Consider the following 56,132-nt stretch of genomic DNA (forward strand, 5'->3'; position numbering starts at 1 on the left):
GATACGTGAAACTTCTTGCATCTGAAAAGGGCAAAATACTTGGCTGCCATATCATCGGACCGGAGGCCTCAACTCTTATCCACGAAGTGATAGTCGCTAAGCAGTCCGGATCCGGCAATATCTCGGATATAAAAGATGCGATTCATGTTCATCCTGCACTGAGTGAAGTGGTGCAAAGGGCTTTCAATCAGATCTAATCCAGGTAAGCAGTGAAGTTATAACAAATGAATGATTATTTATGACTATTGATGAACCCGGATTTTAATTTTGATACAAAACAGCATCTTGCTGTAGTTCTGGTTCTCCTGTTCTCACTGACAGGTGCCTATATTCTGTTTGATTCTCAGGAATTAAATACTCGGGAAAATATAGATTGGAAACAGGTTGAACTGGAGGACGTTAGATCCGGCGAGACCTATACTGTTGCAGAACTTGAGAAACCTGTTCTGATAGAGACTTTTGCCGTATGGTGTACGACATGTACAAAACAGCAAAAGGAGACTCAGGAATTCCACAGTAAGTCAGAAGTGACTTCTGTTTCTCTGAATGTTGACCCGGAAGAAGACAGGGAGAATATACAAGAACATCTGAATCGACATGGTTTTGACTGGAGATACTCTATCTCACCGACTTCTCTGACACGTTCGCTTATTTCAGATCATGGTCGGGTAATGGTGAATCCGCCATCTGCTCCAATGGTGCTCGTATGTAAGGATGGTGAACGTAAACTGCCGACAGGTGTGAAACCGGTATCTAAACTACATGAAGAAGTAGAGAAGGGATGTTGAGATGGTAGTTGGAGAGCTCAGCAGTTCTTTCGTTCTAGGTCTTTTAACTCCGTTGACTGCTGCATGTGTATTACCGCTTTATCCGGGATATATCTCTTATCTGTCGAAGCAGTTTTCAGGCGAAGAGTCACAGAAAACCTATGCACTTTTCGGAGTAGTTGTGGTCGGAGGAGTGATGAGTTTCATGTTGGGTTTAGGCTTAATTTTCTCGGCTCTTTTACAGCTGTCTTTAACCAGCGTTATAGAAACTGTTTCTCCATTAGCTTTTGGTTTACTGGGAATGATGAGTATAGCGCTAATAATTGATCTGGATATCGGTTCTCAGTCATCAGGCTTTGAAGGTCCTGAATTCGATAATCCTTTGGCTAGTGCATATGGATTTGGTTTTTTCTTTGGGGCGATTATAATACCATGCAATCCTGCTTTTATCTCAGTGTTTTTCGCTAGAGCGTTTCTCTTTGATACTCCTATTTCAAGTCTCATGAATTTCACTGCTTTTGGTTTGGGAATAGGCTTTCCTTTACTGTTTTTCTCTCTTGCATCCTCTAGGTGGAGTGATAGAATTATTTCTGTGTTGAAAAGGTATGAAACGGAGATAAACAGGGTTTCGGGTCTGGTTATGCTGGCGGTCTCAGTTTACTATCTGGTATTTGTTTTCCAGATACTGGGATAGATCAGCTGATTGGGCTTTTCTCCCAGACTCTTTCAACAAATCCTTTCCTGCCGGAAGCTTGTTCATAGGCCTTATACTGTAACGTGTTTTTTTCAGAATAGTTCTGGTGTTTGCTCTCAGCTCTGTAAAACTCTGAAGCGTTCAAAACTTCTGTTACAATTTCTTCCTCAAACTTCCCGCTCTCGCTCAAGTTCTCTTTGGAAGCCTTTGCTAAACTATACTGCTTGTCGTTATGCGTGTATATTGCTGTTGTATACTGGTATCCTCTATCTGAGAACTGTCCTCCTTCATCAGTTGGATTGATGCTTTTCCAGTACATGTCAAGTAGTTCTTCGTAGGATATGACTGAAGGATAGTAATTCACTCTCACAGCCTCTCGGTGATCAGTATCTCCTATTAAAACCTGATCGTATGTTGCCGTAGATTCTTTTCCTCCTGTATAACCTGAAACTGCTGATTCAATACCTTTTTCATTCTCGTAGACGGCCTCGATACACCAGAAACATCCACCGGCAAAAGTAGCTTCTACAGGTTCCTTGCTATCTAAATTTTCTCTCCATTCAGTATTTGCTTGACTGTCTTTTTGATCCTCTGTTTCAAGTACTTCTGATATATTTACAGAAGAGTTGACCGTTGATCCAAGTGCTATTCCAAGTATCAGAATAAGAAATAATGAAATCAGCAGCTTACTCATAGTATGACTCTGGTTTAATGACCTAAAACTTTATTGGCGCCAGAAATAAGTTTTATTATGGATTTGAAAGCTGATACTATTCCTTTTCATGGAGCCAAGAGCGATTCCGAGATCGTGATCGAGATATATGTAGTGACGGGAAAACACTCTTTTTTCAGTATTCCGGAAAGCTTCTGCAAAGAATGTAATATGTCTTATCATGCAGCAAAGGAGGCAGCAGATCATGTCGATGTGGAAGTGGATATAAGGGTTAAATCTTACTGGACACGTTTCTTGAGACCTTTACTGAAGGGCGGGTTTCATCCTCCTGTAATTATTGTAGACGACAAACTGTTTTCTCAGGGATATGATGTTCCTGAGGTAGAATCACTGGTTGATGAGATTGAAAACTAGTTTTCAGATTCAAACATATCGCTGTATTCTCCATAGCCTTTCTCCTCTAGTTTGTCAGCAGGGATAAACTCCAGTGCTGCACTGTTCATACAGTATCTAAGATTTGTAGGAGTATCTGGATGTTCGAAGAGATGCCCAAGATGGCTTCTGGCATGTTTACTTGCGATTTCAACTCTTACACCGAAAGGTCCAGGATCTTTCCTTTCAACGATATTTTTGGGTTCCAGAGGCTTGTAGAAGCTCGGCCAACCGGTACCACTATCGAACTTATGTTTGCTGGAGAATAGGGGTTCCCCACTAACTACATCAATATAGATGCCCGGTCTCTTCTCATCGTATAGCTCGTTTTTGAATGGTGGTTCTGTACCGTTTTGCTGAGTTACATGATATTCTCTCTTCGAGAGACTTTCTATCTCCTCATTGTAGTCGTTCTTAGCCCGGAAATCACTGTTATTAGAATTATTGCCTGGCTTTTCGTCGCTAAATCTTGTGTCTTCGAGATTGATATTTTGGGTTCCTGTCATCCATGCTATTCCTGATCCCAGTTGTTGGTGGAATATTCCGATCGCTGTAACCGTAACTATGAAAACTAGGACTAGGACTATTTTATGATTGTGAAGAGCTTCTAAAATTTCCATTTGTTAAAATTAATTCATATTTGATTCTGTTTAAGTCCACCGGATATTTTCGGGTCTACTATATTGTCTGCCACAGCTTCAACAATTATATTATAGACTTCTGACAAACTCCACAACTTTCTGGATGGTATCAAGAATCTTTCTCAAGACGCTGTTATCTGTCTCCATTTTTTCTATCACGCTATCTGATTCTGTTTGATCTCCACTGTCGCCTGTGTTATCATCTTCATCTTCGTTATTAGCTCCCTGATTTGATTCTTCTCCTGAAATATACTCTCTAGCTGGTTCTATATCTATGTTTCCGTTTCCTTCGGCGTACTGATCTTCATCCAGGGAAAAAGCTGTCTCGGTCATTGCCTCGTAATATTCGCTGTTGCTTGTATCTTCCTCTTCCATTAGTACTGCTACAGCTCCTGCCATATAAGGCGCTGCCATGCTTGTACCTGATTTACTGGTGTAGTCATCTCTGGTCTGTGCCTCTGCTGCCATAATGTTCTCACCCTGTGCAACCATATCCGGTTTTAATCTCCCATCATCAGTCGGTCCTCTACTTGAGAAATCTGATACGTCCTCTTTCATATGAGATGATCCGACTGTAAAGGCTTTTTCCGCACAGCCAGGTGCAGTAATTGTTTGCCTGTCAGATCCTTCGTTTCCTGCCGCCACAACAACTGCTACGCCTTTCTCAGCGGCGTTGTCAACCGCTCTGCTGAGAGGATCGGTACCATCACATTCATCGACTTTCGCACCCAGGCTCAGCACCATTATATCTGAGTCTTCGGATGCTTCTTCCACACCCTTTATCACAACGCTCATATCGCCTCCACCGGTGTCGTCAAGCACCTTGTAGTTCCTCAAACGCGCCTCAGGCGCAACTCCTACATACTCGGAGTTGCCTTCGCCCGTACCTGCAACTATTGACCCGACATGGGTTCCGTGTCCATGGCGATCCTCAGGATCGTTTGAGCCATCCCTCATATCTCTGTTACTTATTACTTGCTCTTCAAGATCGACGTGGTCATCATCAACCCCTGTATCCAGAATCGCTACGGTACCTGAACCCCCGTAATTTTCCCTGTCGCTGTCATCGCCGTCTCCATCCATAACCGGGAGGAAAACCGGTATATCAGGCTGAACAGATTCCACAGAATCTAAAGACTCCATATTGCTGGCAGTTGTTGGACCTGTCCTGATCGCCTTGCCGTCAATAATCGTATAATCGAAGACTGTCTCGTATTCAAACTGGTTGAGTACGGATTCGTCAAACTCTGAGCTATCGTACGTAACAATATAGGTTTCTGTATCCCCAGAACCTGTCAGCTGTGCTGTTCCTGCCGATACAAGCATTAAAAATGCTAGAAATATTGCGGCCTTTTCCATAATTCATAATTAGAAGACCGAATTTCAAAAAGGTAACATATGTTGAAGAAGTTCCGGACTCGAGATGCCGGAGCGCTTTCAGGATTAAGTCCGGAGAGGAGCTTTTAAGACTTCCAATACAAACCTAGTCTTATGAGTCTCAAGATGCTGGTAACAAGTGACTTTCACCAGAAGGAGGACCTTCTTGAAGCAACTGTTGAGGAGATCGAAAACGGTGATTATGATCTTTACGTTAACTTGGGAGACTATATGAGTGAGGATTATGCTGAAGAGCTTTTTGACAGGATAGATATTCCTGCTCTAGGATGTACGGGCAACCGGGACATGATGTTCAGCGACAAGTTCCTGGACGGGGAAGTACCGGTTTACAACTTCTTGGAGGCGGATATAGATGAAGAATACCTGATGATATTGATTGGCGGAGACTTCCCTGATAATGTTAAACAGAGAGTCTCCGATCTGATCGAAGAACATGGAGACCCTTCAAAAGTTATTATTGGATCTCATTATCCCCCACATAAGATTGGTGATAGGATTCACTCCGGTAGAAGGATAGGATTTGAACAGTTCAGAGAACTGATTATAAAGGAGAAACCCGGCATCTGGATGAACGGCCACGTACATGAGGACTTTGGCGAAAGAGAGCTTCTCGGAGTGCCGGTACTTAATGCAGCAGCCGAGGAAACGGGCAAAGGATTCTCTGTAACAATTGGAGATGAGGGCGGTGTAGAAGAGACAGAGATAGTTGATCTTATCAAGTAAAAAACCCGGAAATGTTTAACTTCTAAGGTTAAAGTCTGTTTTGTATGGACGAGACAGATCGCAAAATACTTGATAATTTGAAGAAAGACGGCCGAAGATCATTCACCGATATAGCTGATGAGTTGGATGTGTCGGAGGGAACTGTCAGGAGAAGGGTACAGGAGATGAAGGATAGAGATGTTATAGAAAGATTTACAGTTGAACCAGGCTCAAGCGGTGCAAAAGCCATAGTGATGATAAAACTTTCAACTGAATCCGGTATTGATGATGTCATCCAGCAGTTTTCGGGAAATATGGAGATAAATGAGGTGACGGGAGAATATGAGCTTATATTGGAGTTTGAAAGACAAGACAACGAGAGTATCAACAATGTTCTTGATAGTATCAGAGGAATTGAAGCAGTAGAGGAAACAAAGACTTACACCGTGTTGAAGCAGAGAAAACTATAGTAACTGTTCCCTCTCAGTCAGTGCTTGGTATATCTCGCTCATAAGCATTTTTCTCACCTCAGTCCAGTGCAGCCTTTACCTGGTTCAATGGTTCGGTGGTTTCACGGTTCCCTATCATATCAGCTATTTGTTCAGAGTATCTCTCAAATAGATCGTTATAACTCTCTCTTACTTCATCAGTATTCATATCCTCTTCTATGTAGAAGCTGTTCTCCCATCCAGATCTAAGTCTTTTGCGAGAAATATTATCGTACTCCCATTCATCGAAACTTTCACCTACAAAGACCTCAAGATAATCTTCCTCATTCTTGATTCTGGCAGGATAGACTTCTTCTCCTTCTTCCAGATCAAAGTTGAGGTATTCTTCTCCTTCCTGGATAGTTCTACTTACGAGTTCGGTTTCAAATCTCATTTTTTAGTTTAGTTCAAACTCCTTCAGAGCCTCTTCGATTTCTGTCTGATTTTGATGGAGTTCACCGGTAACATCTCTTTCATTTTCCAGCGGCTGGTGGTTATTGGGCGGTCTTGGCGTCCCAAAGTCGAACCCCATCTGGTTTAATGCATAGTGAACTCCGACAGGATTCACTTCTCCATCCTGAAACATGGCATTGTGGAGCGGTTCAAATTCCTCGTTAAGCTCTTGTGCTCTATCTGTATCTTCTTCCAATAATCCTGTTTCCCACACCTCCATCGATCTTTCAGGTGCAATATTTCCGGTTACTGAGATGGCTCCTGATCCGCCTACATTATAGACCAAGTCGTTTCTCGGATCGTCTCCTGACAGTAGATAGAAATCTTCTCTGTCCCTGAATCTTTCACCAAGCTCCCTTATCTGGTCAGGCATGTTGGATGCCTCTTTCATACCGATAACTCCAGGTATCTCCGAGATCCGTTCCTGTGTCTCAGGCACAAGGTTTCTCCCTGTTCTACTTGGAACATTGTATGCTATTATGGGTTCTTCAACTTCCTCTGCCACTAGTTCATAGTGCTGTATGTTTCCTCTCTGCGCTGGCTTGTTTTGATAAGGTGAGATCATGAGATGGGCGTCGATATCTGCGTTTTCCTCAATTCGCTGCGCCAGATCGATAGTCTCGTATGTGCTGTTTGTTCCACTACCTGCTATTACATCTAGTCCTAGATCATCCGCCATTCTGGCTACTTCAGTCACATAATCTATATGTTCGTCGTGGAAAAGAGTGGCAGCATGACCTGTGCATCCTGCAGGAACTACTCCTGGAATACCGTTCTCTGCAAGATATTCCAGGTGCTCTCTGGATGCCTCGTAGTTGATTTCATCCTCCTCATTCATTGGAGTCGGTAATGCAGGAAAGACACCTTCCGGTTCAAAATCATACTCTTCCGTCATATCCGGTGGTTTCCTCCGTAGCGTATGCGAGGTTCAGATCTGCATTTGATATTATTTCTTCAACTCTGGAGTCGAATTCATCTCTACTCAGGTCCTGTTCGATACTTCCAACGTAAACTGTATCTTCGGAAGATGCTCTTATCCGGATGCTTTTGCCGGTTTCAGTCACGTTTAGATCGTATTCTTCTCCCTCGTATGTTGCAGTTCCTTTAGCTTGAAGGCTTGAATGACCTACAGTTTGCCTTTCATCCAGGTTTATGTTTTCGAGATAACTTTCTTCTGGTTCTAGTAATTCGCTCACATATTGCCATTTACGGGAAAAACTTATAATGATTACGAATATCTTTGGTATCAGATTCATTTTCTACGAATTTCGTAAATAACGATGGGTCGGTCAGTGAAAGCCAGTCAATAATTCAATTAAAAGAGTTTGTCTAAAATTTTGAGACATAAAAATGGGCTCTTAGTTCAGCTTGGCAGAACGTCTCCTTGGCAGGGAGAAGGCCCAGGGTTCAAATCCCTGAGAGTCCATAAATTCTCTATAACGAAGTCCAATCTTCACGGCAAAAATTGTTCTGAAATCCAGAGACAGTATCCTACGACGTATGATGGAATCTGGAAACTTGATAATTGATGCAAGGGTCTTGACCGCTGATTACATGTCCAACAGAATGGTCAATAGGGATAGCGGAAGCAGGAAATAGCCTGTAAATAACAACCTGTTTGGGAATATGAGCATCCTAACTATGCAGACTTATCAAGGACGACTGTAAGAAAAGCTATGGTATCGGAATAAGTGGAACAAGATGCGGGAACGTTTGAGATAGCTGAAAAAGTCTCTTTCAAGGATTCAAAGACCGGATTCCTCGATAGCGGAATAAACGGAAGCCCGCCCCGATAACCCTGTTTAAGAGTTACGGATCATACTGCGGTAGAGGGGAGAAACAATTCTACAACAAGAAGATGTAATTCAGGACACAGAGAAACAAACGTCTAAAATCAAGAAAGAAGTAATTATCCAGAGCCAGCCACAGCTACACAAGGGAATCAACCTGTTGCAGAAACCAGAAAAACTACCTGTATTCCAAAGCCTTATCGCTTTCGAACTAGAAAAAGAAAACACCTCAGCAATCTGGATAGACAGCAAAAACGAATCATCAACATATGCCCTACAAAGCTGCGGAAGTCCTAAGATACTGGAGAAAGTCCATATCGGAAGAGCATTCACACCATTCCAGCATCACCGCCTTGTAAACCAGTTAGAGGACTTCATAAACGAAAACACTGAACTCCTGGTCCTACCAAACATCGACTTTCACTATCTTGATGGACAAGTCAAGAAATGGGAAGCCGAAGAACTCTTCCAAGAAACTTGGGAGAAGATACTGAAGCTTCAAGAAGAAAATGACCTCAAAGTTCTGGTATCTCTATCAAGCAAAAACTCTGGACTAAGCTACGCCGTAATCTGTGACTCCCAAAACAAGATTAAAGTAGAAGCTACCGAACAAGGATGGAAATACGACTCCGAAAACTTCGAACAGTATACCTACCAAGACGGCAGGGAAGTCCAGACCACTATACCTTACTGGATACAGAAAACCTCTGAAAAATCCAAGATCTCAGCGGAGGCAGTGTAAAAAATGGGGAGAACAAATGCAACCTACCGAAACCATCTCGATAACTTCATCGACAAATTCAAGCCGTTCAGAAAAGGACTGAGACAGGAAAATAAACAACATCTTGAGTCTCTGTGGGAGAAAGCACACAGCCACGCACAGGCAGCAGCATACATGAACTCAGCAAATCCCGGGATGCCGGCTATCATCTCTATACTTCTCGGCATCCAAAAAGAGACACAAGAACACAAAGAAGAAATCGAAAACCTGGAACAACGCATAGAAGAACTTGAAAGCTGATGGTATTCAAAATCGACTTCATAGATGGGAAAACCATCTCTTGGACGAAGACGGAAACAGGTGTCAAAGCAACCCGGCATGAAGAGTACCATCCACGGTTCTACATAGAAGGAGGTAAGTCAGAGCTGCATAAAAGCCGTCCATGGCTCTCACAACAGAAAGGTGTAGTCGCCACCAAGTTCGAGACCTGGAAACCCACACTAAAGAAACCAGAAAAACAAGTCCTCCGAATAGACTGCAGATCAGAAGATGCCTTGAAAACCGCTGCCAATACCCTGAAGAAAAGCTTCGGACGCTCCACCTTCCAATTCTATAACGTAGGATTTTCACCCCAGTTCCGATTCTGCCTTCAAAACAAGATAAACCCAGTACCTGAAAACAACCTTACACAAGTAAAACTCAACCTACACAGAAAACATCTCTCAAATCAGAACATCAGCCAACTACATCTCAACGGAGAGAAACTCGAAGGAAACGAAAAACAGGTTTTGAAACAGGTTAAGCAACACTGGGAGAGAGAAAACCCAGACCTGCTCATATTAAACAGAGGACAATTATTACAGCTTCTCAACCAGAAAATAAAGGAATACAACCTTGATTTCTCTCTTGGAAGAATGGACGAGTTCCAAGAACTAGCAGGAGGAAACACGGTCTCAAGCTTCGGGAAAAGACAGCACAAATCCGCTCGCTACAATGCACCAGGAAGAATAGTAATTGATGAAAGCAACAGCTTTATCTTGGGAGAAGCCACTTTAGAAGGACTGTGGGACTTAGTAGAACGCAGTTATCGCCCAATGCAAGAACTCGCCTGGGGCTCAATCGGTAGATTACTAACCAGCATAGAAGTCAAAAAAGCATACCTGGAAGAAAACACGTTAACACCGTGGAAAAACTGGGAAGGAGAAAAACCGAAGAAAGCCTCCAAACTCCACAAAGCAGACAGAGGAGGATTTATCTTCAACCCCGAACCCAGTATACACCACGATGTCTACGAAGCAGACTTTGCTTCACTTTTCCCCAACATAATGGTAAAGAAAAACATTAGCCCAGAAACCGTATGCTGTAATTGTTGTGACAACAACAAGACCCCTGAACTAGACTACAGCATCTGCAAAAAACAAGAAGGATTCATCGGAAAAGTTCTGAAGCCTCTAGTGGAAGACAGACAAGAAATGAAAGAGAAAGTCAATGACATCGAAGACGAGGGAAGAAAAAGATATGTTCAAGGCAGTATAGACGCCATAAAATGGATACTTGTATCCTGCTTCGGATACATGGGTCACAGCCACGCATCATACGGTGCAATCAGATGCCATCAGGCCATTCAAGCTTTTGACCGAGATATTATGGTTAATGCTAAAGAAATGTTTGAGGAATCAGGCTACAGCATTTCCCACGGCATAATAGACAGCATATGGGTTCAGAAAAACGAAGACGCAGAAGACTTCGAACAAGTCTGTCAAAGGATAAGTGAAGAAGTCGGAATCAAGCTCGAATCCGAATACAAGTTTGAATGGTGTGCCTTCGTTCCCCGCAGCAGCTCAAATGCAAATATAGCAACCCTAAACCGTTACTTCGGAAAAAAACAGAACGGAGAGTTCAAAACCGCAGGAATCGAAGTCGAACAAAAATCAACCTGCCAATATGTAAAAGACTGTCAAATGGAAATGATAGAGGTCCTAGACAATACTATGGAAGCAGGCAGCGTTATCCAAAAACTAGAGGAAAAAATAGAAAAACTGGAATCTATGGAAGTTCCCGCCGAAGACCTTGTTATCAAGAAAAAAACTTCAAAGCCTTTAGAAGCTTACAAAGTAGATAATCGCAGTGTTTCCGCCTTAAAAAGGGCGAAGTACCACGGAATAGAGATGAAACCAGGGCAATCAGTTAGCTTTGTAGTTCGAAATGACGAAGCAGATGCAATGGATAGAACCAGGCTCGATTTCGAAGCACAGGATGGAGACTATGACTCAGAGTTCTACCGAATACAGCTTGTTAGAGCAGCAGAATCAATTCTTTCTCCACTTGGATTGGATAGAGAGGATATTAGAAGGAGGACTTCAAACAGCAGGAAATCTACTCTCCAAACTTTCTAAGCCAAAAATCCTCCTAACTTATCTCAATGATATTTATCGCACTGTGGGTACTGTCTTAGGGACTAATTCCTGTGTTACATTTCTGTTTGGGAAAGTATCTGTTAGTTTCGGAGAAGAATCACTGCTGTAGCTGTGATGAAGATGAATGCTATCTGCAAGACTGTTATTCCTGGGATCTCATTTGTTTGTTGACCGCTGTTTGAGTTAGTAGATTCCCTAATTTCTGCTTTTAAATAATCTGACCCAAGTTCTTTTGAGTTAACAGCTTCTGCTCTGACAAACAGTTTTGATCCTGGGTCGTTAAAGTCCAGTTGTTTATTCCCGCCGAAGATCTCAATCTGGAAAGTCTTTGAGGATCTAGCCGGAACTGCTGTTGTGAAGCTGTTGCCTGGCTGGTCAACTAGATCTGCGAACTGGTAAGTGGATGGAGTATCAGTTTCTTCTTCCATTACAACTTTGAAGTCTCTTTTCTGTGACCTGGTATTCACCACCTGGAAGGATACTGTCCTAAACTCTCCGAACGGAACGGAAACCTGTTTCGAGTTTAAGCTGATCGGGAACTTTGAATACCAGGTTCTATCGAAGCAAGTGATTTTAGGATCACCTTGAATGCTTTCAAAGGTGACGCTTTCTCCTGGATCGAAAAGCTTTCTTTCATCTTCATTAGTCTCATACGGCGTCGAATCTTCGTCAAATATGCATCCTCTGGGATTTTTGTGTGTACCTATTACGGTACGGTTAGTATCACAGAACCGTGAGCTACAGTCTTGGGTTATTATGTACTCGCTGTCATCGTCTCCTCCACAGAATCCGTAGTTTGAGGTATTTGGAATAGCTACTTTTGATTTCTTTGTACCGGTATCTACAGGGCTGTGCGTTGAGTTGTAATCACCGCTTTCAGGATCAGAGAAAAGACTGTTCTGACCTTTTTGTTCGAAGTAATCGCTCCAAGAATCATCTATTCCGCCTTCAACAGCTTCAGGATGCTGGTTGATATAACTGCTGTCAAACCAAGTTACTCCCTGAGGACCGTATAGAATGTTTTCCCGGCATAAATCTGGCTTATAATCTTGGTCAAACCACATAGCTTCTTCCCCAGATCTCTGGTAACATACTTCCCTATCCTGTTTCAGCCTTCCGCTTTCCTCCCCCGGTTCCGCTGCCTGAGCGTAATCATCGCGTTCGAAAAGCGGTCCTCCATTTGCCTCATACGAAACACATTCAGCGTTTGTATCCGCACATATGAATCTTCCTTGCCCTTCTTCCGGGTTCACAGATTCTCCCTGCTCCTCCAATAGATACTCGCTTTCATCATCTCCACACATCGGTGGATCAAGTTTGTCTGAACCATTGAATTTGACATCTCCTACGAAAACTCTTTCGTTATCATAGGCTGTGAACTGCTCCGAGCCATAATTACTTGTTTCTTTGAATCCTAGTCCTGAGTCCGGACCTGTCATATCTATACCAAAACCTTCGTTGTCTAGGAGATCTGTCCAGTTGTTATAGGCTCCGTAACTGTGTTTCCCTGAAGTATTTCCCTGTTTCAGGTTATCCGGGTTTATCCATACCCCGAAACCATTCAACATTGTCTCCCCTCTATAGTTAAAATATCCTTCCGAGACAACACAGAGTGAGTTACCCATAGCTCTGTCAAGTTTACTGAGGGTTGGATCGTCAGGGTTTGATCTTTCTGGTCCTGTATAGTCGTATCTGTAGCCTGCGGTAGAAGTTTCAAACGCGTTCCCTCTTCCGGAAACACATTTTGAAATATCCTGGGTTATACCCCACTGATCCGATCTATACTGCGTTCCAATTGAATCATTCCATAAACTAACCGTGTTTGAATCGGAGTCCTCAGCCATGTTATAGACTGTAGTATTCATTCCTGGTTCCAGTTGCTCTGAATCATCGAATATCCGGTCGATATATCCTCTGTAGTAGGCATCGCTGACATGGCTGTCTCCCTCACTGTTTTCTCCCTGAGGATTGAAGTCCTCTTCCCGGTCTCCAGGACTAAAGAAACTGTAGAAAAGACCGTCCTTAGGTAATGAGGTTTCACAGCCGGAAAGTTCAGGGTCACAGTCGTCCTCTAATGTTACTCCCTCTTGTTCTCCTCTGGGGTTGAACTCCGGGTGCTGTGGATTATCATTCTGCCTCCAATAGTATCCTATTCTTTCCGGGTCGTTTGTCGAAGACACTAAATCGCTGCCCTCGTTTCTCAAGTACTGATGGGCCTGTGAGTCATCAAGATTATACCATTCTCCCCATGGTGTTGAGCTGTCGATATCTAGGCATGCACTCCAGTCAGGAGAGTTTCCACCTACTTGGTACTGCATTCCCCCATACTCAGGTGCAACATTAGCAACCCTTCCTTCAGGAACATTTTCCCCATGGAGTACGCATTCATTCTTTTGATCTATACATCCTTGGTGATGTGCAGGATAATCCTCAATCACTGATTCATTGACATCGGATCCTTCCATATAGCCCCAATACTCACCTGGTTCATCTCCACAGGCTCTGGTGCCTTCAGGTGTTGGAGCCGACATATCTTCCCCGGTATCAGTATTTTGGTACCAGCATGTGATATCATCGTCTTCTGACATTGTCTGGTAGGTTTCACAGACACCCAGGGAATCACTTGTACTGTAAGGATTTCCGTTAGCATACTTGTAACCTATTGTTCCTGAAGTATCCCGGTTTATGTAAGGTGTGACAACGCCTACACATTTAGTAAAATCCCCTGGGCAGTCAGGAACAGGAACATCACTTTGGCTGATATAATTCTGTGAAAAACCGTCTTTAGTTTCAGTTCCAACTAAGTCACCTGAGTTACCTACAATTCCTTTACTTTCGTCTATGGCCACGAAGGCGCTTGATCTTCCATCTGGTCCAGAAGCATCCCTAACTGTATCGGTTCGAGGCCACATCACTACTTTACCATCGGAGTGTCCAGGTTTCTGCTCACCTGTATACGCATCATATACTGTGTGAGCCTCGGATTGTGAGTTTGCGTGATCATCTGATGGAGAACCTCCCCCTGACCTATATCCACCGTTCGCCGGTCGTCCTCCTACTTTATTACCATTGCCTGTATTGACATTGTAGGTGCTGTAAGTGTAATCTGCTCTTTGGTAATAGTAGCTTCGAGTATTTTTCGACCTATCACTATCAGTTACCTTATCGTATTCCGAGACACTGTAAGGTGTGTATTCGGTGTCATTGGCTGCAGTTGCGGTTGAGCAAGCGGATTGTGAATGATAAGTCTCCGACTCTTTTTTCTCCCAACTATCGAATATCCCTGTAGCTGATCTCTGAGATGTCTTCACATTATAATTGATAGGATCCCACACATCTACATTTTTAGGTACTTGTTTTTGCTCCAACGAGAAACTCTCTTCTAATTCTTTCGTTTCATAGGTATCTACCTTGTCGTCTTCACATGAGGTATAATCGCATCCGCCTTTGGAACTACCGTAATAGATACAACTTTTTTTCGTTCCTTTTTCGAACTGTAGAACCGTTGAGGTCCCGGTTTTCTCATAGCCAGTTATCGTGCCTACCTTCTCTAGATAAGTGTCTATACCCGTTATATGGAGCACCTCGCCATTGTTTAAGCTGCCAGGTAACTCCGAAGGCATATTTCCATATGCCCGGTTAGGTATTCTATCTGGAGACCTATCTTTTGTAGAAGCGGAGCAACTATATGTGCCACCCTTACTTTTCCCTCCTTCATTATTGTAAAGGCAGTCTGCCTCCGTATATGCAGTTACACTACTTCCTATCTGTGTATTTCCCAGACTAGCATCGGGCAGTCCTGCGTCCTGCGGACATGAATCTCTGTCCTCTCCGTAGTCCTCATCACCGTCTCCACATTGTCCACTGTAAGGTCCATCTATCAGGTAAGTAAATTGGTCATTCGCTTGTTTAGCATCGGAGTCTGATGATTGAACCGACCCAACGTCATCATTTGCCCACTCTGATTTCCCATTTTCAACGTAGAACTCCTCTACATCATTGCCTGAAGACTGATCCGGCGAACTACTAATTTCAGGCTGAGCAACTCGTCCAGGCATAAAAATTGAAGGACCATCATTTTTCATGTCAAAAGTACTGCCTTCGGAGAAAATCCATGACATGTCGGTGTCATATCCATTAGCTGCCAGATCATCTTCCCATAACGGCTGTACGCAAGCTGGGTTATCTGGTTGATCCGTGCATTCAGTGACGGGTTGTCCAGAGGAAATGGATGAGAAGACTATCACCAACAGAAAAGTAAAGAATAGCCTTCTAAGATAATGGGTCATGCTCCAAACTACTTTATACTCAAATAAATAAGCTAGGTGCTAACAATGCTTTGAGCTTGATGTTACCTGTACCTAGCAACACTTTTTTAATAATGTATGTTTCAAGTTTGTGTTGTTATGCCGGATACTCCAAATAAAACTCGAAGAAAATTTCTAAAAGGAATTACAGCGGCAGGCGCAACATTGATATCAGGATGTGATTCTCCTTCCAGAAAGAATCCAAATGACAACCAAACAACAAAAACAGACAAAAGTCAGACAGACACCTCAACAGATTCAGGAGGGTCAAAAACGGAGTTTCTCCAAATTAATGATCAAGAGGACTCAGTCTATAGTTACAATAAAAAACCCCAAAATCAGTTTGATCTGGATAGCAGTTTTCAGAACCGACATCGTCAAGAGATAGATCGAGTACTAGATAATTACCCTACATTCTCTACGTGGCTGGAATCATTAGATCAGGAAGAGAAATACACGGAAAGATTAAAATCAGAACCCGTCGGAACAGTATATCCGTACCGATATACAGAAACCGGCAACGGCCCAAATGATTACGAACGATTCTGGTTCAATAAGCCTGAAGGACAAGATTTCAGCATTAACGAGGTAACTGAAAAACAATCATTTAAAAGCTCACAAACTCTCCAAGAGGCACTCAATTGGCTTCACCCTTATATGAACAGATGGCAGAATGACAAACTCCCAGAACGCCCAATACCAGAGCATAGTGACAGGTTTGCACCTCTGCTGCAAGAAGGAGTTCAGCAGCATCATGACTTTGAAATTGATATATTCCCTATCCGGATGTATGAAGTTAAGGAAGGAGGTACCTATGCTGTCGAAGTTGCTCCTAGAGACGAAGATAACAGATATGAGGCAATGATAGGGATAGACCGATCAAATAACGATACTCTTCTCATAGAGTCAAATCCATCTGCTGAATATGATAACGACCAAGCTGCTTTTTTAAGCTACAAGTTTGTACAACCGAGGGCGGAACCGGGAGCATTTGACGAAACTCAAAATCCCTACGAATGGGGTGATGTAATCCATACCAAGGCCGAAAACTCTATTCACCTGCCAGAGCACGCAGAGATAGACAGTATTCTAGAGCCACAGGATGGAGCAACAAGTGAGAACGGAAAGAAACTATATCAGGAAGGTATAGTAGATTACAATGGTGATCCTTTGGAGCCACAAATTGAAGAAGTTAACGACAACTACTGGCATCCACTACGGTTTAACCGTCAAGAACCTGATGTAGAAGGGTTAGATTACAGCACTGCAAGTAAGTTGGTGGGAGAAATGTTCCTCAACACCACGAGACCACAGGACGTTGAGAATCCTGATTTCGAAGGAATCGCTTTCACACCAGATTATCTGGATTCGGTGAAGGATACGATATTAAATCACAAAGCATTTGACTACGACCAACTAAAACTGGAATCAAGAGCTGCTAACACGTTAGAACAAAGTGCAGAGGCAGGAGTAGTGGTATCCGGAAGGATAGGAGAATCATATGCTGTTAAAGCCGATCAAAACACTGTTGAAGATGTCTGGAGCGATGTAAAAGGCGAGTATAATGACATACATGAAAATTCTTCGTAGGTTTGAAGTCAGCTTTTGTCTGGGAGAATTAAGAATTTTGTTTAGATAGATACAGATACTGTATCAGCAGCGACAACAGTATTATAATAACTGAGAAAACTGCCAGACCCGGCAAAGCACCTAGGTAATAGACAGCGAAAAGACCTGCCAATGCTGAGACCAAGTTCAATGTGAGGAAAAGCAACAGTAGTTTACCTGTTTTCCTGTCAAGTTCCATGTGATTAAATTGACGTAAAAATTGTTCAACGTGTTTCCATGGCCGTTTTTCCATACATTGTCAGGGCTGTATTCTTTCTGGCTCCGTCCGAATCCACCTTAATTCCCGGTTTCTGTAGGTTTGAAATTTTTCCCCAATCTCTCAATACATTAAGTGTATTTCTACGCTCCTCATCAGCAGGCTTTAATATCTAGGTATTGACAATTTTCTGTATGACAGCTTTTGATGTTTTAGGAGGATTTGTGATCGGTGTTGTAGTCGGAGCGGGATCGGTTTTATTTTACATTAAGTGGAAAATTGGAAGGGAGCTCGGAGCTATGCAGGACGAGATGGAGAACTTGATGAACATGACATCTGAGGTCCAGGATATGGACTGGGATGAACAGGAACCAGATTTTGAAGTTGAGGAAATGGAAGATTCTGGAGAAGAATAGAATTGATATCTATTCGCTGTCGTAGAGCTCGTAACCAAAGTATATTTGGTACAGGCCGGACAGTCCGATAACCAGGTATACAACTGCTTCAGCCTCAGGTGAACCAAGTTCTTGAGTTAAAAGAATCTCAACAATGTTGAGGTTTTTCTGGGCGAATGTTCCTAGTCCCTCAAGACCCCAGTTAACAGCTCCTAATACAACTAAGGTTAGTGTTGCCCAGTCGAGGTATTTCACTTCATTCATTCTTACGTTTGACAATTGGTAGACATCTATTTTAAGGATTTAGTTCTTCTCCATCTTATCTGCTGTTTTCTCCATTTCATTTGAGATGGATCTCAGCTGTTCGATAAATTCTTCGGTTCTCGCCGAGTACTGTTCCTCGATCTCGATGTTTCTCAGTGCTACTCTGACATGTGCTTCTTTCACTTTCGCCATCATCTCCCCTTCATCAGCTGTCTCGTCAATGATCTCGTCGAGAAGCTCCGATAGAACACAGTTGATTACATGAGGGACATCGCCGTCAAGGGTCTGTTTTTCATCCATGTTCTCTCTCAGCAGTCTCGATATTCTTCCCTCCGAGAGCGCGAGATCAGAGTTTTCAAGCTGTCCATAGTTATCCGGGATTATCTTCTCCAGATTCATATGAGAACTGTTTCCGCTAAGTTACTTAAATTCCAAGCCTTCCTTCCAGGATCTTATTCACTACGTTCTCAGATACTTCCTTGAATTCGTCCGCTGTCTCATTGTATACGAAAGCATCCAGTTCAACATCCTCTGAAGGATCGTAATTCGTGGTAAATGCATCGTAGAATGTTTCAGGTTTCCCATCAATATCTACTGCATAGAACTGTTCCCGGTATTCAATTATTTTGAACGAGTCAGGAAGATGATCAGAGTTTTCCGCGGTTTTTCTTACTTTGGTACGAGAGAATTCACTGTATTCGGTTTCATCAACCTTAGACATTAAGTATCATTTATGTTTCAAACTTTATTTTTATTCGGTAACCGTGCGAGTCAATGAAACTGCGGAATCCTCAATGAATGATTTAAGGAAGTCGTCTTCGCTTTGAACATTTTCCTCATCTAAGTATTCAGCTATTTTCTTCCAAGCTTCATCATTGTAAAGCATTCCTAAATGTCCGGTCAGGAAGTCTTGTACTTCGGTCCGATGAAGTTCGGAACGAAGACCTGAATATCTCACCTTCCGGTTTCTAACCGTCGGGAGATCTTTCCAGTAATTCGGCTTTACAAGTTTCAATGGATTTTCAAGACTGTCTTTGAATAATCGTTTGTTGGTCTCGATTAAATCATCTGCTACACCAACACCTACTTTCATGAAACCAGCCGCTTTTTGTTCCATCTCCGTCTGAAAGCTTTCCCCTACTTCAATATTTGTGACATTACCGGATTCGGGAAGTTTTGCATTGTCGTAAGGTGAGATCATTGGATCGTCTTCTGTGTATATATTTAGATAGTTGACCTTTTCCGAGACACCGTCGCGGTTAAGATCCTGTATAAAATTGCTTCCGGTTGAGAGGTCTTTAGCGCCGTCGAAGAGAGCGCTGAATGGCTTTGCTATATCTGTTCCTTGGTGAGGAGTTCCAAATGTGATTAAGCTGTCAACCTGATCATCATATCCCAGTTCCTCCATGAAGTAACGAGTGGTTAAACCACCCATCGAATGCCCGACAACAATGACTTCATCGTAGCCGTGTTTCTCAAGGCCCTCAACTTTCTCATCGATCTGATCCTGTAACTGGTTAGCGTACTTCTGAGGTGAGTCAACTGTCTTCAGAATACCGTCAAAACCTATTTCCTTGGTTTTGTAGCCCCAATTGTTGAATTTCTCTTCGACAGGACGCCACCAAGGTGTAAAGTAGTCATCGGCAAATCCATGCGCAATTACAGCTAACTTGTCTTCCTGAGACACACCTAAAATTTGGATCTCTGAGTTAAAAATTTTCGGTCATAAAGGTTTTCAGCACTAGAATTCCGAACAGTTCTAAAGGATTGAACCCAATTATTAACTATGATAACAGAGGAACTTGAGACCGCATCATTCGGGATTGGATGTTTTTGGAGTGAGACAGAGTTTGGAAGGCTTGATGGTGTTAAAAAGACCCGAGTAGGATATTCGGGAGGAGAAAAAGACGACCCGACCTACCAGGATATCGGAGATCATACAGAGACAGTTCAGTTAGATTACGATCCTGAAGAGATTAGCTATGAGGAGTTGCTGGATGTTTTCTGGAACTCTCATTCCCCAGTTGTAAAGAAAAAGCTGCAGTATAGATCAGTGATCTTCTACCACACAGATAAGCAGAAAAGGAAAGCAGAGGAAAGCTTGGAGAAGGAGGAAGAAAAAGCCGGTCCTTTGGAGACGGAAGTTGAACCTATGAAGAAGTTCTATGTCGCTGAGGATTACCACCAAAAGTATCATCTCAGGAACAGCAAAAGGTTCAAGCAGTTTGAAGATATGAGCGATGAGGAATTCCGGGAATGTAAGAAAGCTGCAAAAGTAAATGCTGAAGTAGCCGGAAAATAGCGGCGCACACATTAATCCCGAACTTTTATAAAAGCCGGATTGTAATGTAGAGATATGAGTCTTACAGCCGTGACCTGGAAGAATATGTTCGAAAGGTCTATGAGGAGCTGTAAGGCTATCTTCTATAAGTCTTTCACCAATCTGAATATCCTGTATTTCTGATACAGGATAAGTAGGTTGGACAAACCTGACCTGGCTCACAACTCAGTGGGTCCCGGGTAAAAGGGTTCAACCGAAAAAATTCGGACATATAGTTTCACAACGTGAAAGACCAATGCAAAACACTTCAAACAACGAATAGCGTCAGCTACATCCAAAAAAAGTCTGCCATCACACCAAACGGACGCCATCTCCACACCACAAAAACCCGGAAAACCAGCCAAGAGGTGACATTACAACCAAAAACACTGAACACGAATTCGGACCAATCTCATTTCTCTTTATTATCCTTTTTATCTTTCCTCTCTAAACTTTCTGTATGAAGACGAGAAACCTTGGCATAGTGGCAGTTTCTGTACTTTTACTGATGTCGGGAGCCTTGCTTTTCGATGATATCAAACGTTCCATCTTCGAGCCCACACCGACTGATCTAGAGAAAGGAGTATCTGCAGAAAATGTCTCCTATACAGTAGAAGCGGAAAACCTGAGTGTTCCCTGGGATATAGAGTTTCTTCCGGATGATGATATGCTGGTAACTGAGAGACCAGGTTACTTACTCAGGATCGGCGGCATCAACGATACCTATGAGGTACCTGGGGTTCAGGAAGCAGGTGAAGGAGGACTTCTCGGAGTCACTTTACATCCCGATTTCCAGGAGAACCGGTACATCTATCTTTACCAGACAACTGAGACAGAGGAAGGGTTGACCAACCGGGTTGTCAGATACAGATTTAAGGACAACAAGGTTCAGGAACCTGAGACTATAATCGAAGGTCTTCCAGGCGCATTCTATCATGATGGTGGAAGGATTGACTTTGGACCTGAAGGATTTCTCTATGTAACAGTTGGGGACGCGACGGAGAAGCAGAAAGCCCAAGACACTTCAACTCTCCACGGCTCTATTTTGAGATTGAATCCGAATGGTTCAGTTCCCGAAAATCCTTTCGACAACGAAATCTATAGTTATGGCCACAGAAACTCGCAGGGTATCACATGGGATAATGAGGGAAGAATGTGGTCAACGGAGCATGGAGACTCTGGGACTGATGAAATCAATATTATCGAAGAAGGGGCGAACTACGGATGGCCGAAGATCGAAGGTAATGAAACCCGGCAGGGAATGAAAGCCCCGGTAAAACACTCAGGCTTCGACGAGACTTGGGCGCCAGGAGGAGTGACTTACCTTGAAGAATCTCTTTACTTCACCGGTCTGAGAGGTCAGAGCCTATACCAGGCGGAACTGGATGGGGAAAGTATTGTCTCCGTAAAAACTCATTTCCGGAACGACTTCGGAAGACTCAGAGATGTAACTGTCGGACCTGACGGAAGAATGTATATTACAACCAGCAACACCGACGGAAGAGGCGCGCCTCAGGAAAACGACGACAGGATAATCAGTTTTGACCCCGCTGAGCTCGAGTAACTGGAAAATGTAATAAGTAAAGAGAAAGTAATCAGAAAATAATGGTAGTAGTACTTGACAGGGTAAAAAACTATTTCTCGGATAGGGAGGAAGTGATCAAACTATTTGAGGCAACGAATTTCTACCGAGAAGAGAACAGCGAAGGGATAGAAAGAGCTGAAAGGAAGTCGGAAAACCTTATGCGGGAAACCGATGAATTACTTGGGAAGTTTGAAGATTCTCTTGAAGAACTGAAAGGATACGAACATGAGAAAGGTATACAGGCGGTCGAAGATGTGGCTGATAATTTCTATACTACCAGAAAGAAGATGCTGAAAAGATTTGAAGATCCTGATGAAATCCGGGAGCATTCTAAGGAGTTCAACGAACTTGTTGAGGAGGTAAATGACGTGTCAAGGAAAGAAGGAGAGGTTCTGAAGTTCATCGAGAAACAGTCCGGTGACCTTCCCGGTGTAATCCAGAAACTGGTCAATCACAGAGAGAACCTGGAGGAGTTCCTGGAAAAAGAATACTCCGCTGTAGAAATGGAGGAAGAACTGGAAGAAGTTCTGGAAGAAATCGATGAAAGAAGAAAAGAGATATCAAAACTGGAGAAAGAGATAAAGGACAGTACTGTCGAGAATCTTGAGGAGAATCTGGATGAAGCCTGTGAGAATCTCAAAGAACTTGAAAACAGTGAAGGCTGGATGGAGAAAAAGAATAAACAGAACCGGATTGAGAAACTTGAGGATGAACGAGACAGAATACTATCCGATCTATCAAAAGAGGTTTCAAGAACTGAAAGACCGGTGAAAAAGATTCTTTACTCGATCAAAAATGATGAAACCGAGTTCAGCTCAAACCATGAGAAACTGGAGAAGATGCTTGAAAGAAAGTTCAAACAACTTGAAGGCCTGGACCAAGTTCTTGAAGAGGCAGGCGACCTGATGGAGGAAAAGGATATTGTCGACAAGGATAAACAGAAGAAGTTTGAGGAAGCCAGGGAAGAACTTTCCAGACTGGATGAGATAAAAGAGGATTTGAAACAAAAAGAACAGGAAATTGAGATACTGGAACAGGAACTTGAGGAAATGAGTATACAGGAAAGAGTAGAGAAACTGGAGAAAAAGATAGGGGAACTTGAGAACAGGATTGATGAAGCAGAAAGGGAGAAATCAAGAAATAGGAAACTTGTAGAGGATAAGAAAGAGGAGATTAAAGACAAAAGAAATAAAGTCAATTCTTTGATGGAAAAGAGTCTCGGATTTGAAGTCAAGCTGCGTTAATGTTCAGCATCGTTCCACCCACAGAAATCACAATCATTATCGTGATCGGGAATATCACCTTCTAAAGTATTGACTGCGTCTTTCACCATTTTCTTGGCTTTCTTCATATCGACTTTCGTTCTTCTGATCTCAGTGTTGAAAACGAATTCTCCGCTTTCTGTAAACTTCTCTGGATAGAAATACAGGATCAAACCGTAGTCTGTAGTCTGATGACCGTTTTCCCTCAATATCAGGTTGTAGAGGTTGACCTGTCTACTGTAGTAATCCGGTACACCATTTTCTCCTTTCGGAGGATAGCCTCTGGTCTTATAATCCATAACCACAGTTTTGTTTCCATCTTTCAGAAGATCGTCTACACCACCTCTCAAAATGAAATCTTGCTCCTCACTTCTCCATTTCGGTTCTCTTCGCCAATCCCTAGCCTTCTCTAGAAACTCCTTGTCTTTCAGTAGTTGAAGGTCGAGATCCTCCAGTTCCGGCGGAGCCTTTTCTTTGTCTCTGAAATGGTCAAAGTGGTTTTTCACCTTCTTATCAATACCTGAAGGCAAGGATGGAAACGGACCGCTCGGTCGTTTTACTTTTCTGTTAACTCTCAACCAGAAACATCTTTTACATTCGAAAAACAGGTTCATCCGTGAAGGCGATATCTTGTAGGTCATGTAAATTTAGTTGTAACCGTCTATTTAAGAAGTGAACCAAACAATTCCGCTAGCTCCGGTACTGTGATAGATGGCAGAAAGTCCTGACACCTTGGTAAGGCCACTTCTGTAACTGAAGATCCAGTAGAAAACCTTCAGTATTGGATAGAGCTGAGGAACAGAAAAACACCACATCCATACTTTGGACGGGAGAACCAGAAGAAAGTTTGAAAACAGTTCTCAGAGAATACATGTACAGAGGCCCGAAATTCTTGACGCAGGAACCGGAAACTCCATACAATAACAATTTGTTCTCAAACCACTTCCTCAAGGAAAGATTGGAGAACCTTGAAGAGTGGAAACAAGCCGATGTAGAACAAGAATTTGAGGAATTACGGGAACTATGGGATGAAAAGAAGCGATACCTAAAGAACCAGCCCAATGAAGATAATACACAGGACGAGTGGATTGATGAGGTACTCAATATAATTGGACATAAGCAATGGAGTAACGAACCTACAAAGACTATAGGGAACGGAAGAAACCTTAATCCAGACTACCTGTTCTTCAAAGACTTTGAGACTAGGCTGGACTCGGATGACAGTGAAAACGAATTCGAGGAAGGTTATCTAATCGGGGAAGCCAAGAAATACGGAAGAACACTTGACAAATCGATGGACAACCATGAGAACCCATCATTTCAGATCTTCAACTATGTAGACCGGCTACGAACACCGTGGGGATTACTCACCAACGGAAAGAGATGGAGACTATACAGCTACGAAGACTGTGAAGCCGATGTCTTCTACGAAATCGATATAGTAGAAAACATACTCAAAAAAAGTGACAGAGAAACAGCCTTACAGAACTTCAAACACTTCTACCTATTCTTCAGGAAGGAAAGCTTCCAACCAAGCCAGAACGGGTTCGTAGACCAAATATTCGAGGGATCGGAAAACTACTCTAGAGGCTTGGAAGATGACTTAGAAGACGATATCTATGCAGCCCTAGAGGTAACAGCCAGAGGATTCTTCGAAACCAATGATATAGAGAAAACAGAAGAGAACATAGAGGAAGTTCACAGAGCTTCACTCATTCTTCTCTACAGAATGTTGTTTATCTTGAACGCTGAGAGCCGTGGACTCATGCCGATGGACGAGAAGAAGTACAGATTAAAACTCAGCCTCGAATACCTCAAAGGACAGCTGGAAGACGAAAACAACGATGTCTTTAGCCAAGATACATGGGCTTGGGATAGAAGAATCCGACCGCTGTTTGAAGCTATTAACGAGGGAGAACAGTACGGCGAATTCAAGATCACAGCCTACAATGGAGGGCTTTTCGATGAAGAAAAACATCCCTTCCTCGCCCAATATGAACTACAGGGAAACCACGTTAAAGACATAATGGAACTTCTCGCTCAATCCACTGACAAGGAAACAGAAGACAAGGTACTCGTAGACTACCGTGACCTCAACATCCGACACTTAGGAAGCGTATACGAAGGGCTACTAGAACACGAACTACGGAAAGCTGAAGAGGATCTTGTATTAGAAAACGGAGAATGGAATTCAGCCTCAGACTCCAAAAAAGACCTCGAAGAGCTACCAAGAAAACAAAAAGTCAGAGAAGGCGAAGTATACCTTACCAACGAGTCCGATGAGAGAAAGGCTACAGGAAGTTATTATACTCCAGAGTATATCGTTGAATACATAGTAGAAAATACTGTAGGTCCGAAGGTAGAAGATAAGATAGAGGAAAGCGATTCAGAAGACCTACTCGATCATGTTCTGGACCTGAATATCTGTGATCCAGCTATGGGCTCAGGACACTTCCTAACCGAAGCCACCAGCTTCATCGCCCGAAGATTAATCGAACACGGAAAGATACCGGATGAAGAAGTAGAAGGAGAGAACGAATTTGTATGGGTAAAGCGACAGGTCGTAAGCCACTGTATCTACGGAGTTGACATAAATCCTCTCGCAGTAGAACTCGGTAAATTATCACTCTGGATCGAAACCATGGCTGAAGGAAAACCGCTATCCTTCCTCGACCACCACCTAAAAGTCGGAAACAGCTTAATTGGTTCTGACTTCGATGAGATCTTCTCACATCCTACAGAAACACAGAAAAGAGTTGACAGCGACAGATGGCAGTTCGTAGGCTCTCCAGAAGACCTGAAAAAACAGTTCCAAGAAGACTACAAGGAAATCGAGGAAATGGAAGAAGACACTAAAGAAAAAGTCCATGAAAAGGAACAGGAGTATCAGGAATTCAAAAACTCCACACTATACACACAAATCCAACAACTCGCTAACATCCACACAAGACAATTCTTTGAGGAGGAAGCTAACTCCAGTGACTACGAAGACTTCATCGTAAACATTGGCAAGGAAGAAAACGCCATGAAAACCATGGACTGGTTCAAATCAGCCCAGAAAGACGCTGAAGACAGAAACTACTTCCACTGGCAACTAGAATTCCCAAAGGTATTCTTCAGCCAACAAAAAGGAAAAGCTGAGCAAAAAGAAAGTGGACACACACACACACACGATTTCTTCTACAGGCTTCGACGCAGTAATAGGAAACCCTCCATGGGTAAGCTTTGGTCTGAGAAATGCAGGTGAACTTCCAGATAATGTCGAGAACTACTATCGCCAATCCTATCCTAACTCTGCACAGTACAAGCTAAGTACTTACGCTATCTTTATGGATAGAGCATTGCAAATATGCTCTGAAGACGGTTTTAACAGTTTTATAGTGCCAGATAGTTACTTGTTAGGCCAATACTTCGAAAAGATTAGGAAAAGAATTCTATCTAGCACCTCGGTTAAAGAAATAACTCTTATTTTGGAGGACTTTTGGGAAGATGCCACTACAGGTAGAAACACTGTTTACTGTTTTGAAAAAGGAAATGAAACAGAGAATGAAATGAGAATTCAGGTTGCCCAAACGCTTGAAGAATTTGAGAACAATGACCAAAGAGGAACAGTGTATAGTCAGTCCTTCTTCAATAGCCGACCTCTAAATAGATTCCACCTTTTCTTCGAAGATTCACAGAAGTCGTTTGTAGAAACTGTAGAAGGTGAATCAAGTAGAGTGATGAAAGATGACTTAGATATCAATACCGGAATGCGTTCAAGAACTACTCAAGATGAAATCAAGGGAGGAGAGAAGAAAGGAAAGAAATGGAAGAAAGGAATAATTTCCAGCGGTCAAGTTCTTCCTTACTCAGTGTCATATGGAGGAGATTATCTACATGCTGAAGGCGAAAAACTTTTCCATGGAGGCTGGGATCCTGATATAGTAGAACAAGACGAAAAGATTATGATTCGGCAGACGGGGGACAGAATCATTGCGGGATACGATGATAATCAACTTTATCATCTAAATAATACTCACTCAGCAGTAACTCGATCGGATGTTGAAGCGCCGGTGATGTTCTATGTATCCTATCTTAATTCCAGCTTGCTGTTCTCATACTATATTCTCACGACACTTGAATACGGCAGAACTATGGCTCAAACAGATATAGAAACTCTGGAAAAATTACCTTTGAAAGTTCCAGAAGAGCTGAATGATCTGAACTTTGACGAAGAGGATCTTTTAGAGAGTAGAAAAATCGATGATCTGAATCTCTCTGAAGATAAAATTCCAGCAGCTCTCTCAAAATTAGGATTTGAAATTAATGAGTTAAGAGAGGAATTGAATTCAATCAATCTCAGCATCCTGGATTATCTTGGGAATTATTCTGACGGTAAAACTCTCGAAGACCTCTACACGCCGGTTGAAGGGCTTTCCGACAGAATTCTTAGTGATACTTCTGCTGATCGTGATTCTTTGAAGATTGAAAGTGTTGAGTTTGAAGAGAGAAACGGTCAGTTAGTCTTGAAGGCTTCTGCTCGTTATAAGCCCGAAGACAGTGGAGACATTGATGAAGATGAGTTGGACCAGTGGGGTTACTTTGAGACCGAGTTAGTGCCCGTAATGAGGTTTGATGTGGATGAGAAGTTGAAGCCTTTGATTGAGGAGTTTGTCAGTTTAGCTGTGGATGAGGCTGGCGGCTTCGCCAACTTCAGGGAGTCAGCTACAAAAACCAACTCTGTCGTCGACAGATTGGAAAAATTGACTTTGCCAAGACTAGAAGATGTAGAAGATGGACTTGAAAAATTCATTGAAAACAGGAAAGAAGCTGAAGAACTGGAAAAAGAGATTCAAGAGACTGACGAATTGATCGATGCAATCGTCTTCGATCTCTACGGTCTGACAGAGGAGGAAGTTAAGGTAGTATTAGACTCGTTGGATGTGGATGAGGATGAAAATAATTCTATCTTGGACAAATTTGGTGAAATTTGATGGCAAAGACAATGAGTGACTTTGACAGACCTGAAGATTTTGAGGGACTAATTAGGAGTCTGTATAGTGTTTTTCCTAATGGCAGTAAGAGCAAAAAGGTTCTGGATGAAATTATTGTCGCTGACAACGTTAAGGATGATTTAGTTGAAAATGGCTACTTGGTCGAACATCCAGTTAGAGGTGAGGGCGGAGAAGATAAGAAATGGTATACGTTAGGTCCTCAAGGCATCCTGCTAATTAATTCTTGGAATATCAAAGAATTAACCAAGAAAACGGCTTATCTGACTTACTTAATTGCTTTTCTTACTTTCCTAAACCTGATTTTTCTGACTATACAGGTAATTACTTAGATTTCCTTTTTCATTATATCACAGAGATTCCTGGCTCCTTTGTATGCTTCTTCTGCATCGTTTTTGGAGCATGATGCGTATTTGTACTGTATTTCGCTTTTCCTTTGTTCCGTCCATTTTTTGACTGTGTGGATATTGGCGCTGAAGCTTTCCGGTATTTATTCTTTTTTGTAGAGTTCTTGCAGATTTTTTGATGTTTGCTCATGGCCCCTGCCTCCGCCCTTTGGCAGATAGCCGATGAACTCTAGGTATCCAGCATCGATCGTTGAGATGATTGCTTGCTGGCAGTTAACTATAGCGGGGTTCCAACGTTTTGGGTTGTTTTCAAGCTGGTTTTCCGCTATTTCAAGGTAGATCTCGGCTTCTTTAAGACATTCTCGTGGTTTCATATTATTTTTTCACCTTCAAGTACGATTCCGTCTTTTTCCACGTTTTCCTCAAATTTTCTGCCGTTTTCCAGATTCTCTTTGAACTCTGAGGCAGTTTCGATTAGCGGTATGAATGCGGTGTTGTGTGTTATATGATTCGGGACTGATCCTTCTTCTGTATTCCCGATCCTTTTTTCCATGAACTCTTTCCAGTCTTTGCCTATTCTATCAGTTATCTCATCGTCTACGAGCACGAGAAGATCAATGTCCGAACCAATTTCTGCTGTACCTCTGGCTACTGAGCCGTACAGTATGATAGATTGGATAAGGCCATCCGTCCTTTCGTCTTCCTTTTTCAGATGTCCTGCATATTCTCTGGCCTGTTTCTCCATTGCCTCGGACTGTGTTCTTAACAGTTTTTTAATCAAGCCTGCGTAAGCGTTCTCTTCGTTGTATTTTATTATTAGACTGTTCCCTTTTTTCTCCATGTCTACTGCGCTCCATTCATCAAGATTATGGACAAAGCTTCTGACAGATCCATAAGAGCCGGAGACACGTTCACTTAGCTTCTTTATAGTGAATCCATAACTAGGCCTCTCCACAAGCTCCCGTAACACATCAAGCTTCCAGTCCGCTACAAGAACCTGAGAGAAATTCTTTCCACCATTATTATTTTCTTTTGCCATTCTAACAAAATATTGTTAGTTCTAACATTTAAATAATACTTGGTGAAATTTCAAACAATTTGTTTCCTCTAGTTTTGGATGAGGCCGTCGGGTTACATATCTTTTACAGTTTATCCGGGTAAAATCAATGATCCTGTTTCTTTCCTTCAATCCGGTCTTTAACCTCTTCAACTTTGGAGGTTTGACCTTCTACAACATCTCTGGCGGACTCTTTAAATCTTTCTAAAAGCTCTTCAACATTTCGATCCTCAGGTTTCTCTATCGTCTTCGGCATATTAATTGTAATTACACAGAACTGTTAAACAGTTTATGGTTTTCTTGAAGTCTTCATGATAGATTTTCATTTGACTATGAATAATACCGGCGAATTCACTATGTTTGGGGAGCCAGCTACCACTCTTTCACTGTTTTTGGTGTCAGTAGGATTGTTTAAACATGGTGTGTTTCTAGGTTTATGGTTTCGAATCTGTCCAAAACCCTATTTAAGGAGCTAAGCTAAATTTTGTTCATGGAAGAAAATGTGGGAGGCTTGGATCAACAGGTGAGAGTTGCTGTTGGTGCAGTTTTTGGACTTGCCGCTTTAGCAATTCTAGGCGGTTACACAGGTAGTTACAACACTCCGATGTGGGTTTCGCCAGTGCTTGGAGTTTTATCGCTGGGTTTGCTTGGAACAGCTTATACCTGTGAATGCAGGTTAAACGAGCTCCTAGAAATAAACACGGCTCAGTGATCTAACTCAATTTTTCTATTTATTTTTCTCCAATTTCTACTGAGTAAATTTTCAGACCTCTTTCATCCTCTACAGTTAAAGCTACAGAACCTGTCTCCAAGCTATCCCTGATGGTATTGATGTTTAGAGCTTCTCCATTCCGCTGCGGGTTATAATCAAATCCTTTCTCTCTAAGGTATTTGCTAGTTGTATGTCCCACTACCTGTTTAACATCGGTATCCAACTGATTGAACCGGTTCCATATAGCACCGCCCTTCAAACCTTCAGGATGCCTTTTTGCTTCGAAGAGTTCAGGATACTTCGATCTCAGCTCCGTGCCATTTTCTGTCTCAACAGTCCAGACTAGTTCATTCTGAGCCTCAACGTAAGCTTCTGGTCCGTCCCTGTACCCCTCCAGCAGCTTTTCTCCCGCCTCCTGTAATTGAGAGTTAAGTGTCTCCACATCTGGGTTTTCCAGACCGGCATGTATGTAGATACACTCATGTCCTTTGAAAGCAGCACTGAGGTCTCCTGAAGCGGCTGCCTCTATCAGTTTCTCTCGATCACTTTCGGGCATTTCCCTCCAGTAAAGACTACTTTCCGTAGAATTTTCGATATATTCTTCTGATACGAAATCCCGTGTTACATCCGGAAACAACGCAAAAAATTCATGGTTGCCGATTATATACTCATCCGCATTCTCCAGCACCCATTCCAGAGAATCTTGGTTCCGCGGTCCTCTGTCAAATACATCTCCGTTAACTACAAGTTTGTGATCGGAAACCCATTTTCCATCTTCTAGAAATGTTTTCCCAGTTTCTTCTTCCAGTTCTTGGAATGATTCTAGAGCTCTATCTAGATATCCATGTATATCCGTCAGGCAAGTTACTTTCACATATTATCTCTGGTTTTAACTATTAAATTCCTCAGCTATATTTTTACCATACCTGAGTAAGAAAAAGGAATAAAAATTTTTAGTTGGAATTGATGAATAATGCCAAAGTTGGAAGAATTTCTGCAGTCAGAAGAAGAGACTAGTATGAGAGAGGCTTTTGACGAACAGGTTCAGGATATTCTTGAAAACGAGGATAAATACAGGAAAGAATATGATCATCCAAAGGTTGGTTTGGAGGTGGAGTACCCTGCAGTTGACCGGAACCTGGATCCGATCACCGAGGAAACCAGAAACAAAATAATTGATCCATTTGAATATGCTGTACCCGAGATAGGAGCCACTCAAGTGGAGATCAAAACCGATCCTATTGAGCCATCAAGGCTTGAAGATCTTGAAGACGCACTGGAAAACCGTGAATCCAATATAGTCAATAAAGCGAAGTCAGAAAACGTGAATATCCTCCGTACTGGTACAAACCCGTTCGTAGATATGGATAATATTGAGAAAACCACCGACCCAAAATATGAGAGAGTTCCGGGCTTCCATGATAGACACAGGAACGGCGTGGTACCGGAAAGTTTCGGTAAGAAAGAAACTGTAGATCCACGGAACGCAGATATTGCCGCTTTAATCAATTCTACGCAGCTAAACATTGAAGCTGACAGTTTTGAGGACGCTGTCGATAAAGCAAACTATACCTACATGATAACTCCTTACTTATGCGCCGTCTCTGCCAATTCCCGTTTTATTGACGGTAAGGACACAGGTTATGCGGATACTAGAATGCCTCTTTGGGAGAAAAGCCATGATCTACGAACGGAGGACCGACTTGAAGAAGATGTTGATGCGGGCAAAATGAGTTCATACTACGATGATCTAAAGGATTACCTAGGAAGGGTTAGATCTGAGCCGTTTATTATCCACGAGGAGGTGGCAGCACTTGATATAGGGATTGGAACTTACTGGAAAGATTCAAGGATCAAATTCAGAGATGAAAATGAAGAGGATATACATGATATCATTGTAGAATCACGGGCAATATCAACACAACCTACTTTGGAAGATGAAACCGCCATGCACGGTTTTGTTTTAGGCCGATTAGCCTACGCACAGAATGTTGAAGAGGAATTAATGGATATCGAAAAGGTTAATCGGAACAGATATTCCGCGATGTATAACGGACTTGATACCAAACTGTACACTCCTGAAGGCGATTTGGAGGATGCGGAAAAAGTACTTGAAAAAGAACTTGAGAAGGCAGAGAAAGGACTTGAATACTGCAATGTAGAGGATGATGGCTACCTTGACATCCTATACAACAGGTTAGATGAAGGTGTTCCATCTGCCCAGATCGCAGAGGAGTTCTATTCCCGGAAAGAAAACGAGTCAAATACTCATGAGGCCATGGAAAAAGCTTTGAAGAGTCAAGATGCTGTTCTAGGTGAATAATGTGAAAGTGGAAATACTTGGAGACGGCGAACCACAGTATGCGGTAATTGCATGTGTTCACGGCGATGAACCGGAAGGTTGGGACGCAATACAAAGATTCAAAAAATCAGGTTATGAAGTTAATGAACCTCTGAAATTGGTTCTAGCGAATGAAGAGGCTAAAGCTGAAGACGAAAGATTTCTGGAAAAAGATCTTAACCGTGTATTCCCTGGGGATTCTGAAGGTGTTCACGAGGAAAGACTTGCAGCAAAACTTTTCGATGAACTAAAGGGAATGAAGTCTCTGGATTTACATACCACAAACTCAAGAGCGGCATCTTTTGCGATTATCTCAAATCCCAATGAAACAGAGAAACAACTGGCAGAATCCACTGGAATTGAAAAGGTAGTTGACATGTCGTTTGTGGAAGGAGGAATGGATGATGAACTAGATATGGTGGTAGCGGAAGCATCTCGTGAAGGTGAAACAACCGATCACCTCTACAAAACGATCATAAACTTTCTTGCCGCTGAAGGCGTCATAGACGAGGATTTCAGGCAGACCGACCCAGAATTTTTCCATGTCTATGACAAGGAAGAAGGAACTAATTACCGGTTTACGGCGCAGAATTTCCAGCTGGTTCAGGAAGGAGAAGTATTCGCTGAAAAAGAAGACGATACAAAGATTGCTTCAGAAGATTTCTATCCTATACTAATGTCAACAGACGGATACGATGATATGATAGGGTTTAAAGCCAGGAAAACCGAACTCTAGCCCTCAGGATTATTCTTTACGACTTTTTCTACTTCTTCCTCAGCCTTTTCCTTATCCGAGTAACCGTATCGGGGAACATCCAGTTCTTCCCCTATATCGAGTCCTTCTGCTTCTATCATCCAGTAACCGATCTCATTTTTCTCCAGCTCTATAACAGTTCCAGATGAATGCTTCCAGACATCATCCTCTCTAACCCAGTTACCAACTTTTCTCAGATCTTCACAGTAAGAGGAATAACGCCGATTACCTTCCTTGCTCCAGAGCCTTGTACCATCTTCCCCGTAAATCTCGTACTCTCCGCCGGAAGGTCCAGCAACCAAGACTCTATCTTCTTCAACCTTTGAAACCTCCAGTGGCTGCTTTCTATCATCGAATAGAATTTTATCGCCCGACTCCAGTTCATCAAGATTTTCTATTTCCTCCATCAGAAATCCTCTGCATTCCTCTCCCTTTCAATGTTTTCAACCGCTTCTTTGTGTCTTTCCAAACGTTTTCTCGCTATCTCTCTGGTTTCCTCAAAATACATTTCCTCAATTTTCTGTTGATACTCATTTACAGCTGTATCCCAGAAATATTCAAAACTGTCTTCAAGATCTAGCTCATGGTAGGAGGCATAATGTATCTGACGCCAGAGATTATTGACTCCAAAGTTTGAGAGATCATCGGCGTCCTGCATAATCCTCCCTTCCAGTGTCTTAGCCTCTGAATGATGATTTCTTATCATCTTCTCGATCTTTTCCAGTTCTTCCTTTGAAACATTCTCTGAAATAAATTCTCCAACTTTTTCTGCACCTCTTTCATCATGTCCTTCATGACCTTTAAACGGATCCATTTCTCCGTCTTCTATATCTTCGGCTCTTCCGATATCATGGTAAAGAGCGGCGATTTCCAGGACTTTCCTGTCTGGATCTTCATCTATTTTCTCGGCGAGTTTTAGCGCTAGTTTTCGAACTGCTTCCAGCTGATGGAAACGGTAGTTTTTGCCTCCGGAGATTTCGTAGTAATCTGAAAATTCCCGTTCTAACCGGTTTTTCAATTCCTTCCTTTTTTCCTCTTCCAACATATACAACACCTTTATACTTAATGTCAAAAACTTGTTAGGAAGTAATCGAACAATCAGCATCTTCTTTATAAATTGAGAAGACATACTCTGAGCTATGAGATTACACATAGTTCCAGTACTTCTTCTGGTGGCATTTTTCACGGTTTCCGATGCAACTGCGGTTGTCGGAGGCCCGGAACCAAGAGAAGGCGAGATGGCTATTATGTTATCAGGCTCCGATGATTTTGCTCCGACCACAGTTGGAGGGAACGGAACTAGCTGGAGGGCAGAGACCAGTATGTTAAACCGTTCCAGCAGCATTACCGAGCCGAGACTCGAAAACGTTCAGTTCTCCGAGGAAGATAATACTGTAACTTTCACTGGAAATATCGTAGCTTCGACTCCATGCCATGTGATACAACACGAAGTTGAAGAAACCGAAGACAAGTACATCCTGAGCGTAAAAACTGTGAATGATCAACTTGGTTCTGACGGCAATGAATCGATTCAGGCCTGTGCAGAGGTACTGACAATGATAAAGTATGAGGCAGAATTCTCTGATGATGAGGCGTTTAGGCTTGAGGTCAGACAAAACAACGATACGATCAGAACGTTAAGCCATCCGGGAATCGGGGGACAAAATACGCCTTTACCAGGACCTGATGCAGATCTCTTCAGTTCACTGGAGAATCTCTATTCAGGGTTGTTCTGAATTCTTTCTTATTCTGCACAAAGTAAGAACTTTTTTAATTCTACATTGATATTAGTATTAATGTAAGGAGGTTATGCAATGGTAGCTGAAGATGCAAGTGTTACGAGCAAGGGTCAGGTCACAATTCCCAAGAATATAAGGAGTAAACTTGGTATTGGATCTGGTTCAAAAGTCTCCTTCATATTAAGAGATGGCGAGGTTGTTATGATTCCGAAGTCAGATAATCCTCTGGAGGAAATGCGGGAGATGCGTTCTGAGATAGCTTTCAGTAAGAAAGAGATTGATGATATGATAGAGGAATCAAATAGCAAGTGGGCTGATCAGAGATGATTTTCCTTGATTCCTGGATATGGTTGGAATTCTTTCAGGAAGACGAAAAATCTGCAGAGACAGAAAAGATAATAGAGAGTGTAGAGGATAATTCGGCTATAATTTCCGCGACAGTCTTGATGGAGGTAAGGTATCAGATTCAGAGAAAATACGGTCGTAGAAAGGCCGATAGATTAACCAGCCTAATACGGAGTTTTGACAATCTGGAAATAATGCCTGTTACAGAGGAGGTTGCAGTATATGCAGCCGATCTGCGTAACAAATACTACGAAAGACAGAAAAACGCGATTTCATACGCAGATTCGATTCATATTGCCATCACTGAGATGACCGGATGTAACAAGTTATATACTGGCGACCCAGATTTCAGCGATATCGAGGAAGTAGAAACCGAGATAATCTAGACAAGTGTTTTGATTTCTGCAGATCTACTGATTAGCAGAAACTACTTCTACAACATCAAGATGCTTAAGTTCATGGTTTGAGCCGATTTGTCGGTTCTCTCTGCAGTCGATACCATGTAAAAATCCTTCTCCTAGATCGCTGTGAATTGTGAATGCAAAGTCTTCCGCTGTTGCTCCTTCCGGAACCAGGAATACATCGGGTAGAATGTTGCCGTGTTCGTCGCCGAGTCCGTCCGCACCTCCGGGAAAAACTGCCATAACTCCGAGTTCATCGAACAGTGCGGTTTCCATGGCTTCCTGAACTCCTGTACCATCATAATTCTGTATGAAGTCTCTGATCTTCTCCAGTCCTTTCTCCTTCTCCTCGGATAGTTCGGTCCTTATTTCGAAGTCTTCATCACCCGGATAGTAATCCACTGCGTCCTCTTTCGCTGCGTTTTTCAGCGCTTTCTCGGCATGAGCAGAGCAAGGTATAATAATTAGATCCTCGTACTCTGAATCGTTGATAATTTCCTCATAGTTTTTCTGTGCTTTCTCTGTATCCATTTTATTAGCTGCAATCACCATTGGCTTGGTCTCTTTCCTGATAGTTCTCGCCAGTTGTTCACGATCTTCTTCATTCCAGTTTCCTGGTTCAAGTTCCAGCCCTAGGGACAGTATTATCTGTTTGATCTCGTTCTTGTTGGTCTTAAATGCTGACATCTGTTCTGCCAGCTCTTCCTCCAGTTTTGGTTCATGCTGACCTTTCTTATTCTTATATCTCTGGATTCCCTTTTCAAGTATCTCCAGGTACCACATATCCAGCTCGTTCTCCAGGAAATCAATGTCTTCCCGTGGATCATGTCCTTCCGTCGGTTCTCCTTCGATATCTGTTTCTCCAGAGAAATCCACTATATGAATCAGAACATCTGCCTCGTTGAGATCGGTCAGAAACTTGTTTCCAAGTCCTTTTCCTTCATGAGCGCCAGGAATAAGACCGGCGACATCCACCATTTTAATCGGTACATGTCTTGTACCGTTATGACAGAAACCTGTTCTAGGGTCACAGGACTCACTAAAATCCGGTGCTGCACAGTCTACCCGAACGTAAGCCTCTCCAACAGATGGCTCAATTGTTGTGAAGGGATAGTTTCCCTCTTCTACTGTATTCATTGTTGCAGCGTTGAAGAATGTTGATTTCCCAACCGAGGGTTTTCCAACTAATCCGATTTTGTAGGGCATGTTGAACCATCTCTTGAAAACTCTTTTTAAGTTCTCTTTTTGTGCTAGATCTGGGAGAAAAGAAAGCCTCTGCCATCGAGTTCTGTAATTAATAGGTGTAAAAAGACTATCAGAGATTAACTCCGAGGTCTCAAGTTATGGGAGAACCGATCCAATTTGGTTGGTAGAAACTGGTTGAGGACCGGATGATAAACTTATTTCCTAAATCTCCATTCTTAAATCATTTCGAAACATTAATGCAGACATGAGAAAGTTGAAACTCCCGGGAAGAGACAGGACCAGGCCCAGACTGGATGAAAATGATATCCGGTTAATCAAAGAACAGGGTATAGAAAAGGTGAAGCATGATGCAGAAAGGATTGTTGAGAGAAAACTGGAAGAACCCGAGTCAGATCCCATGATTCCAACCGCGGGGAACCCGGTTTACAAGGCTATGCATGCCTGCAACGCAACTTCTAGGGAACAGCTGTTTATGTCGCATAGGATCCAACCGGAGAAAGAACTGACAGATGCGCAGATAGAGTCTGTAAAGAATCTGTTAACCCGATGGATTGTCAGAGAATACAATTTCTATAGGGAGGAAGAGAGGGAGAAGCAGATAAAATTGAGAGATTTTTACAGCCGTCGTTAAAGGAATTTTTCCCTCTCCAGGTGTTCAACTACTTCATCTTTCTCGATTTCTTCTTCCTTCCCCGAATCCATATGTTTCATCGTTACCTGATCGTTTTCCAGGTCACGTTCTCCGACAATCAGCACTCTTTTCGCGTTGATCGAGTCAGCATAACCTAACTGTTCCCCAAAACCTCTTCCGGAGAGATCAGTTTCCACAGACAGTCCTTTCTCTCTTAATGTCGTTGCATACTTAAGTGCGGTGTCTCTCACGTTTTCACTTACTGAGAGAACATAGATATCAGTCTCAACCTCTTTCAGAGGCCATTGATCCTCCTTCTTGAGAAGTTCCACAGTAGTGGAGTATCCGAAGGCAAAGCCAACCGCCGGTACTTCCTGGCTCCCAAAAATACCGACCAGTTCATCGTATCTTCCCCCACCGAATAATGCTCGAAGATCTCCTTCATCGTCAAATGCCTCGAAAACCAGTCCAGTATAGTAAGCGAGTCCTCTAACAATCGATAGATCAAGGCGGCATTGATCCGCTACATCGTAGGATTCAAGGGCTTCGGAGAGATTCTCCATTCTATCTACCGATTCCTGTGCTTCTTCCGGTGCTTTTTCCCTTAACTCACCTATCTGTTCGCTTATCGGACCTGAGATTCCGGTTAAATCATCGATTTTCTCTGCCTTTCCGGAGTCTACTCCTGTCTCTTCCATCTCTTTGAGGAATTCTTCAGTACTTATTTTCTCCTTGTCGTCAATTACCTGCATTACCTCCTCAGTGTTCTCTACTCCGTGAGCTTCAAGCATTGACTCGAGAAGATTTCTGTCGTTCAGCTGGAACCTTACCCGATCCGTTAGATCAAGTTTTTCATATATTCTTGCGGCTGCTGCGATTACCTCGGCATCGGCCTCAACTGATTCAATTCCGAAGATGTCAAAGTCTCCTTGGAAGAACTCTCTATCTCGACCTTTCTGGACGTTCTCGTACCTCCATCTTTTGGATGTGTCATACCATTTGATCGGTGTCTTCAAATCCTTTCTCTGCTGAACCAAACGGGCCCGTGTAGGAGTCTGCTCCGGTGTGAGTGATACCTCCCGATTACCCTTATCTTCAAAACTGTACATCTGATCCATCAGTTCATCGCCAGACTTCACTCTGTAAAGATCAGCTTTCTCCAGGTTCGGAGTATCTATCTGTCTGAAGCCGAACTCCTCAGCTGTTTCATCCACTACTTCAATCAGTTTCTTCCAGCTGCTCCATTCATCCGGGTACCGGTCATAAAATCCTTTCAGGCTCTGAATCTCTGTCATATTTTGATTTCCTCTAATTGAAGATTCTATCCTCTACCTTTTCAAGTCTTACCGATTTGAGTTTTTTGGATTTGGGAATAAATTTCCTTAGTCATATTCCGATCCACATTTTTAGGATATCTTATATTGGGTTTTCTTTGCTTCTGGGGCCGTCTTTCAGTAACAAGCATTCCTCTAGTATTTGTTCCTTTTGTCTCTACTACCGCATTAGTTTTTCTGAAATCTGCAATTTTCGGATTAACTGAGATTGCAGCAGCAAGAGGGTCATACATCACAGCTCCTTCAAAAATACTGTTCTCACGGTAATATCGTATATAGGGTTTGAAAATGGTTTCGTACTTAGAATTGTCGAATAGGTTTTTCATTTTCTTTCTTGAAATTTGCACTTCTCTGCAGGCGTTAACAGGCACTATTTTTGTGTCTTGAAGAGAGTTTTGAATTACGGTGTTAGCTGCTTTTGGATCCACCCAGAAGTTAAACTCGGCAACTCTGTTTACGTTTCCGAAAGTATTTATTGCTCCTCCCATTACTGTTACGGAATTATATTTACTGAGTACATCTTGTTTTCTGTTTACAGCCTTTGCAATATTTGTGAGAGGTCCTAAAGTAAGGAGATCGGTGTCTGAATTAGCATTTTCTATTATTGCTTCTACAGCATTTCCATTCGAGTAATTATATTCTTCAGATACCTCTAGATCGCCTAAACCGTTTTCTCCATGGCTTTCCGCTGTTTCAAGTTCTCTGCTTAGAGGTTTTTCTGATCCTCTGTAAACAGGCGATTCAATATCTGCTAATTCAGTAAGATAGTTCGCATTTTTCAGACAGTTTCCTTGTGTGCTATTACCTGCTGCAACTGTGATAGACTCTATCTCAACCTCTTCCATAGAAGAGAGGTATAGAAGGGCGAGAGCATCGTCAATCCCAGGATCGGTATCGACAACTAAACCTGTCATTTCTTGCTCTCCTCCAATGGCTGTGAAAGATCTTCAATTTTTCCTCTACATCTATCAATTTCTTCTTCAACCCTTTCTTCTTCTCCCTCAAGTATGTAACCAATCATCCTTGAGTATTCTTGGTTTAAAGGTCTGTAGTCAACCCACTTGGATCCGTTCTCTTCATATGGTTCACGAACTACCTCACCCAGAACCTCACTTCCTCCGTCCCGGTATAATACTTCCGTACCATCAACTTCGTCAATCTCAGGTTTTTCTTTTCGTTTACTTTTGGGATTGAGGTGCCCTCCAAAAGTAACAATTCGAGATTTGTAGGGTTCTCTCCTGACATTATCCATCCAAGACCACCTCTAAAAAATCGTCCGAGTAACTGAAACTCTTCACGAAATTCAGGCTGGATAGAAGTTTAATTGCTTCTTCTCTGTTTTCTACTTGTTTCTGGATGACTCTGGTAGAGTTTAGGGACAGTGATATCCGGTCGCCCTGAGAAATTCCTAGTTTCTTCCTGATTCTTGCAGGTATAGTGACTCTACCCTTGGAGTCTACCCTTGCTTTCCAGGTGAACGCAGCCACCTGAGGTTAGAAGAGAGCTGGAGCTGTTTAAACTGGTTTTAGAATTTTGTTCTGATAGATCGTTGTTTGTGAACATATTCACCTTTCATTATAGATCACGTCTGTAGGATACGGTATGTACCATGACTTATAAACCGATTTGGGAGAAGAGTGGGATAGAATCGGAGCTGATAGTTTTTTGCTAAGTCATAGAGATCATCCTATACTGACCAAGACCTTCAATAGGTTGAAGAACTGCTTAACAGTATGAATATGGATCAAGGTTTATTGGAGGAGCCATCACTTAATAATCAGTTTCCGGAATCTATTCTACATGGGAGATTTTTCGGAACACGTTCTGTTCGGTTTCTTGACCGCTGTATTGATTGCTTTCTTGACGAAGAATATGTTCAGCTTCAATCCATTTGAATCAGTTGCATCGGTTATCGCGGTATTTATGGGTTCTGTCTTACCTGATGTTGATCACAAGAATTCCTATGTTCATAGAGCGGCCAAAGCAGTAGTCTCACTGGTATCAGCCTCAGTTGTATTTTTCCTTCCCGTGAGTGTTCAATACCAATATCTGTTGTATGTAGTTATACTTCTATCTGTCTACTGGAGCATTGGCATGATGGAGATCAGGCACAGAGGATTCACTCATTCAATCTCTTTCTGTGCTATGACAGCGTGTACTGGTGCAACGGTGTCAGTTCTGACACTTGGAAGCGCTCTACCAGGTGTAGCTTTAGGAATAGGTCTTCTCTCCCACCTGATTTTGGATGAAGAGTTCAAGATGGATTAGCTAGTCTATGTCTGCTACGTCTTCCATCGTTGCTTTACGGTTATCAACGCTGTCTCCTGTATCGTAATTTGTAACCTCTGGATTGGTGTAGAGTGTGATGTCGAACTTCTTCGCCAGTTTCTCCGCCAGCGATTTATCAGGTTTCAGATCCTCTTTTTCTATCTTTGCTATAAGAGATTCCTTCTCGTTGAGATCATCTGCCACCTCCTCGATAGATAGTTGCTGTCCTTCTCGGGCTTCCTTGAGTTTTTCTCCGTATCCGTTTACCAGTGTATCTTCTTTGGTTCTTCTGGTTGTCGACTTCTTTTTCTTCCGTTTCTTCTTCGACCCGGTCGCTACTTCCTCACCCATTTCCGCACATGAATCACATGCTTTCAGAGTTGCTTCTTCGATTTTAACTTTTTTTAGAGAATCAACGTCTCTTCCACATAGTTCACATGATGCCATTTTAGTGGTTCACTTCAAAGTTGGAATATGTTTGGATGTTTGCAATTGTGGCTTGTTAATGAAAGTTTATTAACCTATTACAGGCTTCACTTCTACCTACTGTATATCAGGTCGAGTTTACTCAATGTATAGCAGTAAGACATTCCTACGGCCGAGAGAGCAAGTAAACGCTTTTAGATGCAAACAGTGCAGTATTTGAGTCTGTCAAATTGATTATACTTGGTTCATCATATCTGGTACCTTTGGCAGTTCTCTACGGAATTATAGGCTGTTAACGCGAGTCAAACAGAGGAGGCTTTAAAACCTTCTCTACCTTTACTTTTTTATGTTTCTGTAGTAAAACCTTTCAGGCTGGCGCTGGCAACCCATTTTTCAGGTAGAAAAAGCCATACCTATAAAAAAGAGGCCAGTTAATACTTTCTTGGTTGATTACCATGGTAGATGTACTTAAGAAATCAGGCGTCCGAGACGCTGCACACGGAGTCAACGTCGGCTCCGACTTCTATGATGCACTTGATGATGAGGTAAAAGAACACATCGAGAGAGCTGTAGAAAGAGCAGAAGCAAACGGACGCAGAACAGTCAAAGCAAGAGACGTGTAATAGCGTTCTTGCTCTAAACCCAATTTTCTTCTCTTTCTTATTTTTGATTCACCTGTATTTACGGTTAGACCAAGTTTACACTATTTTAATTTTAGGTCATTTGTCAAGAGAGGGGTTTGAGGAAGGTGAATCTGTAGATACGATGATAAATAAATAATAGACAGTTTTCCCAATTAAGTATTAAGGATGAAAATACGAGATGCAAAGCCGGAAGATGCGGGGATATTCAGCAGGCTGCTGAGCAGACCTGGAAAGAGACCTACATAGAGATACTGGATCGGGACACTATTGATAGAATAATTAATGACTGGTATGAGGAGGATAGCCTAAAGCAGGATATTGAGGAGTCAGATCATTTCTACATTGTTGAGGTTGAAGGTGAACTGGCAGGATTTATCCATGCATCTGTTGAAAATACGGTTGCGAAGTTGCATAGGCTTTACATCTATCCTGATTACTGGCGGCAAGTATTTGGAACCGAGCTTTATTACGAAGTAGAGGAGAAGCTTTCTTCTATAATTGATAAAGTGCGGTTGAAAGTTATACCTGAGAATGATCTTGCTGTCCGGTTTTATCACGAGATTGGCTTTGAAACAGTAGAGGAGGAGAAAACAGAGCTTAAAGGGGAAGAAGTTGAGCAGGAAGTAATGGAGAAGGATATAGACTAGAGCTCCTCTTTCCGTCTTTCCATTTCTTCGAGATGTGTTTCTACTTTGTTGAGTGCTTCTCGAAGTTCTTCGACAGTGTTAAGGTTCTCGATTGGAAGCCTTCCCAGGTCCCCGTCGTTAATCGCTATTATTGCCTTTCCATCATCGGTTTTTACCGTGAACTCTAGGACATCGTACGGCCCTTCGCTGAATTCGTGTAGTATCTCTGTCATAGTATATAATTAGCTGAGAGGGTTTTATGTGTTCTGGATAAGTTTCTCCGATTTCTTCAGTACATTCTCAGCGCCTTTTTCAGTGTTTGATTCAGCTGTTATTCTAAGCTTATGGGAGGAACCTGAGGAACGTATCAGAACCCGGGAATTATCGGTCTGAAACTTTATTCCGTCGATTTCTGAAATAATCTTGAACCTTTTCTTCACTTCTTTCTTCACCTTTTCCATAGAACTGTATTTGTCATCGACTTCTATGCTTTTCTTCATGATACTTATATCCGGAAGCTTCTTTTTGATCTCATTAAGGTTTGATCCAGCGATCATTGCGGCTGCGAGGGTTCCTGAGTTGTATGGAACAAACTGTGTGAAGCAGTAGTGGCCATTAGGTTCTCCGGACAGTTTTGCTCCTGTTCCGATTGTTCTGTCGATAACGAATGGATCGCCGACCTGTGTGTATTCTATCTCGCCGTGTTTCTCTGCTGTTTCCTCAATTATTTCTGTGGAGTCGATTGAGGCAACTACCTTTTCCGGTTTCATTACCTCGATCAGTACTGCAAATATTTCATCGCCGGAAAGCCATTCGTCCTGATAGTAGATAGCTATTCTGTCAGCATCCATATCGGTTGCGATACCCATATCCGATCCTGTTTCCTCCACTTTTCTCTCGATATGTCTCAAGTTTTCAGGCTTCGGGTCTGGAGGATCTATCTTCGGCTTGTCACCGGAGAGATTGATTACTTCTGCTCCCAATGTTTCCAGTAGTTCCCCTGCCCGACTTGATTTTATACCCCCAAGATTATCAAGCACGATTTTCCGTTCAGTATCCTGAAAGTGTTTCAGGGTGAAATCCTCTGCCGCGTCAAGGTACTTGCTGTAGTATGTTTTTTCGATTTCCGCTCCATCTTCTTCTCTCTGAAAGCTGTTTTCCCGGAATATCTGCTTTAAACAATCCAAATCCTTGTTCATGAAACCATTTCCTTCGGGGTATACAAGTTTGAACCCATTGAATTCAAGCTTCATATGAGAAGATGTTACCTGAATACCGACTGAATTTTCCTCTACGGAAGAGAACGCCAGGTAATCAGTAGATCCTGTACCAGAGTCAACTACATAAACTCCGCCGTTTTTTATACCTCTTATCAGCGATTTCTTCAGGTTGTCTGAGGTTTCTTTAGGATCTTTGCAAACTACTACCTGTTTTTCCCATGTTCTTTTCCTTACCAGTTTTGCAACTGATCTTCCCAGTCGATAGGCAAAATATTCATTGACTTCTTCAGGGTATTTTCCTCTTACATCGTATCTTTTGAACACTTTCTTGTACTCCGGGATATTAAGATATTCAATAACTTTCTCCATTCCTTCTTTCTGCCTGTCAATCAGTAGACCGGGAAGATCTATTCTCTCCAGTTCTTCCTTCCAGTCATCGACCAAAAAATCAATACCTCTCACATCTTTTGATCCATCTGTAACTATCTCGTAGCCGTCGAAGTATTCCAGTGCTCCTGAGTACTCCAGCTTCTCTTTCTGTAAAACAGGATCGCCTCGGGTGACAATGATTAGTTCATGTTTATCTTTCAGTTTCTCAAGCTTCTCCACATCGCTGTAGAGATACTCCTCGCATTTTCTCATCTCTGCCAGAAGTTTTTCCTCCTCTACGCCAAGTAACTTGGCATGTTTCTCTAGATTGTAGTAATTATCCTTCTTGGCCTGATCATAGGTTTCATTGAACTCTGGGAACTTCTCTGTTAAGTTTTTCTTGAACCCGTCTGTGTCGAATAGAACCCGATCGAAATCTATTCCTATCTTCACAGAGTATCCCCGTCTCTCAATGTTGTTTCTGACGGAATATTATCATCGACTTTCTCTCCGCTGTCAGTCACTGATTTATAACCTATTTTCCGGCCAGGCTTGATCGAATTGTTTACACCGATTTTTGCCTCAGATCCTACAATTGCTCCCATTTTCTCTCTTCCGGTGTCATGTATTTCTCCCTTTACTTTCATCCTGACGGTTTTTTCCTTCCCGAGTAGGTTGGCGGTCTTTGTTCCGGCTCCGATGTTGACGTTCTTCCCGATGTAGGAGTCTCCGATATAACTGAAATGCGGGACCGCAGAACCTTCTCTTATCACCGAGTTCTTGATCTCTGAGTTTCCGATTTCAACATTTTCTTCCAGAACGGTTCCCGGCCTAATGTGGCTGTTCAGTCCGATCTCACAGCCCGATTTTATGATTGCAGGTCCTTCAATAACACAGTTTTTGTCTATCTCTACATCTCCTTCAATCCGGACTTCTCCGCGTACAGCTGTTGATTCAGGTACCTCTGACTGGATCTTCTTGTGAAAATCTAGAAGTTCTCCGTTTGCGTTAATCAACTGCCATGGATAACTGCAGGGAAGCCATCTGTCGGCTCTTACCATTTCAACGGTTGTCTCCTGGATATACTGTTTCAGTGCGTCCGTTATCTCGTATTCTCCACGTTTCGACTTTTCTACCTTTTCAAGCAGATCGAAGAAATCTACATCTACAGAAAAGCAGCCGGTATTAACAAGACTGGAAGGTGGATTGTCAGGTTTTTCTACAAGGCCGTTAATCTCTCCATCACTCTCGCTGTAAACTCCGTAATTACCCGGTTTTTCCGCCTCTGCTGCAAGAACCGAGTTACCTCCCTCAATTACTTTTTGGATGCTTCCGCCATAGATATCATCTCCGTTCATTATAACAGCTGATTCCTCAATGAATTCACGGACCTGAACTGCAGCGTCTGCGGTTCCCCGAGCTTCTTCCTGCTCAATTACTTTTACATCGGTAGCCGAGAAGTATTCCTGAAACTGTTCTATCCTATAGCCGGCGACCACCAATATTTCATTGACATAGCTATCTATGAGATCAATATTGTGCTGTATTATCGGTTTACCGGCTACCGGGAGAAGCGGTTTTGGTGTGTCTTCTGTGAGAGGTTTCATCCTCGTTCCCTTTCCCGCCGCGAGAATTACTGCTTTCATCTTTATCCTTTGTTTTGTTAGAAAGCTTTCTTTACAGTTTCTATTTACTGATCTCTCCTAGATCGGTTCTCGCATCCGGTACGAACTTGACGCCGTAGATCGAATTGTTCATCTCAACAAAGCTTCTTGGCCCGATAAATGATTCCTTGATGGTGGTGTTTGACTTGATATCGGATTCTTCCCCGAGAATACAGTCCTCTAAGTGAGTCAATGGGTCGATGATATTTTTCTCGAATAGTAGGGATTTATCTACTGAAGCGCCACGGAGCCGGCTATTTCTCGTTACCGTGGAGTCTCTGATCAGAGTGTTTGAGCCGATTACACTGTTCCTGCCGATAAATGTTTTTCCCTCAATTACAGCTCCTGGATTGATCTGAGCGTTCTTCTCTATAATTATCTCTCCGTCTATAACTGCATCTCCATGCACTTGCGCGTCTTCATGTATATCTGTTTTAAGTATCTCGTTTTCCCGTTTTACACGGTCGGCTTTCCAGAGTTTCCGGTTTGATCCTATGTCTATCCAGTAGTTCTCCACCATTTCAAACCTGACATCCTGTTCCTCTACCATTTTCTGGACTGCATAGGTCAGCTCTTTTTCGCCCTCCATCTCATCCAGAATGCTGAATATTTCCGGGTTGAAAACGTATATACCTGTGTTGACGAGAGGGTTTTCCGGTTCCTCTGGTTTCTCGGTTATACGCTCTACTTTGTCGTTCTTTATGCTGAGAACTCCGAACTTTTCCGGGCTTTCCTCTGTTGCAGCCAGTATAGTTGAACTTGAGTTGTTTTCCCGGTGCTTTTCCAGAAGTGCGGAGATATCTTCTCCCGATGTTACGACATCTCCATTGATCACAATGAAGTCTTCTTCAATGAAACTGCAGGTCTCTACTGCTCCGCCTGTACCGTTCAGTTCCTCCTGTGTAACGATGTTAACATTTGTATATTCGTCGAACTCTTCTCTGAAGTCTTCCTCTCTGTGGTTTGCGACTATGTAAATATCATCTACTTCTTGGCTCTGAAGATCGGAGATCAAATGTTTGACGATCGGTTTTCCCATTACCGGTATCATCCCGGTTGGCTTTGACTCAGTAAACGGGTATAGGGATTCTTCTTTCTTGGCACATGGTATAACAGCTTTCATTGGTTTATCCTGCTATTTTCTCAGATTCTTCAGCTTCAATAACTTTTCTGTCCTCCACAATGAGGCTTCTGATTTTTTCCTGTGCTTTTTCCAGTTCGGAGTAGTAGTCTCTATCGTATCTTATTGTATCTTTGATATCGAATATGGCGTTCATGAAGATGTCAATTTCTTTTTCTGAAATAATTTCCACGTCTTTACCTGATGCGTGGAAAACCGCTTTTTCCAGGACGCGGTAGAGCTGGTCATGAAGATAGTTCTCGGTTTCAATTTCCTCGCCTGTGTCTAGATTAAACAAACTTCCGCTCATCATATCTCCGGCTAAGTCTTTTTCACCTCTGATTATGAAGAACCGGGCTTCCTCGTTTACGTATGCCTTACCGTTCATCTCGGAAAAGTTGCGTTTGAAGAATCTGTGACCGGTTTTCTCCTCAAGTGACTGTGAGGCGAACATTGCTTCCTCACTTAATCCCATCCAGCTGGAATGGAGTTTCAGCTCTGTATCATCAGCTTTAAACAGGGCCTGTGTCATTCCTGTCGATGTTTCCGAATTAATTCTATCGGTGTGGCCGCTGTAAACCCCGGTAAATCTTTCACCATCCGTAGTCCTAGGGTGGAAGTACCGGCATTCGACATCTTTCAATTCAAGGTCTATACTGTTTCCGGCTTTCTCCAGTACATCGAGGGTGTAAATTTCATTTATCATCTTGTCCAGTATATCTCCGCCTTTCACTCCAAGCCTTGCAGCGTTGTCGATAGCCTTTTCAATTCCTACGGAACTCTCCCTGAAGGTCTCAATCTTCTCAATATTCTTATCCTGTACGAGTTCCATAGCTTTCTTTACCGTCGGGTTCTCTCTTTCAATGAAATCTACTTTCCACATTGCATTTCCCTTCTCTGAGAGTCTTTTCTCTCTAATATGTTCTCCTCGGTTCATTGACGGCGGTTTCTCTGCTAGATGGAAAAAATTATGTTGCATCGATTTGTAGATATTCTCTGAGTGATCCGTGGCTGGCCCTGCATCATAAACCATAAGCTCTGTTCCAGTACCCGAGTTTTGTTCGGCGTTTGAGTACATTTCCTCTGTTCGCTGGAATGTCTCAATCTCAATATCGTTTATTTCAGCGAATTTCTCAGCGCTTTCCAGCCTTTCAAAATCCTTGTCACACACACCGCATAGCTCAATTTTCTCGAACTCACGTGAAAGCTCCACCAGTTTGTCGAACCCATGTCTTCCAAAGTCGTCAAGCCCTATCTGATAGATTTTTACCTTATCCATGAATGAGAATTAGGAAACTGATGTGTTTAAAATGAACGGCTCGGGGAAGGTGTTTCACCTTTCGACCTTTTTCTCCCGTGCCACTTTAAGAGCGGCTTGGTAATGACGTACACAGAATACGGAGATATCCTCGTCCGTCTCGTGTACGTGCACCCCTCGCATTTCACAGTTGTTTATACTACAGCTCACCACACACCACTATGTTGTCATTGATCAGTAAATAATATAAATTGGAAGGTAGTTTCGGCTCTGCACAATAAAGGTATCTATTCCTGTATGGGTATTTCATCCACATAATTTTGGAATTCTGGTTGAACACCGAGTATATGAACCCACTACTGTAAGCTTTGGCCGTTGAAACTTCTCGTATCTCAAAATGGCGAAGAACTGTTCCAAGAAGATTGCTTGGGAAAGTAAGGATCAGATAAACTCCATACAGCGGCGGTTAATCGGACAAATCAAGGCACGATTATCTTCGCTTGTTCAACCTTGCTCGATGCCTGCAATTTGTTGTATAGCTGTTTTACTTTACCTGCTTCTCCGTGTAGCATAAATACTTCCAGACATTTGTGTTCGTCCATATGATTGTGGAGTTGAGTCGTAATCGTTTCCTGGTAGTCGTGCTGTATATCGTCGATTTCTCCTGAATCTTCGTCCTTATGAGTTACAATTACTACAGCATCTACTATTCCCTCAAGATCTGATATTTCTTTTCTGTCTCTGAGTAATGCTCTGACAGCTGTTCTCATAACTTCACTTCTACCTGAGAAACCTTGTTCGTCCATAAAGTCGTCAATATCTTCAAGCAGTGTATCGTTCAGTGATACGCTTACAACACTCATATTGTTACATTTTTCTACTAATTTTATTAAGAATTGTTAATCATTGCTCGTGCCCAAAACAGGCGTTTATCAGTAAAGAGTAAGATGTTCATAAAACGGATTTTCGCCAACTGTAAATATAACTAATCAGATCTGAATTGATCTTGTATAGATAGTTATTTTACTGTTCAGGAATTCTCAAGAAGGAATAAGAAAAAGAATTTCTAGTTGGCTAGTCCTACATAATGTGGTTCTGCCATCGAGAATAAGCCAACCGGGCTGACTCGAAGTTCCATTGAGTCAGTGTCTGCTGATTCTGGGACATCGTATGCTACATTCCCATCTACTTGGACCCCTGGATTGAGTTGTTCAAATGTAAAGCTATCTTCCATGTAAGCCCACGCTTCTGAGCTTGTACTATATTCTGCTTCATCAATCATTAGCTTCAAACTTGACTCTCTCATCCTAATCGCTTCATTTGCCTCATTCATTACAGTCATATCTACAAGTATAAACTTTCCATCTGCTTCCACTCCTATCAATGTGCCATAACTTCGTTCTCCTATCTCTTTTCTTGTTTTCACGCCATTTACCTGATATCTGACATCTCCGACTGTGAACTCATCACCTATTGAGTGTGTACGGCTTTCTTTAGTGTTCTGGGATTCTTGTTCATTTTCTGAATTTACCTGTTTATTTGATGGCTGTTCTTCTTTTTCCGACTCATTTTGCTGATTATTAGAGTCTTGCGTAGGTTGCTCCTGCTGATTATCTGCCTTCGATGTCGTAGCTGAAGTTCCTGTACTATCTTGAGTAATAGCTGCTCCTAGTCCGATTCCCACAAATGCTATCAATACTACAACCCATCTTGAAAATTTTATACCCAATCTATCATCTATTCCTTGTCTAACATTAGGTATTAGAAATATTCCTGTTATGAAGTAGATTATTGCTGCCGGTACGCTCATTGTGAGGGAGCCAAGCCCTGCGAGAATCAGTAGGATGCCAAAGCCCCAACTAGCCATGTTGCTCAGTTTTATGTTCACATTCTCTATTTAGGAATTGAAGCTTATAAAGTGGTACGCCATGATGTACGATAGCTGTAATTTCGTTATTCATGTCTCTGAAGCCTGATACGGTTCATGAAAGACGAAGATTGAAAAATCCTATCCAAAATCAAAAGATCTAACTACAGGCTTAAAATCCTCAAATACTTGCAAGACATAGGAGAGCCCAGAACACCTACCGAGATAAGTTCCAAAACAGATATTTCCAGAAGCCACGTGAGCCGTACACTAGGTAACCTGAAAGACTCAAACTTGGTTGAGGTTCTAAATCCTGACGCACACTACGACAGAAGATACAGGATTACTGAAAAAGGAACAAAAATAATAGAGAAAATTAAAGAGATCCAGGAAGAGTGAAAAATCACCGATTCTCACTGAATCTCGCTGTGTCTGGATGTCTTCGGAGGGAAAAGCTCATTACTGAGGCCTTTCTCAATAACTTCTTCCTTGGTTATCTCTCCATTCTGGTGTGGTTCAACCGTTATTTCATCCGAATTATAGTTGACAAGTTTGCACGGAATCTCCTCTAGTCCAAGCAGAGCGAATGCCTCTGCCCTGTGATGTCCGTCAAGGATTACTCTAGTTTTTTTATCGACTATTATAGGTTCCTTCAGTCTTTTTTCGACTTTAAGAGAGGTTAGAACTTTCTTCAGGTTTTCTTCAATTACTTGCTCGTGTGGACTGAGTTTTCTGATTTCTATGTTCTGTATCTGTTCTTTGTCTTGCATTTCGTTCTGCCTCGTAGAGTCGATATTTGGCGTTGATAGTTTTTCCGTTTCAGATTTATATTAATGCTATACTTCTGTCTTAACTTATATTATTAAAAAACTTAAGATTCTTTAACAAAAACATGATAGGAAGAACTCAAAACGAATCTGTTGATACAACTATAATGACAGGATGGCTTGGAGCAGAGCAAGCAACTCGGACAAAAACAGAGGTGATAATGTGAGAACAGCATTTGTAGGAAAAGGTGGAAGCGGGAAATCAACACTAGCCGCACTGTTCATAGAATATCTCAAAGACCAGGAGAAGCAGTTTCTAGCGGCGGATGCTGACATCAACCAGCATCTTGCAGAGCTGATAGACGCAGATTTTGAAGCCGAGCTTGCAGTATCAAAAGAGGAGAACTCGAAGAAAGTCAGAGAGTATGTCAAGGGCGATAACTCTCGGATTAAAGATCAATCAAATGTTGTGAAAAGCACGCCTCCAGGCAGAGGCTCAAACTTCATCAGATTAAACGGAAAAAATAAGATTCTCAGCGATTTGGCGACCGAATACAGCGATAACTGGTTTATGCACATCGGAACATACGAAAAAGAAGGAATTGGAGCAAGCTGCTACCATACATCGTTAACTTCTTTCGAAAACATTCTCTCACACCTGAAACTGGAGAAAGATGAATGGCTCGTATCCGATATGGTGGCGGGGACTGATGCATTCGCAAACACACTTCATGCACAGTTCGACCTCATAGTTCTCGTGGTTGAGCCAACACCTGAAGGAGTCAAAGTCTATGAACAGTATAAAGAGCTTTCACAGGAAGCCGGAGTTTTCGAGAGTATAGCTGTGGTCGGTAACAAAGTAGATTGTAAGCACGACAGAGAATATCTGCAGGAAAACATCGACTCGGAGATAATCGGTTATCTGCCGAGAAAGCCCGAAATCAAGATGGCACGACAACAGCACAATCCGTTAAGCTTGGATCTACTGAACTCGGATGAAAAACAGGTCTTCCAGAGGATAGCGGAAACCTCAGAGGATCGGAAAGTCGAGTCTGATGAAAGACTTGAGAAACTAAAGGAAATCCACCGCAAGGTCTCTAAGAAACAGCATATTAAGGATGCCTGCGGGGATGTCAAAACCCAGATAGATGAAGAGTTCTCCTGGAGTGAAGTATAATGCTGGAACTGACTCCAAAAACCAATAGAGTAGTAGACAAAATCGTTCAAGACGAAGAAACACTGAAAGAACTGGCAGATGGCTTCGGCTCTCCGCTAAACATAATGCTGCCAGAAAACTTCTCAAAGAATATTCAGGCATTCAGAGATGTCTTCGATGAACACGGAATTGAAGGCAAAATATTCTTCGCCCACAAAGCCAACAAGTCAGAATCCTTAATCGCTCAAGGCAGAACGGAAGATATCGGTATTGATGTGGCATCGGAAAACGAACTCAAAAATGCCTTATCGAAAGGATTCAAGGGAGAGGAGATACTTGCAACAGGTCCGAAAAATAGAGAGTTTCTCCGTTTAGCAGTTCATCACGGATGTACACTGCATATCGACAGCTTTGAAGAGCTTAAGAAAGTCGAAGAATACAGCCGCCAGTTTGAAACGGAAACTGATGTCTTGATTAGGTTGAACAATTTTGTTCCGAGAGACAGGAAAGCTATACAGAAAAATTCACGGTTCGGAATATCTACAGGAAAGAAAGACGAGGTAATCCGGAAGCTCGATGAATACGACTCAGTAAACTTCCAGGGCTTTGCGTTTCACTTGGACACTGCGAATATGCGGAAGAAGGCTATCGCTCTTCAGAACATTTTTGATCTGGTGAAAGAGTTCCACTTAGCAGGATACCAAACCCAGATACTGGACATCGGAGGTGGAATGAAAGTAAACTACCTGGAGAGCGGAGAGGAATGGAGCGAATACCTTGAAGCAATTCAGGAATCTGTAGCAGGTAAGAGAGAAGGAATAACATGGGACAGCCACAGTTTTGGACTGCGTTCCGAAAACCAGAGCGTGAAAGGCTCGGTCGATTTATACAGTTACTACAATGAAACAGCGAAAGACGACTATCTCTGCAAACTGCTTTCCAGAGAAATACCAGGCTATGAGAGAACGTTCAGAGATCTTCTCAGGGATTATATGATAGAGCTTTACATCGAGCCAGGAAGAGCTTTACTCGATTTAGCAGGCATAACAGTCGGCAAAGTCAGTTTCGTGAAAGAAGATGCCTGTGGAGAAAAACTGGTCGGGCTCGATATGAACAATTCAAATATCAACCCGAAGAACTGGGAACTGATGGTAGACCCATACATCATCCACAGAGACGAAGACAGGGAAGATCTTGATGGAGGCGTATTTTTCGTGGGCAACCTCTGCCTGGAATCAGACTTTATCTACAAACACAAGACCTTTCTTGACAAGAAACCAGAAGAAGAAGGCGATCTCATAGTTTTCGTGAACACCGCAGCATACCATATGGACTTCGGAGAATCAAGAACGATTCAGCACGATACAGCGGACAAAATAGCCGTTTACGGCGACAACAACTGGAAAAAAGACGAACTCTATACGGGTGAAGAAATGTGAAATATGACTCGATAACAGAGCTGATCGGCGATACCCCGATGCTGAAACTCGATAGAGGAGTCACAGGACTTGAAAATATAGATGTGTATGTCAAACTGGAGTATCATAGTCCTTTTGGCTCGATCAAAGACAGGGTCGCCTGGGAATTAATCAGAGACGACATAGATGAAATCAAGGAAAAGAATCAGACGCTTCTGGAGTCTTCAAGTGGAAACACAGCTAAAGCAATTCAGGGAATCGCAGGGGCAAATGGACTTGACTTCAAGACAATCACTAACCGTATCAAAGTTGATGAGGTCAAGGATATTCTCATCATGATGGGAGCGGAGATAGAGGAGCTTCCAGGGAAAAGTGAATGTCCAGATCCAAACGATCCTGAAGATCCGCTTACATATCTCGACCAGTTAATGGCGAGAGAGGGCGAAAAATACTTCCGCACAGGACAGTATACCAACAAGAAAAACACTCAGGTTCACAGGGAGCAGACAGGACAGGAAATACTTGACGACCTTGGGAAAGTCGATTACCTCTTCGGCGGACTCGGAACAACAGGCTCAACTAAAGGCACAGCACAGAAGCTCAAGGAAGAAAATCCCGAGCTCAAAGTAACAGGTATAGTATCATCACAGGACGACTTCATACCAGGAATCAGAACCGCAAATGAGATGTGGGAAGTCGGGCTATACGAGAAGGAACTCTATAATGACAGAGCAGTAATCGATTCAAAAGACGCCTTGGAGGGAATGCTGACACTGATTAGAAACTGTGGTATCCTGGCTGGTCCAACCACGGGAGCAAACTTCGTAGCGCTGAAACGAAAGCTTTCAGAAATCGACCAGGAACTGGAAGAAAAACGAACAGCGATATTCTTCGCCTGCGACCGATTCGAACACTATCGCTCATACATCAAGGAAAGAAAACCAGAAATCTTCGGTGGAAAGGAGAGAGAAGGCACAGAAACACTGACGGAACAAGAGCTTGAACAGGTTCCAGAAATATCGGTAGATAACGCAGAAGAATGGATTGAAGAGGAAAAACCAATTATTGTTGATTCAAGGTCCAACCCTGCCTACCAGATGGCACATATACCAGGCTCAATCAACATACCTGAAGAAAAACTCAAAGAGATGATAGAAACAGGCAAACCTATCAACATGAATCAGAAAATACTGCTGGTCTGTCCAGGAGGCAGAAAATCCAGGAAATTCGCCGCCTTGTTACAGAGAGACAACTTTGAAGCATACAACCTGAAAGAAGGAGTTACAGGATGGAAAAGCGGGGAGAAAGAACTCGGGACGGTTTGACTTCAAAATATAGTTAGTTTTCTCGTTTGCAAATCTTCTTCATCATGTAAGAACCTGTTCTCCTGTGATTAGCTCAGAGATCTAAAAAGTATTAATCCCTGGATACATCGATATCAGGTTTAAACAGGTCTTCTATTTGACAGCTGAAGTAAGTCGAGAGTTTGAACGCCAGCTCAAGAGACGGATTGTAACGGTTCCGCTCGATTGCATTTATTGTCTGTCTTGAGACACCAACGGCTTCCGCTAACTCTTCCTGTGTCACTTCTTCCTGTTCACGATATACAACAATCTCGTTTTTCATACCCATAGAAATCAGCTGTATTGCCGTCCCACGTACCAGTGAGCAGCTCCAAAAACAAAGATCAACAGGAGATACGCCCAGATTGCTCCTCGGAGCGCTGCCGGAGCCGTGTAAGTGCCAGTCACACTTAGAACGACATCAGCCGGAATACCGATTATAGCGACAGCAGTAATGAATGTGTATGTTGCCTGGCTTGCCTCCCACAAAATGTGTTGTTCAAATTCGTCTCTCACTAATACTGGTGAAGCCCAGTAACCTATACCCATCCCAAGGCAGCCGAGCCAGTAAATCCCAAGACCGGCATACAAAGCCAGAGGTGCTTCAGTGATCCACCAAACTACATTCGCAATGAAGAATCCGGTGACTCCAATTCCAACAGTTCGGGTAATCCATGTGCGGTATTTTTCACGCTTCTGGACACGCTCTTGTTCCGTAATATTTTCGCTTTCTGGCATCTTTGTTTAAAGCTCCTTTTGTGTAAAGATGGCTTTACATATTTATTAATGTCTTGCTTGGTGATTTTCCGTTTGATACAGAATATAGTGACTATTTATGCGTGAGTATCTCATCTTCCCAATTTTAGAAGTTGTCTGCTGTCACTGCTGAGGTTCATAGATACTGTTAGAGGAATGGTTATTCGAAAAACTTATTACCTAATAACCGATATTATATTATATGAATAGATTATCGGAAATATATACTGATCTT

At 42.5% G+C, this 56,132-nt stretch carries 65 protein-coding genes, 1 tRNA gene and 1 pseudogene (2 of these 67 cut by a window edge); 33 read left to right on the forward strand and 34 right to left on the reverse strand.

The features are described from left to right. The 3 genes in view from BRC29_02990 to BRC29_03000 are tightly spaced (at most 51 nt apart) and all read left to right on the forward strand, a layout consistent with a single transcriptional unit that may run on beyond the window. On the forward strand, positions 1-197 hold the 3' portion of the coding sequence (locus tag BRC29_02990) for a dihydrolipoamide dehydrogenase (GenBank protein PSG99070.1). The gene continues 1,162 nt to the left of window position 1, outside the view; 197 of the gene's 1,359 nt are visible here — the last part of the coding sequence; the start codon falls outside the window, past its left edge; the stop codon is at positions 195-197. Positions 198-248: 51 nt separating this feature from the next. Beyond that, the gene (locus tag BRC29_02995) at positions 249-788 is read left to right on the forward strand and encodes a hypothetical protein (protein ID PSG99071.1); all 540 of its coding nucleotides are present in this window, start codon (positions 249-251) and stop codon (positions 786-788) included. A gap of 1 nt (position 789) precedes the next feature. After that, the gene (locus tag BRC29_03000) at positions 790-1,461 is read left to right on the forward strand and encodes a cytochrome C biogenesis protein (GenBank protein PSG99072.1); all 672 of its coding nucleotides are present in this window, start codon (positions 790-792) and stop codon (positions 1,459-1,461) included. A 1-nt stretch (position 1,462) separates the two neighbouring features. Here the strand turns inward: BRC29_03000 and msrA (BRC29_03005) are convergent, their stop codons facing one another. Continuing rightward, positions 1,463-2,155 carry a peptide-methionine (S)-S-oxide reductase gene (gene msrA, locus BRC29_03005; GenBank protein ID PSG99073.1) on the reverse strand — a complete coding sequence of 231 codons (693 nt, stop codon included), beginning with the start codon at positions 2,153-2,155 and terminating at the stop codon, positions 1,463-1,465. A 189-nt stretch (positions 2,156-2,344) separates the two neighbouring features. Between msrA (BRC29_03005) and BRC29_03010 the strand changes: the two genes are divergently transcribed. Then, a complete protein-coding gene (locus BRC29_03010; GenBank protein PSG99536.1) occupies positions 2,345-2,548 on the forward strand; it encodes a hypothetical protein in 204 nt (67 codons plus the stop codon). Here the strand turns inward: BRC29_03010 and msrB are convergent. Both msrB and BRC29_03020 read right to left on the reverse strand, forming a co-directional pair. Beyond that, complete coding sequence (msrB, locus tag BRC29_03015) at positions 2,545-3,072, reverse strand: peptide-methionine (R)-S-oxide reductase (protein ID PSG99537.1); 528 nt, start codon at positions 3,070-3,072, stop codon at positions 2,545-2,547. The genes BRC29_03010 and msrB overlap by 4 nt on opposite strands. Positions 3,073-3,276: 204 nt before the next feature. Beyond that, on the reverse strand, positions 3,277-4,566 hold the full coding sequence (locus tag BRC29_03020) for a hypothetical protein (GenBank protein ID PSG99074.1): 1,290 nt from the start codon (positions 4,564-4,566) through the stop codon (positions 3,277-3,279). Between the two features lie 132 nt (positions 4,567-4,698). Between BRC29_03020 and BRC29_03025 the strand changes: the two genes are divergently transcribed. Further along, on the forward strand, positions 4,699-5,328 hold the full coding sequence (locus tag BRC29_03025; protein PSG99075.1) for a hypothetical protein: 630 nt from the start codon (positions 4,699-4,701) through the stop codon (positions 5,326-5,328). 44 nt (positions 5,329-5,372) lie between these two features. Beyond that, positions 5,373-5,528: pseudogene (locus BRC29_03030) on the forward strand (AsnC family transcriptional regulator). Between the two features lie 307 nt (positions 5,529-5,835). On the opposite strand, the gene BRC29_03035 reads toward BRC29_03030, so the two are convergent. The 3 genes from BRC29_03035 to BRC29_03045 are packed head-to-tail and all read right to left on the reverse strand — an operon-like array spanning position 5,836 to position 7,444. Continuing rightward, complete coding sequence (locus BRC29_03035; protein ID PSG99076.1) at positions 5,836-6,189, reverse strand: hypothetical protein; 354 nt, start codon at positions 6,187-6,189, stop codon at positions 5,836-5,838. A gap of 3 nt (positions 6,190-6,192) precedes the next feature. Continuing rightward, positions 6,193-7,143, reverse strand: coding sequence for a 4-hydroxy-tetrahydrodipicolinate synthase (gene dapA / locus BRC29_03040; protein PSG99077.1), 951 nt, complete (start codon positions 7,141-7,143; stop codon positions 6,193-6,195). After that, a complete protein-coding gene (locus BRC29_03045) occupies positions 7,127-7,444 on the reverse strand; it encodes a hypothetical protein (protein PSG99078.1) in 318 nt (105 codons plus the stop codon). Before BRC29_03045 ends, dapA begins: the two co-directional genes overlap by 17 nt. A gap of 156 nt (positions 7,445-7,600) precedes the next feature. Between BRC29_03045 and BRC29_03050 the strand changes: the two genes are divergently transcribed. The 4 genes from BRC29_03050 (at position 7,601) to BRC29_03065 (ending at position 11,155) form a co-directional block, all read left to right on the forward strand. Continuing rightward, positions 7,601-7,674, forward strand: a tRNA-Ala gene (locus BRC29_03050). Between the two features lie 524 nt (positions 7,675-8,198). Beyond that, on the forward strand, positions 8,199-8,780 hold the full coding sequence (locus tag BRC29_03055; GenBank protein ID PSG99079.1) for a hypothetical protein: 582 nt from the start codon (positions 8,199-8,201) through the stop codon (positions 8,778-8,780). Positions 8,781-8,783: 3 nt separating this feature from the next. Further along, entirely contained in the window at positions 8,784-9,059 is a 276-nt protein-coding gene (locus BRC29_03060) for a hypothetical protein (protein ID PSG99080.1), read from the forward strand. Beyond that, positions 9,059-11,155, forward strand: a complete 2,097-nt coding sequence (locus tag BRC29_03065) for a DNA polymerase I (GenBank protein ID PSG99081.1) — start codon at positions 9,059-9,061, stop codon at positions 11,153-11,155. Before BRC29_03060 ends, BRC29_03065 begins: the two co-directional genes overlap by 1 nt. A 101-nt stretch (positions 11,156-11,256) precedes the next feature. Here BRC29_03065 and BRC29_03070 read toward each other — a convergent pair whose 3' ends face one another. After that, positions 11,257-15,297, reverse strand: a complete 4,041-nt coding sequence (locus BRC29_03070) for a hypothetical protein (GenBank protein ID PSG99082.1) — start codon at positions 15,295-15,297, stop codon at positions 11,257-11,259. 285 nt (positions 15,298-15,582) lie between these two features. On the opposite strand from BRC29_03070, the gene BRC29_03075 reads away from it, so the two are divergent. Continuing rightward, positions 15,583-17,073 carry a hypothetical protein gene (locus BRC29_03075; protein ID PSG99083.1) on the forward strand — a complete coding sequence of 497 codons (1,491 nt, stop codon included), beginning with the start codon at positions 15,583-15,585 and terminating at the stop codon, positions 17,071-17,073. 28 nt (positions 17,074-17,101) lie between these two features. Here BRC29_03075 and BRC29_03080 read toward each other — a convergent pair whose 3' ends face one another. Beyond that, the gene (locus BRC29_03080; GenBank protein PSG99084.1) at positions 17,102-17,344 is read right to left on the reverse strand and encodes a hypothetical protein; all 243 of its coding nucleotides are present in this window, start codon (positions 17,342-17,344) and stop codon (positions 17,102-17,104) included. 158 nt (positions 17,345-17,502) lie between these two features. On the opposite strand from BRC29_03080, the gene BRC29_03085 reads away from it, so the two are divergent. Continuing rightward, positions 17,503-17,724, forward strand: a complete 222-nt coding sequence (locus BRC29_03085) for a hypothetical protein (GenBank protein ID PSG99085.1) — start codon at positions 17,503-17,505, stop codon at positions 17,722-17,724. A gap of 9 nt (positions 17,725-17,733) precedes the next feature. Here the strand turns inward: BRC29_03085 and BRC29_03090 are convergent, their stop codons facing one another. The 4 genes from BRC29_03090 to BRC29_03105 are packed head-to-tail and all read right to left on the reverse strand — an operon-like array spanning position 17,734 to position 19,684. Next, positions 17,734-17,967, reverse strand: coding sequence for a DUF378 domain-containing protein (locus BRC29_03090; GenBank protein ID PSG99086.1), 234 nt, complete (start codon positions 17,965-17,967; stop codon positions 17,734-17,736). Positions 17,968-18,006: 39 nt separating this feature from the next. Next, entirely contained in the window at positions 18,007-18,366 is a 360-nt protein-coding gene (locus BRC29_03095) for a hypothetical protein (GenBank protein ID PSG99087.1), read from the reverse strand. 25 nt (positions 18,367-18,391) lie between these two features. Continuing rightward, positions 18,392-18,688: a hypothetical protein gene (locus BRC29_03100; GenBank protein ID PSG99088.1), complete on the reverse strand. Its 297-nt coding sequence runs from the start codon at positions 18,686-18,688 to the stop codon at positions 18,392-18,394. A 30-nt stretch (positions 18,689-18,718) separates the two neighbouring features. Beyond that, complete coding sequence (locus BRC29_03105) at positions 18,719-19,684, reverse strand: hypothetical protein (protein ID PSG99089.1); 966 nt, start codon at positions 19,682-19,684, stop codon at positions 18,719-18,721. 69 nt (positions 19,685-19,753) lie between these two features. Here BRC29_03105 and msrA (BRC29_03110) point away from each other — a divergent pair, with 69 nt between their 5' ends. The 3 genes from msrA (BRC29_03110) (at position 19,754) to BRC29_03120 (ending at position 23,116) form a co-directional block, all read left to right on the forward strand. Further along, entirely contained in the window at positions 19,754-20,269 is a 516-nt protein-coding gene (gene msrA, locus BRC29_03110) for a peptide-methionine (S)-S-oxide reductase (protein PSG99090.1), read from the forward strand. Between the two features lie 478 nt (positions 20,270-20,747). Then, the gene (locus tag BRC29_03115) at positions 20,748-21,851 is read left to right on the forward strand and encodes a glucose sorbosone dehydrogenase (GenBank protein ID PSG99091.1); all 1,104 of its coding nucleotides are present in this window, start codon (positions 20,748-20,750) and stop codon (positions 21,849-21,851) included. A gap of 41 nt (positions 21,852-21,892) precedes the next feature. After that, the gene (locus tag BRC29_03120) at positions 21,893-23,116 is read left to right on the forward strand and encodes a hypothetical protein (protein ID PSG99092.1); all 1,224 of its coding nucleotides are present in this window, start codon (positions 21,893-21,895) and stop codon (positions 23,114-23,116) included. On the opposite strand, the gene BRC29_03125 is transcribed toward BRC29_03120, so the two are convergent. Continuing rightward, positions 23,113-23,775, reverse strand: a complete 663-nt coding sequence (locus BRC29_03125) for a hypothetical protein (protein ID PSG99093.1) — start codon at positions 23,773-23,775, stop codon at positions 23,113-23,115. The two genes, BRC29_03120 and BRC29_03125, sit on opposite strands and share 4 nt — an antisense overlap. Positions 23,776-23,915: 140 nt before the next feature. Between BRC29_03125 and BRC29_03130 the strand changes: the two genes are divergently transcribed. Genes BRC29_03130 through BRC29_03140 form a run of 3 tightly spaced genes read left to right on the forward strand, consistent with a single transcriptional unit; the run spans position 23,916 to position 28,460 of the window. Then, positions 23,916-26,381 (forward strand): hypothetical protein, encoded by a 2,466-nt coding sequence (locus tag BRC29_03130; protein ID PSG99094.1) that lies wholly within the window; start codon positions 23,916-23,918, stop codon positions 26,379-26,381. Beyond that, positions 26,287-28,110, forward strand: coding sequence for a hypothetical protein (locus tag BRC29_03135; protein PSG99095.1), 1,824 nt, complete (start codon positions 26,287-26,289; stop codon positions 28,108-28,110). Before BRC29_03130 ends, BRC29_03135 begins: the two co-directional genes overlap by 95 nt. Then, positions 28,110-28,460, forward strand: a complete 351-nt coding sequence (locus BRC29_03140) for a hypothetical protein (GenBank protein PSG99096.1) — start codon at positions 28,110-28,112, stop codon at positions 28,458-28,460. The genes BRC29_03135 and BRC29_03140 overlap by 1 nt, the downstream gene beginning before the upstream one ends. A gap of 158 nt (positions 28,461-28,618) precedes the next feature. Here the strand turns inward: BRC29_03140 and BRC29_03145 are convergent, their stop codons facing one another. After that, positions 28,619-28,849 carry a hypothetical protein gene (locus BRC29_03145; GenBank protein ID PSG99097.1) on the reverse strand — a complete coding sequence of 77 codons (231 nt, stop codon included), beginning with the start codon at positions 28,847-28,849 and terminating at the stop codon, positions 28,619-28,621. Further along, positions 28,846-29,514: a hypothetical protein gene (locus BRC29_03150; GenBank protein ID PSG99098.1), complete on the reverse strand. Its 669-nt coding sequence runs from the start codon at positions 29,512-29,514 to the stop codon at positions 28,846-28,848. Before BRC29_03150 ends, BRC29_03145 begins: the two co-directional genes overlap by 4 nt. Before the next feature lie 508 nt (positions 29,515-30,022). Here BRC29_03150 and BRC29_03155 point away from each other — a divergent pair. Beyond that, positions 30,023-30,244 carry a DUF2892 domain-containing protein gene (locus BRC29_03155; GenBank protein ID PSG99099.1) on the forward strand — a complete coding sequence of 74 codons (222 nt, stop codon included), beginning with the start codon at positions 30,023-30,025 and terminating at the stop codon, positions 30,242-30,244. A 19-nt stretch (positions 30,245-30,263) separates the two neighbouring features. On the opposite strand, the gene BRC29_03160 is transcribed toward BRC29_03155, so the two are convergent. Continuing rightward, positions 30,264-31,118, reverse strand: coding sequence for a hypothetical protein (locus BRC29_03160; protein PSG99100.1), 855 nt, complete (start codon positions 31,116-31,118; stop codon positions 30,264-30,266). Positions 31,119-31,217: 99 nt separating this feature from the next. Here BRC29_03160 and BRC29_03165 point away from each other — a divergent pair, with 99 nt between their 5' ends. Together BRC29_03165 and BRC29_03170 are read left to right on the forward strand one after the other, a co-directional pair. Then, on the forward strand, positions 31,218-32,567 hold the full coding sequence (locus BRC29_03165; protein PSG99101.1) for a hypothetical protein: 1,350 nt from the start codon (positions 31,218-31,220) through the stop codon (positions 32,565-32,567). Beyond that, a complete protein-coding gene (locus BRC29_03170) occupies positions 32,560-33,321 on the forward strand; it encodes a succinylglutamate desuccinylase (protein PSG99102.1) in 762 nt (253 codons plus the stop codon). The genes BRC29_03165 and BRC29_03170 overlap by 8 nt, the downstream gene beginning before the upstream one ends. Here the strand turns inward: BRC29_03170 and BRC29_03175 are convergent. After that, complete coding sequence (locus BRC29_03175; protein PSG99103.1) at positions 33,318-33,746, reverse strand: hypothetical protein; 429 nt, start codon at positions 33,744-33,746, stop codon at positions 33,318-33,320. The genes BRC29_03170 and BRC29_03175 overlap by 4 nt on opposite strands. Next, on the reverse strand, positions 33,746-34,684 hold the full coding sequence (locus BRC29_03180) for a hypothetical protein (protein PSG99104.1): 939 nt from the start codon (positions 34,682-34,684) through the stop codon (positions 33,746-33,748). The genes BRC29_03175 and BRC29_03180 overlap by 1 nt, the downstream gene beginning before the upstream one ends. A gap of 91 nt (positions 34,685-34,775) precedes the next feature. Between BRC29_03180 and BRC29_03185 the strand changes: the two genes are divergently transcribed. The 3 genes from BRC29_03185 to BRC29_03195 all read left to right on the forward strand — a co-directional run bounded on the left by BRC29_03185 (position 34,776) and on the right by BRC29_03195 (position 35,809). Next, positions 34,776-35,075 carry a hypothetical protein gene (locus BRC29_03185; GenBank protein PSG99105.1) on the forward strand — a complete coding sequence of 100 codons (300 nt, stop codon included), beginning with the start codon at positions 34,776-34,778 and terminating at the stop codon, positions 35,073-35,075. 78 nt (positions 35,076-35,153) lie between these two features. Continuing rightward, positions 35,154-35,405 carry an AbrB family transcriptional regulator gene (locus tag BRC29_03190; protein PSG99106.1) on the forward strand — a complete coding sequence of 84 codons (252 nt, stop codon included), beginning with the start codon at positions 35,154-35,156 and terminating at the stop codon, positions 35,403-35,405. Continuing rightward, complete coding sequence (locus tag BRC29_03195; protein PSG99107.1) at positions 35,402-35,809, forward strand: VapC toxin family PIN domain ribonuclease; 408 nt, start codon at positions 35,402-35,404, stop codon at positions 35,807-35,809. The genes BRC29_03190 and BRC29_03195 overlap by 4 nt, the downstream gene beginning before the upstream one ends. 24 nt (positions 35,810-35,833) lie before the next feature. Here BRC29_03195 and BRC29_03200 read toward each other — a convergent pair whose 3' ends face one another. Continuing rightward, positions 35,834-37,030 (reverse strand): GTPase, encoded by a 1,197-nt coding sequence (locus BRC29_03200; GenBank protein PSG99108.1) that lies wholly within the window; start codon positions 37,028-37,030, stop codon positions 35,834-35,836. Positions 37,031-37,274: 244 nt separating this feature from the next. Between BRC29_03200 and BRC29_03205 the strand changes: the two genes are divergently transcribed. Next, positions 37,275-37,661 carry a hypothetical protein gene (locus BRC29_03205; protein ID PSG99109.1) on the forward strand — a complete coding sequence of 129 codons (387 nt, stop codon included), beginning with the start codon at positions 37,275-37,277 and terminating at the stop codon, positions 37,659-37,661. Here the strand turns inward: BRC29_03205 and BRC29_03210 are convergent. Genes BRC29_03210 through BRC29_03225 form a run of 4 tightly spaced genes read right to left on the reverse strand, consistent with a single transcriptional unit; the run spans position 37,658 to position 40,482 of the window. Beyond that, a complete protein-coding gene (locus BRC29_03210) occupies positions 37,658-38,956 on the reverse strand; it encodes a histidine--tRNA ligase (protein PSG99110.1) in 1,299 nt (432 codons plus the stop codon). The genes BRC29_03205 and BRC29_03210 overlap by 4 nt on opposite strands. A 41-nt stretch (positions 38,957-38,997) precedes the next feature. Further along, complete coding sequence (locus tag BRC29_03215) at positions 38,998-39,909, reverse strand: hypothetical protein (GenBank protein ID PSG99111.1); 912 nt, start codon at positions 39,907-39,909, stop codon at positions 38,998-39,000. Further along, positions 39,906-40,247 (reverse strand): hypothetical protein, encoded by a 342-nt coding sequence (locus BRC29_03220; protein PSG99112.1) that lies wholly within the window; start codon positions 40,245-40,247, stop codon positions 39,906-39,908. Before BRC29_03220 ends, BRC29_03215 begins: the two co-directional genes overlap by 4 nt. Then, complete coding sequence (locus BRC29_03225; protein ID PSG99113.1) at positions 40,240-40,482, reverse strand: hypothetical protein; 243 nt, start codon at positions 40,480-40,482, stop codon at positions 40,240-40,242. Before BRC29_03225 ends, BRC29_03220 begins: the two co-directional genes overlap by 8 nt. A 313-nt stretch (positions 40,483-40,795) precedes the next feature. On the opposite strand from BRC29_03225, the gene BRC29_03230 reads away from it, so the two are divergent. Next, on the forward strand, positions 40,796-41,263 hold the full coding sequence (locus BRC29_03230) for a hypothetical protein (protein PSG99114.1): 468 nt from the start codon (positions 40,796-40,798) through the stop codon (positions 41,261-41,263). Here BRC29_03230 and BRC29_03235 read toward each other — a convergent pair whose 3' ends face one another. After that, positions 41,264-41,710 (reverse strand): TIGR00270 family protein, encoded by a 447-nt coding sequence (locus tag BRC29_03235; protein PSG99115.1) that lies wholly within the window; start codon positions 41,708-41,710, stop codon positions 41,264-41,266. A 434-nt stretch (positions 41,711-42,144) separates the two neighbouring features. Between BRC29_03235 and BRC29_03240 the strand changes: the two genes are divergently transcribed. Together BRC29_03240 and BRC29_03245 are read left to right on the forward strand one after the other, a co-directional pair. Continuing rightward, positions 42,145-42,312: a DUF1931 domain-containing protein gene (locus BRC29_03240; protein PSG99116.1), complete on the forward strand. Its 168-nt coding sequence runs from the start codon at positions 42,145-42,147 to the stop codon at positions 42,310-42,312. A 149-nt stretch (positions 42,313-42,461) separates the two neighbouring features. Beyond that, positions 42,462-42,980, forward strand: coding sequence for a hypothetical protein (locus BRC29_03245; protein ID PSG99117.1), 519 nt, complete (start codon positions 42,462-42,464; stop codon positions 42,978-42,980). Here BRC29_03245 and BRC29_03250 read toward each other — a convergent pair. From BRC29_03250 to BRC29_03280, 7 genes are all read right to left on the reverse strand, one after another. Then, positions 42,977-43,192: a hypothetical protein gene (locus BRC29_03250; protein PSG99118.1), complete on the reverse strand. Its 216-nt coding sequence runs from the start codon at positions 43,190-43,192 to the stop codon at positions 42,977-42,979. The genes BRC29_03245 and BRC29_03250 overlap by 4 nt on opposite strands. Before the next feature lie 24 nt (positions 43,193-43,216). Beyond that, complete coding sequence (locus BRC29_03255) at positions 43,217-45,001, reverse strand: hypothetical protein (GenBank protein PSG99119.1); 1,785 nt, start codon at positions 44,999-45,001, stop codon at positions 43,217-43,219. Then, complete coding sequence (locus tag BRC29_03260) at positions 44,998-46,194, reverse strand: glucose-1-phosphate thymidylyltransferase (protein ID PSG99120.1); 1,197 nt, start codon at positions 46,192-46,194, stop codon at positions 44,998-45,000. Before BRC29_03260 ends, BRC29_03255 begins: the two co-directional genes overlap by 4 nt. 40 nt (positions 46,195-46,234) lie before the next feature. Further along, complete coding sequence (locus tag BRC29_03265; protein PSG99121.1) at positions 46,235-47,335, reverse strand: hypothetical protein; 1,101 nt, start codon at positions 47,333-47,335, stop codon at positions 46,235-46,237. A gap of 4 nt (positions 47,336-47,339) precedes the next feature. Next, positions 47,340-48,611, reverse strand: a complete 1,272-nt coding sequence (locus BRC29_03270) for a hypothetical protein (protein PSG99122.1) — start codon at positions 48,609-48,611, stop codon at positions 47,340-47,342. A 458-nt stretch (positions 48,612-49,069) separates the two neighbouring features. Then, entirely contained in the window at positions 49,070-49,453 is a 384-nt protein-coding gene (locus tag BRC29_03275; protein ID PSG99123.1) for a nickel-responsive regulator 1, read from the reverse strand. 203 nt (positions 49,454-49,656) lie between these two features. Next, positions 49,657-50,457 (reverse strand): hypothetical protein, encoded by an 801-nt coding sequence (locus tag BRC29_03280; GenBank protein ID PSG99124.1) that lies wholly within the window; start codon positions 50,455-50,457, stop codon positions 49,657-49,659. Between the two features lie 138 nt (positions 50,458-50,595). On the opposite strand from BRC29_03280, the gene BRC29_03285 reads away from it, so the two are divergent. Then, positions 50,596-50,856, forward strand: coding sequence for a hypothetical protein (locus tag BRC29_03285; protein PSG99125.1), 261 nt, complete (start codon positions 50,596-50,598; stop codon positions 50,854-50,856). Positions 50,857-50,870: 14 nt separating this feature from the next. On the opposite strand, the gene BRC29_03290 is transcribed toward BRC29_03285, so the two are convergent. Then, on the reverse strand, positions 50,871-51,227 hold the full coding sequence (locus BRC29_03290) for a transcriptional regulator (GenBank protein PSG99126.1): 357 nt from the start codon (positions 51,225-51,227) through the stop codon (positions 50,871-50,873). A 172-nt stretch (positions 51,228-51,399) separates the two neighbouring features. Between BRC29_03290 and BRC29_03295 the strand changes: the two genes are divergently transcribed. From BRC29_03295 to BRC29_03305, 3 genes are read left to right on the forward strand one after another with little or no spacing between them, the layout of a single operon-like run. Beyond that, positions 51,400-52,401 (forward strand): ATP-binding protein, encoded by a 1,002-nt coding sequence (locus BRC29_03295; protein PSG99127.1) that lies wholly within the window; start codon positions 51,400-51,402, stop codon positions 52,399-52,401. After that, a complete protein-coding gene (locus BRC29_03300; protein ID PSG99128.1) occupies positions 52,401-53,819 on the forward strand; it encodes a hypothetical protein in 1,419 nt (472 codons plus the stop codon). Before BRC29_03295 ends, BRC29_03300 begins: the two co-directional genes overlap by 1 nt. Continuing rightward, entirely contained in the window at positions 53,816-55,123 is a 1,308-nt protein-coding gene (locus BRC29_03305; GenBank protein ID PSG99129.1) for a pyridoxal-5'-phosphate-dependent protein subunit beta, read from the forward strand. The genes BRC29_03300 and BRC29_03305 overlap by 4 nt, the downstream gene beginning before the upstream one ends. 91 nt (positions 55,124-55,214) lie before the next feature. Here BRC29_03305 and BRC29_03310 read toward each other — a convergent pair whose 3' ends face one another. Both BRC29_03310 and BRC29_03315 read right to left on the reverse strand, forming a co-directional pair. Continuing rightward, positions 55,215-55,424, reverse strand: a complete 210-nt coding sequence (locus tag BRC29_03310; protein ID PSG99538.1) for a transcriptional regulator — start codon at positions 55,422-55,424, stop codon at positions 55,215-55,217. Between the two features lie 11 nt (positions 55,425-55,435). Beyond that, on the reverse strand, positions 55,436-55,879 hold the full coding sequence (locus tag BRC29_03315) for a hypothetical protein (GenBank protein ID PSG99130.1): 444 nt from the start codon (positions 55,877-55,879) through the stop codon (positions 55,436-55,438). Positions 55,880-56,099: 220 nt separating this feature from the next. On the opposite strand from BRC29_03315, the gene BRC29_03320 reads away from it, so the two are divergent. Then, positions 56,100-56,132: the start of a hypothetical protein gene (locus BRC29_03320; GenBank protein PSG99131.1), read on the forward strand. Its footprint extends 420 nt past the window's final position; only the first 33 of its 453 coding nucleotides appear in the window; the start codon lies at positions 56,100-56,102; its stop codon lies beyond the right edge, outside the window.

The sequence above is a fragment of the Nanohaloarchaea archaeon SW_7_43_1 genome, from assembly GCA_003009795.1.
Taxonomy (GTDB): Archaea; Nanohalarchaeota; Nanosalinia; order Nanosalinales; family Nanosalinaceae; genus SW-4-43-9.

Coding starts and splice junctions, on each gene's coding strand:
- BRC29_02995 (PSG99071.1), top strand. CDS start 249: ATGAACCCGGATTTTAATTTTGATACAAAACAGCATCTTGCTGTAGTT.
- BRC29_03000 (PSG99072.1), top strand. CDS start 790: ATGGTAGTTGGAGAGCTCAGCAGTTCTTTCGTTCTAGGTCTTTTAACT.
- msrA (PSG99073.1), bottom strand. CDS start 2,155: ATGAGTAAGCTGCTGATTTCATTATTTCTTATTCTGATACTTGGAATA.
- BRC29_03010 (PSG99536.1), top strand. CDS start 2,345: ATGTCTTATCATGCAGCAAAGGAGGCAGCAGATCATGTCGATGTGGAA.
- msrB (PSG99537.1), bottom strand. CDS start 3,072: ATGACAGGAACCCAAAATATCAATCTCGAAGACACAAGATTTAGCGAC.
- BRC29_03020 (PSG99074.1), bottom strand. CDS start 4,566: ATGGAAAAGGCCGCAATATTTCTAGCATTTTTAATGCTTGTATCGGCA.
- BRC29_03025 (PSG99075.1), top strand. CDS start 4,699: ATGAGTCTCAAGATGCTGGTAACAAGTGACTTTCACCAGAAGGAGGAC.
- BRC29_03035 (PSG99076.1), bottom strand. CDS start 6,189: ATGAGATTTGAAACCGAACTCGTAAGTAGAACTATCCAGGAAGGAGAA.
- dapA (PSG99077.1), bottom strand. CDS start 7,143: ATGACGGAAGAGTATGATTTTGAACCGGAAGGTGTCTTTCCTGCATTA.
- BRC29_03060 (PSG99080.1), top strand. CDS start 8,784: ATGGGGAGAACAAATGCAACCTACCGAAACCATCTCGATAACTTCATC.
- BRC29_03065 (PSG99081.1), top strand. CDS start 9,059: ATGGTATTCAAAATCGACTTCATAGATGGGAAAACCATCTCTTGGACG.
- BRC29_03070 (PSG99082.1), bottom strand. CDS start 15,297: ATGTCATGGATTTTCTCCGAAGGCAGTACTTTTGACATGAAAAATGAT.
- BRC29_03075 (PSG99083.1), top strand. CDS start 15,583: ATGCCGGATACTCCAAATAAAACTCGAAGAAAATTTCTAAAAGGAATT.
- BRC29_03080 (PSG99084.1), bottom strand. CDS start 17,344: ATGGAAAAACGGCCATGGAAACACGTTGAACAATTTTTACGTCAATTT.
- BRC29_03085 (PSG99085.1), top strand. CDS start 17,503: ATGACAGCTTTTGATGTTTTAGGAGGATTTGTGATCGGTGTTGTAGTC.
- BRC29_03090 (PSG99086.1), bottom strand. CDS start 17,967: ATGAATGAAGTGAAATACCTCGACTGGGCAACACTAACCTTAGTTGTA.
- BRC29_03095 (PSG99087.1), bottom strand. CDS start 18,366: ATGAATCTGGAGAAGATAATCCCGGATAACTATGGACAGCTTGAAAAC.
- BRC29_03100 (PSG99088.1), bottom strand. CDS start 18,688: ATGTCTAAGGTTGATGAAACCGAATACAGTGAATTCTCTCGTACCAAA.
- msrA (PSG99090.1), top strand. CDS start 19,754: ATGATAACAGAGGAACTTGAGACCGCATCATTCGGGATTGGATGTTTT.
- BRC29_03115 (PSG99091.1), top strand. CDS start 20,748: ATGAAGACGAGAAACCTTGGCATAGTGGCAGTTTCTGTACTTTTACTG.
- BRC29_03120 (PSG99092.1), top strand. CDS start 21,893: ATGGTAGTAGTACTTGACAGGGTAAAAAACTATTTCTCGGATAGGGAG.
- BRC29_03125 (PSG99093.1), bottom strand. CDS start 23,775: ATGACCTACAAGATATCGCCTTCACGGATGAACCTGTTTTTCGAATGT.
- BRC29_03140 (PSG99096.1), top strand. CDS start 28,110: ATGGCAAAGACAATGAGTGACTTTGACAGACCTGAAGATTTTGAGGGA.
- BRC29_03145 (PSG99097.1), bottom strand. CDS start 28,849: ATGAAACCACGAGAATGTCTTAAAGAAGCCGAGATCTACCTTGAAATA.
- BRC29_03150 (PSG99098.1), bottom strand. CDS start 29,514: ATGGCAAAAGAAAATAATAATGGTGGAAAGAATTTCTCTCAGGTTCTT.
- BRC29_03155 (PSG99099.1), top strand. CDS start 30,023: ATGGAAGAAAATGTGGGAGGCTTGGATCAACAGGTGAGAGTTGCTGTT.
- BRC29_03165 (PSG99101.1), top strand. CDS start 31,218: ATGCCAAAGTTGGAAGAATTTCTGCAGTCAGAAGAAGAGACTAGTATG.
- BRC29_03175 (PSG99103.1), bottom strand. CDS start 33,746: ATGGAGGAAATAGAAAATCTTGATGAACTGGAGTCGGGCGATAAAATT.
- BRC29_03180 (PSG99104.1), bottom strand. CDS start 34,684: ATGCTGCTGGAACGGTTTAACATACTGGTCTCTGCCCTCCAGCTAGTT.
- BRC29_03190 (PSG99106.1), top strand. CDS start 35,154: ATGGTAGCTGAAGATGCAAGTGTTACGAGCAAGGGTCAGGTCACAATT.
- BRC29_03195 (PSG99107.1), top strand. CDS start 35,402: ATGATTTTCCTTGATTCCTGGATATGGTTGGAATTCTTTCAGGAAGAC.
- BRC29_03200 (PSG99108.1), bottom strand. CDS start 37,030: ATGCCCTACAAAATCGGATTAGTTGGAAAACCCTCGGTTGGGAAATCA.
- BRC29_03205 (PSG99109.1), top strand. CDS start 37,275: ATGAGAAAGTTGAAACTCCCGGGAAGAGACAGGACCAGGCCCAGACTG.
- BRC29_03210 (PSG99110.1), bottom strand. CDS start 38,956: ATGACAGAGATTCAGAGCCTGAAAGGATTTTATGACCGGTACCCGGAT.
- BRC29_03215 (PSG99111.1), bottom strand. CDS start 39,909: ATGACAGGTTTAGTTGTCGATACCGATCCTGGGATTGACGATGCTCTC.
- BRC29_03220 (PSG99112.1), bottom strand. CDS start 40,247: ATGGATAATGTCAGGAGAGAACCCTACAAATCTCGAATTGTTACTTTT.
- BRC29_03230 (PSG99114.1), top strand. CDS start 40,796: ATGGGAGATTTTTCGGAACACGTTCTGTTCGGTTTCTTGACCGCTGTA.
- BRC29_03235 (PSG99115.1), bottom strand. CDS start 41,710: ATGGCATCATGTGAACTATGTGGAAGAGACGTTGATTCTCTAAAAAAA.
- BRC29_03240 (PSG99116.1), top strand. CDS start 42,145: ATGGTAGATGTACTTAAGAAATCAGGCGTCCGAGACGCTGCACACGGA.
- BRC29_03250 (PSG99118.1), bottom strand. CDS start 43,192: ATGACAGAGATACTACACGAATTCAGCGAAGGGCCGTACGATGTCCTA.
- BRC29_03260 (PSG99120.1), bottom strand. CDS start 46,194: ATGAAAGCAGTAATTCTCGCGGCGGGAAAGGGAACGAGGATGAAACCT.
- BRC29_03265 (PSG99121.1), bottom strand. CDS start 47,335: ATGAAAGCTGTTATACCATGTGCCAAGAAAGAAGAATCCCTATACCCG.
- BRC29_03270 (PSG99122.1), bottom strand. CDS start 48,611: ATGGATAAGGTAAAAATCTATCAGATAGGGCTTGACGACTTTGGAAGA.
- BRC29_03275 (PSG99123.1), bottom strand. CDS start 49,453: ATGAGTGTTGTAAGCGTATCACTGAACGATACACTGCTTGAAGATATT.
- BRC29_03280 (PSG99124.1), bottom strand. CDS start 50,457: ATGGCTAGTTGGGGCTTTGGCATCCTACTGATTCTCGCAGGGCTTGGC.
- BRC29_03290 (PSG99126.1), bottom strand. CDS start 51,227: ATGCAAGACAAAGAACAGATACAGAACATAGAAATCAGAAAACTCAGT.
- BRC29_03295 (PSG99127.1), top strand. CDS start 51,400: ATGGCTTGGAGCAGAGCAAGCAACTCGGACAAAAACAGAGGTGATAAT.
- BRC29_03300 (PSG99128.1), top strand. CDS start 52,401: ATGCTGGAACTGACTCCAAAAACCAATAGAGTAGTAGACAAAATCGTT.
- BRC29_03310 (PSG99538.1), bottom strand. CDS start 55,424: ATGAAAAACGAGATTGTTGTATATCGTGAACAGGAAGAAGTGACACAG.
- BRC29_03315 (PSG99130.1), bottom strand. CDS start 55,879: ATGCCAGAAAGCGAAAATATTACGGAACAAGAGCGTGTCCAGAAGCGT.